The sequence below is a fragment of the Rhodococcus sp. 06-1474-1B genome, assembly GCF_002258885.1.
Classification (GTDB): Bacteria; Actinomycetota; Actinomycetes; order Mycobacteriales; family Mycobacteriaceae; genus Rhodococcoides; species Rhodococcoides fascians.
The window spans coordinates 57,672-111,422 of sequence record NZ_NOYR01000025.1 but is presented as its reverse complement, the minus strand read 5'-3'; the positions used below and the strand labels follow the sequence as shown (position 1 = coordinate 111,422).

At 65.4% G+C, this 53,751-nt stretch carries 61 protein-coding genes and 1 pseudogene (1 of these 62 cut by a window edge); 22 read left to right on the top strand and 40 right to left on the bottom strand.

Translation table 11 applies throughout. The features are described 5' to 3' along the window. Positions 1-489 (top strand): HNH endonuclease signature motif containing protein (locus tag CH266_RS15260; RefSeq protein WP_141214539.1); only part of this gene is annotated, 489 nt, incomplete at its 5' end. Between the two features lie 118 nt (positions 490-607). Next, a complete protein-coding gene (locus CH266_RS25410) occupies positions 608-784 on the top strand; it encodes a hypothetical protein (protein ID WP_176457107.1) in 177 nt (58 codons plus the stop codon). A 184-nt stretch (positions 785-968) separates the two neighbouring features. Here CH266_RS25410 and CH266_RS15255 read toward each other — a convergent pair whose 3' ends face one another. Further along, positions 969-1,166 carry a PLD nuclease N-terminal domain-containing protein gene (locus tag CH266_RS15255; RefSeq protein ID WP_032366706.1) on the bottom strand — a complete coding sequence of 66 codons (198 nt, stop codon included), beginning with the start codon at positions 1,164-1,166 and terminating at the stop codon, positions 969-971. Positions 1,167-1,228: 62 nt separating this feature from the next. On the opposite strand from CH266_RS15255, the gene CH266_RS15250 reads away from it, so the two are divergent. Beyond that, entirely contained in the window at positions 1,229-1,471 is a 243-nt protein-coding gene (locus CH266_RS15250) for a PLDc N-terminal domain-containing protein (RefSeq protein ID WP_032366707.1), read from the top strand. Here the strand turns inward: CH266_RS15250 and CH266_RS15245 are convergent. Together CH266_RS15245 and CH266_RS15240 are read right to left on the bottom strand one after the other, a co-directional pair. Further along, positions 1,453-1,905, bottom strand: a complete 453-nt coding sequence (locus tag CH266_RS15245) for a GNAT family N-acetyltransferase (protein WP_052060668.1) — start codon at positions 1,903-1,905, stop codon at positions 1,453-1,455. The genes CH266_RS15250 and CH266_RS15245 overlap by 19 nt on opposite strands. Next, positions 1,892-2,902 carry an aldo/keto reductase gene (locus CH266_RS15240; RefSeq protein ID WP_094715640.1) on the bottom strand — a complete coding sequence of 337 codons (1,011 nt, stop codon included), beginning with the start codon at positions 2,900-2,902 and terminating at the stop codon, positions 1,892-1,894. The genes CH266_RS15245 and CH266_RS15240 overlap by 14 nt, the downstream gene beginning before the upstream one ends. Positions 2,903-2,966: 64 nt before the next feature. On the opposite strand from CH266_RS15240, the gene CH266_RS15235 reads away from it, so the two are divergent. Further along, the gene (locus CH266_RS15235) at positions 2,967-3,878 is read left to right on the top strand and encodes an aminotransferase class IV (RefSeq protein WP_176457106.1); all 912 of its coding nucleotides are present in this window, start codon (positions 2,967-2,969) and stop codon (positions 3,876-3,878) included. Between the two features lie 3 nt (positions 3,879-3,881). On the opposite strand, the gene CH266_RS15230 is transcribed toward CH266_RS15235, so the two are convergent. Together CH266_RS15230 and CH266_RS15225 are read right to left on the bottom strand one after the other, a co-directional pair. Next, the gene (locus tag CH266_RS15230; RefSeq protein WP_094715627.1) at positions 3,882-5,030 is read right to left on the bottom strand and encodes a serine hydrolase domain-containing protein; all 1,149 of its coding nucleotides are present in this window, start codon (positions 5,028-5,030) and stop codon (positions 3,882-3,884) included. Positions 5,031-5,096: 66 nt separating this feature from the next. Next, on the bottom strand, positions 5,097-5,657 hold the full coding sequence (locus CH266_RS15225) for a TetR/AcrR family transcriptional regulator (protein ID WP_094715626.1): 561 nt from the start codon (positions 5,655-5,657) through the stop codon (positions 5,097-5,099). 103 nt (positions 5,658-5,760) lie between these two features. On the opposite strand from CH266_RS15225, the gene CH266_RS15220 reads away from it, so the two are divergent. After that, complete coding sequence (locus CH266_RS15220) at positions 5,761-6,600, top strand: alpha/beta fold hydrolase (RefSeq protein ID WP_032366710.1); 840 nt, start codon at positions 5,761-5,763, stop codon at positions 6,598-6,600. Positions 6,601-6,663: 63 nt separating this feature from the next. Here CH266_RS15220 and rraA read toward each other — a convergent pair whose 3' ends face one another. Next, the gene (gene rraA / locus CH266_RS15215; RefSeq protein WP_027494882.1) at positions 6,664-7,143 is read right to left on the bottom strand and encodes a ribonuclease E activity regulator RraA; all 480 of its coding nucleotides are present in this window, start codon (positions 7,141-7,143) and stop codon (positions 6,664-6,666) included. Positions 7,144-7,167: 24 nt separating this feature from the next. Further along, positions 7,168-7,551, bottom strand: coding sequence for a DUF5313 family protein (locus tag CH266_RS15210; protein WP_032381953.1), 384 nt, complete (start codon positions 7,549-7,551; stop codon positions 7,168-7,170). 115 nt (positions 7,552-7,666) lie between these two features. On the opposite strand from CH266_RS15210, the gene CH266_RS15205 reads away from it, so the two are divergent. Beyond that, positions 7,667-8,698: an amidohydrolase family protein gene (locus CH266_RS15205; RefSeq protein ID WP_230591581.1), complete on the top strand. Its 1,032-nt coding sequence runs from the start codon at positions 7,667-7,669 to the stop codon at positions 8,696-8,698. A gap of 192 nt (positions 8,699-8,890) precedes the next feature. Here the strand turns inward: CH266_RS15205 and CH266_RS15200 are convergent, their stop codons facing one another. Next, entirely contained in the window at positions 8,891-9,643 is a 753-nt protein-coding gene (locus tag CH266_RS15200) for a MerR family transcriptional regulator (protein ID WP_094715638.1), read from the bottom strand. A gap of 110 nt (positions 9,644-9,753) precedes the next feature. Then, complete coding sequence (locus CH266_RS15195; protein WP_032381954.1) at positions 9,754-10,959, bottom strand: lipase family protein; 1,206 nt, start codon at positions 10,957-10,959, stop codon at positions 9,754-9,756. A 156-nt stretch (positions 10,960-11,115) separates the two neighbouring features. On the opposite strand from CH266_RS15195, the gene CH266_RS15190 reads away from it, so the two are divergent. After that, positions 11,116-12,669, top strand: a complete 1,554-nt coding sequence (locus tag CH266_RS15190) for a succinic semialdehyde dehydrogenase (protein WP_094715625.1) — start codon at positions 11,116-11,118, stop codon at positions 12,667-12,669. An 87-nt stretch (positions 12,670-12,756) separates the two neighbouring features. Here CH266_RS15190 and CH266_RS15185 read toward each other — a convergent pair whose 3' ends face one another. The 3 genes from CH266_RS15185 to CH266_RS15175 all read right to left on the bottom strand — a co-directional run bounded on the left by CH266_RS15185 (position 12,757) and on the right by CH266_RS15175 (position 15,839). Next, on the bottom strand, positions 12,757-14,745 hold the full coding sequence (locus CH266_RS15185) for an MDR family MFS transporter (protein WP_094715637.1): 1,989 nt from the start codon (positions 14,743-14,745) through the stop codon (positions 12,757-12,759). Between the two features lie 57 nt (positions 14,746-14,802). Continuing rightward, complete coding sequence (locus CH266_RS15180) at positions 14,803-15,288, bottom strand: MarR family winged helix-turn-helix transcriptional regulator (protein WP_032366715.1); 486 nt, start codon at positions 15,286-15,288, stop codon at positions 14,803-14,805. Between the two features lie 137 nt (positions 15,289-15,425). Then, positions 15,426-15,839 carry a hypothetical protein gene (locus CH266_RS15175; protein ID WP_027494874.1) on the bottom strand — a complete coding sequence of 138 codons (414 nt, stop codon included), beginning with the start codon at positions 15,837-15,839 and terminating at the stop codon, positions 15,426-15,428. A gap of 266 nt (positions 15,840-16,105) precedes the next feature. Here CH266_RS15175 and CH266_RS15170 point away from each other — a divergent pair, with 266 nt between their 5' ends. Further along, a complete protein-coding gene (locus CH266_RS15170; RefSeq protein WP_141214538.1) occupies positions 16,106-17,002 on the top strand; it encodes a hypothetical protein in 897 nt (298 codons plus the stop codon). A gap of 30 nt (positions 17,003-17,032) precedes the next feature. On the opposite strand, the gene CH266_RS15165 is transcribed toward CH266_RS15170, so the two are convergent. Further along, positions 17,033-18,394, bottom strand: a complete 1,362-nt coding sequence (locus CH266_RS15165) for a plasmid pRiA4b ORF-3 family protein (RefSeq protein WP_176457105.1) — start codon at positions 18,392-18,394, stop codon at positions 17,033-17,035. Here CH266_RS15165 and CH266_RS15160 point away from each other — a divergent pair. After that, positions 18,393-18,743: a VOC family protein gene (locus tag CH266_RS15160; RefSeq protein WP_176457104.1), complete on the top strand. Its 351-nt coding sequence runs from the start codon at positions 18,393-18,395 to the stop codon at positions 18,741-18,743. The two genes, CH266_RS15165 and CH266_RS15160, sit on opposite strands and share 2 nt — an antisense overlap. 2 nt (positions 18,744-18,745) lie before the next feature. Here CH266_RS15160 and CH266_RS15155 read toward each other — a convergent pair whose 3' ends face one another. The 9 genes from CH266_RS15155 to CH266_RS15115 all read right to left on the bottom strand — a co-directional run bounded on the left by CH266_RS15155 (position 18,746) and on the right by CH266_RS15115 (position 26,400). Continuing rightward, positions 18,746-19,861, bottom strand: coding sequence for a TDT family transporter (locus CH266_RS15155; protein ID WP_094715621.1), 1,116 nt, complete (start codon positions 19,859-19,861; stop codon positions 18,746-18,748). Positions 19,862-19,929: 68 nt separating this feature from the next. After that, positions 19,930-20,838, bottom strand: a complete 909-nt coding sequence (locus CH266_RS15150; protein WP_032407180.1) for a LysR family transcriptional regulator — start codon at positions 20,836-20,838, stop codon at positions 19,930-19,932. A 24-nt stretch (positions 20,839-20,862) separates the two neighbouring features. Beyond that, positions 20,863-21,723, bottom strand: a complete 861-nt coding sequence (locus tag CH266_RS15145; protein WP_141214537.1) for a GIY-YIG nuclease family protein — start codon at positions 21,721-21,723, stop codon at positions 20,863-20,865. Next, entirely contained in the window at positions 21,707-22,897 is a 1,191-nt protein-coding gene (locus CH266_RS15140; protein ID WP_255175924.1) for a DNA cytosine methyltransferase, read from the bottom strand. The genes CH266_RS15145 and CH266_RS15140 overlap by 17 nt, the downstream gene beginning before the upstream one ends. A gap of 68 nt (positions 22,898-22,965) precedes the next feature. Next, on the bottom strand, positions 22,966-23,910 hold the full coding sequence (locus tag CH266_RS15135; RefSeq protein ID WP_255175923.1) for a copper resistance D family protein: 945 nt from the start codon (positions 23,908-23,910) through the stop codon (positions 22,966-22,968). A gap of 16 nt (positions 23,911-23,926) precedes the next feature. Further along, positions 23,927-24,490: a copper resistance CopC family protein gene (locus tag CH266_RS15130; protein WP_094715620.1), complete on the bottom strand. Its 564-nt coding sequence runs from the start codon at positions 24,488-24,490 to the stop codon at positions 23,927-23,929. Continuing rightward, entirely contained in the window at positions 24,487-25,149 is a 663-nt protein-coding gene (locus tag CH266_RS15125) for a YcnI family copper-binding membrane protein (RefSeq protein WP_094715619.1), read from the bottom strand. The genes CH266_RS15130 and CH266_RS15125 overlap by 4 nt, the downstream gene beginning before the upstream one ends. A gap of 50 nt (positions 25,150-25,199) precedes the next feature. Further along, on the bottom strand, positions 25,200-25,733 hold the full coding sequence (locus CH266_RS15120) for a hypothetical protein (RefSeq protein WP_094715618.1): 534 nt from the start codon (positions 25,731-25,733) through the stop codon (positions 25,200-25,202). A gap of 16 nt (positions 25,734-25,749) precedes the next feature. After that, a complete protein-coding gene (locus CH266_RS15115) occupies positions 25,750-26,400 on the bottom strand; it encodes a DUF6474 family protein (RefSeq protein WP_027494864.1) in 651 nt (216 codons plus the stop codon). 161 nt (positions 26,401-26,561) lie between these two features. Here CH266_RS15115 and CH266_RS15110 point away from each other — a divergent pair, with 161 nt between their 5' ends. Continuing rightward, complete coding sequence (locus tag CH266_RS15110; RefSeq protein ID WP_094715617.1) at positions 26,562-28,184, top strand: TM0106 family RecB-like putative nuclease; 1,623 nt, start codon at positions 26,562-26,564, stop codon at positions 28,182-28,184. Positions 28,185-28,224: 40 nt separating this feature from the next. On the opposite strand, the gene CH266_RS15105 is transcribed toward CH266_RS15110, so the two are convergent. The 5 genes from CH266_RS15105 to CH266_RS15085 form a co-directional block, all read right to left on the bottom strand. Continuing rightward, complete coding sequence (locus CH266_RS15105) at positions 28,225-28,992, bottom strand: SDR family NAD(P)-dependent oxidoreductase (protein ID WP_094715616.1); 768 nt, start codon at positions 28,990-28,992, stop codon at positions 28,225-28,227. 112 nt (positions 28,993-29,104) lie between these two features. Beyond that, positions 29,105-30,121, bottom strand: a complete 1,017-nt coding sequence (locus CH266_RS15100) for a hypothetical protein (protein ID WP_094715615.1) — start codon at positions 30,119-30,121, stop codon at positions 29,105-29,107. Further along, complete coding sequence (locus CH266_RS26125; protein WP_371828842.1) at positions 30,118-30,486, bottom strand: ATP-binding protein; 369 nt, start codon at positions 30,484-30,486, stop codon at positions 30,118-30,120. The genes CH266_RS15100 and CH266_RS26125 overlap by 4 nt, the downstream gene beginning before the upstream one ends. A gap of 846 nt (positions 30,487-31,332) precedes the next feature. Beyond that, positions 31,333-32,040, bottom strand: a complete 708-nt coding sequence (locus tag CH266_RS15090; protein ID WP_032374203.1) for a TMEM165/GDT1 family protein — start codon at positions 32,038-32,040, stop codon at positions 31,333-31,335. Positions 32,041-32,246: 206 nt separating this feature from the next. Continuing rightward, positions 32,247-32,774, bottom strand: coding sequence for a hypothetical protein (locus CH266_RS15085; protein ID WP_027494858.1), 528 nt, complete (start codon positions 32,772-32,774; stop codon positions 32,247-32,249). Between the two features lie 157 nt (positions 32,775-32,931). Between CH266_RS15085 and CH266_RS15080 the strand changes: the two genes are divergently transcribed. Further along, on the top strand, positions 32,932-33,879 hold the full coding sequence (locus CH266_RS15080) for an ABC transporter substrate-binding protein (protein WP_032371714.1): 948 nt from the start codon (positions 32,932-32,934) through the stop codon (positions 33,877-33,879). A 1-nt stretch (position 33,880) separates the two neighbouring features. After that, positions 33,881-34,801 carry a sucrase ferredoxin gene (locus CH266_RS15075; protein ID WP_094715613.1) on the top strand — a complete coding sequence of 307 codons (921 nt, stop codon included), beginning with the start codon at positions 33,881-33,883 and terminating at the stop codon, positions 34,799-34,801. A gap of 79 nt (positions 34,802-34,880) precedes the next feature. On the opposite strand, the gene CH266_RS15070 is transcribed toward CH266_RS15075, so the two are convergent. Further along, positions 34,881-35,504, bottom strand: coding sequence for a superoxide dismutase (locus tag CH266_RS15070; protein WP_019667073.1), 624 nt, complete (start codon positions 35,502-35,504; stop codon positions 34,881-34,883). Positions 35,505-35,763: 259 nt separating this feature from the next. On the opposite strand from CH266_RS15070, the gene CH266_RS15065 reads away from it, so the two are divergent. After that, the gene (locus tag CH266_RS15065) at positions 35,764-36,903 is read left to right on the top strand and encodes an acyltransferase family protein (RefSeq protein ID WP_255175922.1); all 1,140 of its coding nucleotides are present in this window, start codon (positions 35,764-35,766) and stop codon (positions 36,901-36,903) included. A gap of 318 nt (positions 36,904-37,221) precedes the next feature. Here the strand turns inward: CH266_RS15065 and CH266_RS15060 are convergent, their stop codons facing one another. Continuing rightward, on the bottom strand, positions 37,222-38,166 hold the full coding sequence (locus CH266_RS15060; protein ID WP_094715612.1) for an LLM class F420-dependent oxidoreductase: 945 nt from the start codon (positions 38,164-38,166) through the stop codon (positions 37,222-37,224). Positions 38,167-38,444: 278 nt separating this feature from the next. Between CH266_RS15060 and CH266_RS15055 the strand changes: the two genes are divergently transcribed. Genes CH266_RS15055 through CH266_RS15040 form a run of 4 tightly spaced genes read left to right on the top strand, consistent with a single transcriptional unit; the run spans position 38,445 to position 41,579 of the window. Continuing rightward, the gene (locus CH266_RS15055) at positions 38,445-38,795 is read left to right on the top strand and encodes a rhodanese-like domain-containing protein (RefSeq protein ID WP_027494854.1); all 351 of its coding nucleotides are present in this window, start codon (positions 38,445-38,447) and stop codon (positions 38,793-38,795) included. Next, positions 38,796-39,887, top strand: a complete 1,092-nt coding sequence (locus tag CH266_RS15050; protein ID WP_094715611.1) for a DUF4328 domain-containing protein — start codon at positions 38,796-38,798, stop codon at positions 39,885-39,887. Beyond that, complete coding sequence (locus tag CH266_RS15045; RefSeq protein ID WP_032381965.1) at positions 39,884-40,657, top strand: glycerophosphodiester phosphodiesterase; 774 nt, start codon at positions 39,884-39,886, stop codon at positions 40,655-40,657. Before CH266_RS15050 ends, CH266_RS15045 begins: the two co-directional genes overlap by 4 nt. Positions 40,658-40,667: 10 nt before the next feature. Then, positions 40,668-41,579 carry a DUF5926 family protein gene (locus CH266_RS15040; RefSeq protein ID WP_027494852.1) on the top strand — a complete coding sequence of 304 codons (912 nt, stop codon included), beginning with the start codon at positions 40,668-40,670 and terminating at the stop codon, positions 41,577-41,579. A 157-nt stretch (positions 41,580-41,736) separates the two neighbouring features. On the opposite strand, the gene CH266_RS15035 is transcribed toward CH266_RS15040, so the two are convergent. The 5 genes and pseudogenes from CH266_RS15035 to CH266_RS15015 form a co-directional block, all read right to left on the bottom strand. Then, the gene (locus CH266_RS15035; RefSeq protein ID WP_027494851.1) at positions 41,737-42,291 is read right to left on the bottom strand and encodes a ferritin; all 555 of its coding nucleotides are present in this window, start codon (positions 42,289-42,291) and stop codon (positions 41,737-41,739) included. A gap of 112 nt (positions 42,292-42,403) precedes the next feature. Further along, positions 42,404-42,948 (bottom strand): annotated as a pseudogene (locus CH266_RS15030) (ferritin). Between the two features lie 30 nt (positions 42,949-42,978). Continuing rightward, entirely contained in the window at positions 42,979-44,229 is a 1,251-nt protein-coding gene (locus CH266_RS15025; RefSeq protein WP_255175926.1) for an LCP family protein, read from the bottom strand. Positions 44,230-44,515: 286 nt separating this feature from the next. Beyond that, on the bottom strand, positions 44,516-45,322 hold the full coding sequence (locus CH266_RS15020) for a CPBP family intramembrane glutamic endopeptidase (RefSeq protein WP_441347060.1): 807 nt from the start codon (positions 45,320-45,322) through the stop codon (positions 44,516-44,518). A 38-nt stretch (positions 45,323-45,360) separates the two neighbouring features. After that, positions 45,361-46,131 (bottom strand): DUF2470 domain-containing protein, encoded by a 771-nt coding sequence (locus CH266_RS15015; RefSeq protein ID WP_032366728.1) that lies wholly within the window; start codon positions 46,129-46,131, stop codon positions 45,361-45,363. Between the two features lie 125 nt (positions 46,132-46,256). Between CH266_RS15015 and CH266_RS15010 the strand changes: the two genes are divergently transcribed. Genes CH266_RS15010 through CH266_RS15000 form a run of 3 tightly spaced genes read left to right on the top strand, consistent with a single transcriptional unit; the run spans position 46,257 to position 48,583 of the window. Then, the gene (locus CH266_RS15010; RefSeq protein ID WP_094715610.1) at positions 46,257-46,979 is read left to right on the top strand and encodes a hypothetical protein; all 723 of its coding nucleotides are present in this window, start codon (positions 46,257-46,259) and stop codon (positions 46,977-46,979) included. Positions 46,980-46,988: 9 nt separating this feature from the next. Next, positions 46,989-47,921, top strand: a complete 933-nt coding sequence (gene pheA, locus CH266_RS15005; RefSeq protein ID WP_032374194.1) for a prephenate dehydratase — start codon at positions 46,989-46,991, stop codon at positions 47,919-47,921. Continuing rightward, a complete protein-coding gene (locus CH266_RS15000; protein ID WP_094715609.1) occupies positions 47,918-48,583 on the top strand; it encodes a histidine phosphatase family protein in 666 nt (221 codons plus the stop codon). Before pheA ends, CH266_RS15000 begins: the two co-directional genes overlap by 4 nt. On the opposite strand, the gene CH266_RS14995 is transcribed toward CH266_RS15000, so the two are convergent. From CH266_RS14995 to CH266_RS14980, 4 genes are all read right to left on the bottom strand, one after another. Next, entirely contained in the window at positions 48,576-49,439 is an 864-nt protein-coding gene (locus tag CH266_RS14995; protein WP_094715608.1) for an ESX secretion-associated protein EspG, read from the bottom strand. The two genes, CH266_RS15000 and CH266_RS14995, sit on opposite strands and share 8 nt — an antisense overlap. Then, positions 49,436-50,608, bottom strand: coding sequence for a PPE domain-containing protein (locus tag CH266_RS14990; RefSeq protein WP_057473095.1), 1,173 nt, complete (start codon positions 50,606-50,608; stop codon positions 49,436-49,438). Before CH266_RS14990 ends, CH266_RS14995 begins: the two co-directional genes overlap by 4 nt. 66 nt (positions 50,609-50,674) lie before the next feature. After that, positions 50,675-50,986, bottom strand: coding sequence for a PE family protein (locus tag CH266_RS14985; protein ID WP_027494842.1), 312 nt, complete (start codon positions 50,984-50,986; stop codon positions 50,675-50,677). Between the two features lie 88 nt (positions 50,987-51,074). Beyond that, positions 51,075-51,641 carry a histidine phosphatase family protein gene (locus CH266_RS14980; protein ID WP_255175921.1) on the bottom strand — a complete coding sequence of 189 codons (567 nt, stop codon included), beginning with the start codon at positions 51,639-51,641 and terminating at the stop codon, positions 51,075-51,077. 248 nt (positions 51,642-51,889) lie between these two features. Here CH266_RS14980 and CH266_RS14975 point away from each other — a divergent pair, with 248 nt between their 5' ends. Together CH266_RS14975 and CH266_RS14970 are read left to right on the top strand one after the other, a co-directional pair. After that, positions 51,890-52,084 carry a CbtB domain-containing protein gene (locus CH266_RS14975; protein ID WP_027494840.1) on the top strand — a complete coding sequence of 65 codons (195 nt, stop codon included), beginning with the start codon at positions 51,890-51,892 and terminating at the stop codon, positions 52,082-52,084. Beyond that, the gene (locus CH266_RS14970) at positions 52,075-52,845 is read left to right on the top strand and encodes a CbtA family protein (protein ID WP_094715607.1); all 771 of its coding nucleotides are present in this window, start codon (positions 52,075-52,077) and stop codon (positions 52,843-52,845) included. The genes CH266_RS14975 and CH266_RS14970 overlap by 10 nt, the downstream gene beginning before the upstream one ends. Before the next feature lie 129 nt (positions 52,846-52,974). On the opposite strand, the gene CH266_RS14965 is transcribed toward CH266_RS14970, so the two are convergent. Both CH266_RS14965 and CH266_RS14960 read right to left on the bottom strand, forming a co-directional pair. Next, the gene (locus CH266_RS14965) at positions 52,975-53,307 is read right to left on the bottom strand and encodes a metallopeptidase family protein (protein ID WP_027494838.1); all 333 of its coding nucleotides are present in this window, start codon (positions 53,305-53,307) and stop codon (positions 52,975-52,977) included. A gap of 13 nt (positions 53,308-53,320) precedes the next feature. Then, positions 53,321-53,751 carry the 3' end of a septum formation family protein gene (locus tag CH266_RS14960; RefSeq protein ID WP_094715606.1) on the bottom strand. The gene runs 652 nt beyond the window's last position, so the window shows 431 of its 1,083 coding nt (coding positions 653-1,083); its start codon lies beyond the right edge, outside the window; its stop codon occupies positions 53,321-53,323.

Below are 53,751 nucleotides of genomic sequence, written 5' to 3'. Positions count from 1 at the left end.
CCGAGCCGCGACGCCATCCGCATGGCCTCGCACGCCCACCACTACCTCACCATCTTCGACGACAACGGCAGAGCCCTCTACCTCGGCCGATCCAAACGCATCGCCTCCGCCGACCAACGCATCGTGCTCATCGCCCGCGACCGCGGCTGCAGCTTCCCCTCCTGCACCCGCCCGGCGACCTGGTGCCAAGCCCACCACCTCGACGACTGGGTCGAGGGCGGACCCACCGACATCGACTCCCTCACCTTCGGATGCGACATGCACCACGCACTCGTCGGCACCGGCCCCGGAAAGTGGGCCACCACCAAAACCACAGCAGGACACCGCTATCCGGGCCGAACCCTGTGGCATCCACCAACCGGAATGGACCCCACACGCCGCGGGCTGATCAACCACGCACACCACCCAGAAGAAGTGCTCTACCCACCCGACCACCACAGCGACAACACCCGCGACACCGGCGACGAAGAACCACGACAACCCGCATGACGACCCACACAAGCGTCTGGGCACAGCTCTGTCTGTTGTCAGTACATCGCGACCGCCCGCACCGGCGTGCGCGAAAAATAGGAGGGCTCCCGAGTCGGCGCCCGCGTACGGTGACCCCATGATGGTTCTCGCCAGCAGGACTGCGGAGTTGTCGCCGCCGGTCTTCTTCGTCTGGAAGGCACTGATGCGCCCAGATGTGCATCCGAAGAATCAAGGGTTCGCCTGGCCGGTGATGTTCGAGGATGCCGCTCTGCCGCGCATCGTCGAGAGTAGTGAGTTCGACCGCGTGGTGTAGAGCTCGCCGTGGCCCAGTCTTCCCGACATCCTGGTGCAGTTCGATCTGACCGCAGCAACCCGACTTCGCTGAACGCTGTTGGCCCACACACCCGCCCCCAACCCGCAGACGGTTGAATGGCTCCGCGACCAGGTAAGCCATCTGATCAACATCGACCTACGCAATGCGACTGGACACTGAACTCTCAGCTGTTGCCGCCGTTCACCCCATACGGATAGCGCTTCCCGACTGCGAACCACAGGATCGGGCCGACGATGGGCAGGATCAGTGTCACCACTACCCATGCCAGCTTGATGAGCCAGTTGGAGCCTGTGTCACGGACGATCGACACGAGAGCAATGCCGAAGAGAGCCAATGCAATCGCGCCGCCGGCAGAAGTCATGGTCGCACCTTATGCCTGCGTCGTGGCTAGTCTTGCCCTGAGGTGAAAGGAGTCGGAAGACCATGGATGCTGACGGTAACCCGGCTCTGCCGTTATGGTTCGATCTCGCATGGATGGCTGGGATCGTGTTGTGGCTGCTACTCGTCGGTGTCGCATGGGTGTCGATTCTTCGGAGCAATCAGGCTCGTCGGGGATCCGCGTTCTGGTGGTGTCTGCTCGTGTTGCTGATGCCCATCTCAGGCGCACTGATATGGTTCGTCGCTCGCCCGCGTAAGCCCGATACAGATCAACGGTTGAGTTCGTAGCGGGCCAGCCACAGTCCCGGCAACACCTCTTGATTCTGGCTGTGCACGAAGCCGAGTGACTCGTACAGGCGACGGGCCGGGGCATTGTCTCGCCCGGTAGCCACCAGCACACGTTCTCCGGCAATGCAATTCAGTGCCGCGGTAACCAAACCGCGACCGATGCCCTGGCGATGTGCGTGCGGAGCCACCACCAGACGGTCGATCTCGGATCCGGACCACGCTGCGGCACCGAGGATTTCGTCCAGATCAAGCGCGACGAGCCAGTGGACCTGTGCTGCACACAGATCATCCACCGACTCGTGCAGTAGTGGGATGCGGTCGTCGCCGATGAGCTCGGCCTCGACAGCGTACGCACTCCTCTGTACGGCCAGGATTTTCTCGGCCGACAACCGATCCGTCGACGGATCGACCTGCGCTATCTCAATACCGGCCACCAGCGGGCTCGGGCAATGCGTCGAGCGCGGCGAGGTGCTCGGAGCTCAACGTGAGCGAGGCGGCACCGGCGTTCTCGTCCAGACGTGAAGTGCGGCGAGTGCCGGGAATCGGCACCACGTGCTCTTCCTGCGCCAGCACCCATGCCAGGGCCACCTGCGCAGGCGTCGCACCGAGCTCGTCGGCGATGGCCGCGATGGCGTCGACGATGACGAGGTTCGCATCGAGGTTGTCGTGACTGAAACGCGGCAGTCGAGAGCGGAAATCATCTGCAGCGGGTGCGGTTCCGCGGAAGTTGCCCGTCAGAAACCCTCGGCCCAGCGGTGAGAACGGCACAAAGGCGGCACCGTTGTCCTTCGTCCATGTCAACGAGGTTGCCAGGTGGTCGCGTGTCCACAACGACAACTCCGACTGCACAGCAGATATCGGATGCACCCGCTGAGCCCGATCGAGCTGCTCGACGGTGAACTCCGAAACACCCAGTGCGCGAACCTTTCCGGCCCGCACGGCCTCGGCCATCGCGCCGATGCTGTCTTCGACGTCGACCTCGGGATCGGGACGGTGCAGGTAATACAGATCGATGTGGTCGACGCCCAACCGTCGGAGCGAATCGTCGATGGCAGACCGCAGATGCTCGGGCTTGCCGTTGGGGCCGGAAATGACCGGCTCTCCGGCGTCGCCGATGTGGGAGGTCAATCCGCCCTTGGTCGCGAGCACCACCTCGTCGCGTCGACTGCCGATGGCTGCGCCGACGACTTCCTCGTTGGTGAACGGTCCGTACACATCGGCGGTGTCGATGAAGTTCACACCCAGGTCCAAGGCGTGCCCGATGACGCGATCGGGGGACTCCGTCTGGTCGTCTGCCTTGTATGCCCAGGTCATTCCCATGCAGCCCAAGCCGATGGCACCCACCTCGGGGCCGTCGTTCCAGAGTGTGCGGGCGGGAGTGGAGCCTGCGGAACGACCAAGGGGTGGCCAGGATACTGTGCGTTCGTTCATGTACTCGACCATAGAGAAGTAAAAGCGTTGTCGCTTGGTCTCACCGGGCGACTAGCATCGCCGCATGGCACTCCCGCACTCGAAGGTGTATTTCGGCGACAGACTGGTCGATGCGCAGGACGCGACACTCGGGGTCGCGACCTCGGCCGTCCTCTACGGCCTGAGTGTCTACACCGTGTTTCCGGTGCAGGTGGACGGAGATCGGCGCACCGCTTTCCGGTTGCTCGATCACTACCAGCGACTCGTCGAGTCCTGCAAGATCATCGGTATCGACACGTTCGCGTCACAGTGGACGTTCGAGCGGTTCGTACAGGCGACACGCGACGTGATCGCCGCCAACGCCCCGACCGACGAGGTCTACGTGCGGGCAACCGTCCACGTCGACGAGTCCATTCCCGGAACACGGGTCCGTGGCCTGCACACGACAGTGTCGATCTTCCTCTACGACGCCAATCCCATTGTCCCGCAGGACGGCATGCGGTTGAAGACAAGTGTCTGGCGTCGCATTCCCGACTACGCCATTCCCTCCCGCGCCAAGGTGAACGGTGCGTACGTCAATTCCGTTCTGGCGAAACAGGATGCGATCGACAGCGGTTTCGACGACTGCATCTTCCTCGACATCAACGGACACGTCTGCGAGCTCAGTGCCGCCAACATCTTCCTCGTCCGAAACGGAGTGCTCATCACGCCTGACGTCACCAGCGACATTCTCGATGGCATCAACCGTCGAACCATCCTGACCCTTGCGCGCGAAGAAGGAATGACGGTTCAGGAGCGCACCGTCGACCTCACCGAGCTGTACATCGCCGACGAGGCCTTCGTGTGTGGCACGTCGGCCGGGGTTGCCCCGGTATACGAAATCGACGGCCGCGCAATAGGAACCAAGGAGTCGGGCCCGGTGACGCTCACTCTGCGGAAGCGTCACCAGGCTGCACTCACGAGCGACGAAGTGCACGGCTGGGTGAGTGTGCTGTAGCCGCTAGGCGGGGCAGGTCGACTCGAGTCCGGCAATGAGCGCGGCGCTGGCGTACTGGAACAGGGGATCGGTTGCGGGGTCAGGTGCCGCGGAGGTCCACGACAGTGCGACTTGGCGCTCCCCGTCCGGACTCGCGAACGCGAGAGTGCTGTAGCCGAAGCCGTTGCCGCGCTGACCGAATACCAGTTCCCCGGAACCGGGATTGCAGGCATCGCCGCCGAGCAGCAGTCCGAGTCCATACGCGGACGGCGTGAGGACCTGCATCTCGTCGATCAGATTCTGCGGGATGAGCATGCCGTCGAACAGCGCTCTGAAGAAGGTGTTCAGATCGCCGACCGTGGAGACCACTGCAGCAGCGGAAGACCAGATACTCGCGTCGTACTCGGTGACGTCGGTGTAGATCCCGTTCTCCAGCACGTAGCCGTGCAGTGCGTCGCCGGCTATAACAGCGTCGGTGGGGTAAGTGGTGTCGGGCATCTGCAGAGGTTCGAAGATCCTGTCCTGCAACGACTGTCCGACGGGCTTCCCATCGAGATCGGCCACGATCCGCCCGAGTAGAACGTAGTTGGTGTTCGAGTAGCTGAACTCCTGGCCCGGTTCACTTGTCCACGGCATGGCCGATGCCTGCGAGATCAGCTCATCATCGGTGACGGAATCATCGGCGCCAGAAGCGATCTGCTGCGCCGTATCGAGTCCGGTGAGGTAGTCGGGTATTCCGCTCGTATGGTCGAGCAGTTGTCGGACGGTGACGGACTTGGGCAGCAGGCCCGGAAGGAGTTCGTCGACCCGCTGATCGAGCTGCAGCTTTCCCTCGTCCACGAGCTGGAGTACCACGGCGGCGACCATCGACTTGGTGACGCTTGCAATGCGCACCGGATCATCGGCACCCGCCGGCTCGGTGCCATCACGCTCGACGAGTCCTGCCGCTCCCGACCAGGAATCCTCGCCGTCGCGCACCTGCGCGACGGCGGCGATGGACCCTGCATCGACCAGGGCGTCCAGAGCCGCCTGGACGTCGTCGGTCCTGATGCTCCCACTCGACGTCGTCGTAGAGGTCGTCTGCACGGCTGAGGGCTCGTCGGACGACGTGCATCCACTGACCAGCAGGGACGTCGAGACGGTGAGGGCGGCGAGGACTCGTAGCTTGCTCATGGATTCGACACTAACGTCCCGAAACGGACAATTTCAGTGTCAAATGTCAGTGATCCGCGATGCCGGTCACTTCGCGCTCGAATTCAAGAGAACCTCGGCCGCAGTCTTTGCTGCAGAGGCGGATTCGGCCAGTTCGGTGATGGCGGCGGTGGTTTGCGCACCCTCGGCGAGCAGTGCGATTTGCAGACCGACGGCCGGCTCGCATCCGTCTTCGACGGCCAAGGCGGTGACGTACTCGATGAAACGTTTCTTGTGCTGATGCGCGGCGTCGGCGACCTCGGGCATGGTTGCACCCAGTTCGCCGAAGGAGTTGATGAACGCGCACCCGCGAAAGTCGTCCTCTCGGAACCATCGATCCAGGAAGTCGAAGATGGACAACAGCTTTCCGCGTGGCGTGTCGTGCCGATCCGCCTCGGCGCGGATCCCGTCGTTCCACTGGGCAGTGCGGCCACGGAGGACCTCGGCCACGATGGCCGTCTTGGACGGAAACAGTGTGTACATGCGTTTGAGGGAGATTCCCGCTGCGGTGCGCAGCTCATCCATGCCGACGGCCTGGATGCCGCGCGAATAGAACAGTTCGTCCGCGGCGTTCACCACCTGTGCCCGTCCGATTTCCGTACTGGTCATCGCTTACCCCTTGCCGAGAGAACCAACGTTCTCTACAGTAGTCCACACACGGAGAGAACGACCGTTCTCCCGCTCGATGCTCAGGACGCAGGAAGGCAGGATCATGGCGTACATCAACGTCGGAACCGAGAACTCCACCCCCGTCGAGGTCTACTACGAGGATCACGGCTCCGGCCAGCCGGTCGTGCTCATTCACGGCTACCCGCTCGACGGCAACTCCTGGGAGCGCCAGTCGCGTGCGCTGCTCGATGCCGGCTACCGCGTCATCACCTACGACCGCCGTGGATTCGGGCAGTCGAGCAAGCCCACCGTCGGCTACGACTACGACACCTTCGCTGCAGACCTGGACAAGGTACTCACCGAGCTCGACCTGAACGACGTCATCCTCGTCGGATTCTCCATGGGCACAGGTGAACTCGCGCGGTACGCGGCGAAGTACGGCACGGATCGCGTCGCGAAGTTCGCGTTCCTCGCCTCGCTCGAGCCGTTCCTGCTACAGACCGACGACAACCCCACCGGCGTTCCGCAGTCGGTGTTCGACGGCATCGAGACCGCAGCGCGTGAGGATCGTTTCACCTGGTTCGAGAACTTCTACAAGGACTTCTACAACCTCGACGAAAACCTCGGCAGCCGCATCAGCGAGGCCACCGTGCGCGCCAGCTGGAACACCGCCACCACCAGCGCGCCCGTCGCGGCCTATGCCGTCGTGCCCACCTGGCTCGAAGACTTTCGCGGAGACGTCGCGAAGGTCCGCGAATCGGGCAAGCCGACGCTGATCCTGCACGGCACGGCCGACAACATCCTGCCGATCGACTCCACCGGCCGCCCGTTCCACGAGGCGTTCCCGGAGGCAACGTACGTCGAGGTCGACGGCGCACCCCACGGGCTGCTGTGGACACACTTCCAGGAAGTGAACGACGCGCTTCTCGCGTTCGTGAAGTAGCACCGACGTCGTACAAGACGCAACAGAAAGGGACGGCACCGCGGCCGTCCCTTTCGCGTCGGATCAGACTGCGACCACTCCGTCGTGATCGCTGTAGACGATCTCGCCGGGGGTGAAGGTGACGCCGCCGAAGGTCACCGGCACGTTCTTCTCGCCCGATCCCGTCTGCGTGCTCTTGCGTGGGTTCGTCCCCAGTGCCTTCACGCCGATGTCGAGGGTGCGCAGAATCGCCGAGTCCCGCACAGCGCCGTTGACGATGACGCCTGCCCAGCCGTTGTCGACACCCCGTCCGGCGATGATGTCGCCGACGAGCGCGGTGTGGATGCTGGCGTCCCCGTCGACCACGAGAACGCCGCCGTTGCCGGGCTCGCTCAACGTCTGCTTGACCAGCAAGTTGTCCTGGAAGCAGCGGATGGTGGTGATGGGTCCGGCGAACTCGGTGTGCTTACCGAACTGGATGAACTGGGTGTCGCAGCTGCGGATGTCGGGACCGATCTCGTCGGCCAGATCAGCGGTTGCTTTGAATTCCACAGGTGAAGTCATGCGCAGAAGACTAACGTCCGATCGTCAGCCGCGGCCGTGCCGTCGCTCGTAGTCGTCCCGGGTGCGGTCGACACGTGTCTGCGCCTTGGCGTTGATCAACTGGGGATCGAGGCCGTGAATCAGCAACCGGTGCCGCCGATAGACGTTCATCAGCGCTATCGCGAAGTACACCAGCGGAATGAACAGCAACGCCATCATCGCCAGCGACATCCACAGCGGGCCGGGAATCAGCAGGAACAGCAGCAGCAACGGGATGACGGGAACCGTGAATCGAGCCAGGTAGCGCACCTGGGCACCGTTGCCGACGAGGTCGTTTCGGACCCAATCCTGCATCGACGGGGGCAGCACCCGACCGAACGAGTACCCCAAAAATTGCGCAGGACTGGGCTTCGTACGTTCGGTCGTCATCGCGCCATGCTAGTCCTCCATCAGTTGGTACAAGTCACCGTTGACTGCGGATAATCTCATATGTGACGATAGCGTCAGTTCGAACCGGGTGGTGTCGACGACAAGGACGTAGACCGTGATCGACCGCAGAACCTTGCTCGGCGCGCTCGGTGCAGCCACGCTCTCGGGCGTCGCCCTGTCCGCAGCGACCGCGTCGGCGTCACCGAAGCCTGCCGCCGGGGGAGTAGTGGACGTGCACTCGCACATGGTCCCCGACTTCTACCTGCGGGAAGCGCTCGCGTCCGGCATCGTCTTTCCCGACGGCATGCCGAAGTGGCCGTCCTGGTCGGTGACCGAGCATCTGCAGATGATGGACCGGTGTGGGATCGACAGGGCGATCCTGTCCGTGTCGAGCCCTGGGGTGCACTTCGGCAACGACGGCCAGGCTTCCGATCTGGCCCGACGGGTCAATGACTTCGGAGTCGGAGTTGTCCAGGGTCAGCCACGCCTCGGATTCTTTGCGTCGCTGCCCCTTCCGAACGTCGTCGACTCGACGGTCGAGGCCATTCGGGCTCTCGATCAGCTCGGTGCCGACGGGGTCACCGTGATGTCGAACGCCGGCGGCATGTATCTGGGCAACGCGGTGCTGACGCCACTGCTCACCGCGCTCGATGCGCGTTCGGCGGTGGTCTTCGTGCATCCCACCTCGCCGCCGAATGCAGCTGCGGTAGAGCTCGGTAGGCCCGCTCCGATGGTCGAATTCCTTTTCGACACAGCACGAACCGTCGTCGACCTGATTTTGCTGGGCGTGGTCGATCGGTTCCCTCACATCCGTTGGGTGTTCACTCATGGCGGCGGAGTGCTGCCGCTGTTGGCGGATCGGGTCGACTTCTTCCGGACGCAGGTCGGTCTCGGTACCCCGTCGACGCCGAATGTACTGCAGCGCTTGTGGTTCGACCTCGCCGGTACGCCGGTTCCGCGGCAGCTGCCGGCATTGCTGTCGGCGGCCGGGCCCGATCGTCTGGTGTACGGCAGCGACTACTGCTTCACGCCGATCGCCGCTGTGCAAGAACAACTGCGATCGCTCGACGCCGGTGCCGCGGACGGTGGACTGGAGAACTGGCGCGCCGTCACATCCGACAATGCCCGCAGTCTGTTGAGTGTCTGATCCGTACGGGAGTTCGATGAAAGCGCAAGCACTACAACCGTTCTCAGGGCACTGGGATTGGCAGATGAATGCCGCCTGCCGCTCGCGTCAGCCCTGACGAGCAGCGTTCGCCCGGATATCTACGCCCCGGGTCGGAATCCGCACCCCCTGCAGGAGGCGCGGATTCCGAAAAGGGGTGCGGATCGAGACGAGTCAGCCCTGACGAGCGGCGTTCGCGACGATGACGTCACGGAGATACTGCGCCAAACCGTCGGCGATACCGTTGTAGTGCTTGGCAAATCGCTCGTCGGCGATGTACATCTCCGCCAGGTTCACCTGCATCTCGTAGCCGCAGTCGTAGTACCGCTCGATCGACGCCCGATGACGTTCGGCCAGTACCCCGGCTTCGGCGGAATCCGGCAACACGCCCCGCTGCATCGCGGCCGCGAGATCCGCTTCCAGCAGATCCGTTTCGGCCTTGACGGCCTTCCAATCGTCCTTGGTGAACGACGCCGTCCGCTGCTGCGACTGCTTCCACTCGTCGGTCTCGCCCCATCGCTGCTCGGCCTCCTCGGCGTATTCCTCGCCGGTCCAGTTGTCGCCGAAGATCTCTCGCTGCTCCTCGGGAGTCAATTGCATACCCATCTTCTTCGCCTCCATCATCTTGTCCACGGCCGCAGCCATTGCGTGCAAGTGATCGATCCGCTCGTTCAACAACTCTCGCTGCCGCCGCAGATGCGCCATGGCATCGACCGCCGGGTCGTCGAGCAACGCTGCAATGACGTCGAGTGGGAACCCGAGCTCGCGGTAGGTCAGTACCTGATGCAGCCGTTCGACATCGGCCGACGAATACGTTCGATAGCCCTTGGGGGTTCTGCCCGACGGCACCACCAGCGCGATCTCGTCGTAGTGATGCAGCGTTCTGACGCTGACACCCACCAACTTCGAGACCGCGCCGACCTGCATACCGACCTGGACGTCAACCGAACTGTTCGCGGACGAATCACTCACGAAGGACACTGTGCTGCCTCCCGTGACGTGAGGGTCAAGACGAAAAAACGATCCGTTACCGACCTCTAGCGAATCACACGTTCGCAACCCGAGGTCGGCACACCGGCCAGGCGTTGCGCCAACCAATCGTAGGCACCGGGACGGCCGTTGGTCTGGGCCTGTGAATGGTCGCCGGGCACCTCTTCCAGATGCACCGACGCTCCCGCTGCACACCACTGATCCTGCACGGCCTCGGCACCTTCTTTGGGAATGAGGAAGTCCTGCAGGCCCTGGTAGATGTACACCGGCGCGTCCGGCTTCGTCTGGCCCATGCGGTTTTCCTCGACGACGGCCGTGGTGATCGGATGCGCGAAGACGTCCGGGACGTTGGAGAGATTTCGCTGGTCCAACAGCAGGAGTCCGCTGTAGGACAACACATCCACGCATTGATCCTTCTGTGCCAGCGCCAGTCGCTTGCCGTTGTCGTTGGCGAGCTGCCGCATCTCCGGGTACTCCCGGGACAGTCCGATCGTCGCCGCAGTAAACAAGCCCGATCCGATCTGACCGTTGAGCGACGTCTGCAGAATCTTGTAATCGGTCGGCGGACCGCCGAACGCAACTCCGGCGATGTTCAGCTCGGGTGCGTACTCGGGTGCCAACTGCGCCGCCCAGCCCGACGCGATCGCACCGCCGGAATATCCGGTGATGCCGATGGGCGCATCCGCGCTCACGCCTGCAGTCCGGGAGGCACGCAGACCGTCGAGCACGGTGTGCCCCGACACGAGACCGGCCGAATAAGCCTGACGCGGCCCCTGATAATCCGTCATCACCACGGTGTAACCGCGGCCGAGCAGGATCCGGACCTGATCGATCTCTTTGTTGTTGCCCCGCGGGAGGGTGTACGACGGCGCGCACGTGTTGCCGAGTGAATCCGTCGCCTCGTTGTATGCGATGACAGGGCGATCTCCACCACCGGTCCACGGCGCAGTGGGAGTCAGCACCGTCGTCGCCGCTGCGATGGGACGATTCTTCGAATCGGTGGAGCGGAAAAGCAATTGGACGGACGAGGCCTCGGGCGTCACCGCGACATCGCGTCGAGCGAGGACAGTGCCGGGCACGAGATTCTCGTATCCCGCCGGCGGATCGAACCACGGATCGCCGAGTGACGTGGGGAGATACGCAGCCGGCTCGCTCGGCGGAGCAATGAAATCTTGGAGCGGATCTGCCTGCGCAGACCCCGCGAATGCCACCATCAGTGCTGCTGCTCCGGCCAGAACTAGTGCCTTGCGCATGGATTCCCCACCCTGTTGCTTCCGAACGCCCCGACGTCGGAGTAGACCACCGCCCATCGTGCCACAGGGCCAGGGAACATCGGCCCTGTGAACTGAGCCGAAGACCAGGTAGGTTGTCTGTTACTCCGAACACTACTCATCAGTAGGGATGCAAAAATGCCTGCTCCGTCCACTGCGACCTTTTCCCGGCTCGCTGATCTCATCGCCATTCCCGACGCGGACTCGCGTCCCACCAAGACGATCACCGAGGTGTTCACCGGTAAGGAGCTGGCGACCATTCCGGTCGGTACGGCTGCAGATGCCCTGGCTGCGATCGCGCGCGTCCGTACCGCTCAGGCGGCCTGGGCCAAGCGTCCGGTCTCCGAGCGCGCAGAGATCTTCCACCGCTACCGCGACCTGGTGCTCGCGCACCGCGACGAGCTCATGGACATGGCGCAGGCCGAGACTGGCAAGTCCCGCGCCGCCGCCCTCGAGGAAGTCCTCGACATCTCGATGACCTCGCGGCACTACGCACGCACGGCCGCCAAACTGCTGGCCCCGAAGAAGGTCACCGGCATGCTTCCCGTGCTGACCAAGACTCGCGTTCGGTACCAGCCCAAGGGCGTCGTCGGAATCATCTCGCCGTGGAACTACCCGATGACCCTCGCGGTGTCCGACGCCATTCCGGCGCTGCTGGCCGGTAACGGCGTCGTGCTCAAGCCCGACAGCCAGACGCCGTACTGCGCGTTGGCCTGCGTCGAGCTGCTCTACAAGGCCGGTCTGCCCCGCGACCTGTTCGCCGTGGTCCCCGGCCCCGGCTCGGTGGTGGGCACCGCAATCGTCGAGAACACCGAATACGTCATGTTCACCGGCTCCACGGCCACCGGTCAGCTCCTGGCCGAGCAGGCGGGGCGTCGACTCATCGGTTTCTCCGCCGAGCTCGGCGGCAAGAACGCCATGATCGTCGCGAAGGGCGCGAACCTGCGGGAAGTATCCGACGCGGCAGTGCGCGCCTGCTTCTCCAACTCCGGTCAGCTCTGCATCTCCATCGAGCGCATCTACGTCGAGAAGTCGATCGCCGCCGAGTTCACCGAGAAGTTCGGCCAGCGGGTACGCAACATGACCGTGGGTGCCGATTACGAGTTCGGCATCGAAATGGGCAGCCTCATCTCCGAGGACCAGATCAAGACGGTCTCGGCGCACGTCGACGACGCCAAAGTCAAGGGTGCGACCGTCGTCGCGGGCGGCAAGGCGCGTCCCGACATCGGCCCGCTGTTCTACGAGCCGACGTTGCTGACGAACGTCACCGAGGACATGGAGTGCGCGGCGACCGAGACCTTCGGGCCGCTGGTGTCGATCTACCCCGTCGTCGACGTCGACGAGGCCATCGCGAAGGCCAACGACACCGACTACGGATTGAACGCGAGCGTCTGGGCCAAGACGAAGGCGCAGGGCGAGGCCATTGCGGCACGTCTGCACGCGGGCACGGTCAACGTCGACGAGGGCTACGCGCCGACGTGGGGCACCACCGGTGCGCCGATGGGCGGAATGGGCGTCTCCGGAATGGGCCGCAGGCACGGAAACGAGGGACTGCTCAAGTACACCGAGCCGCAGACCATCGCGACGACCCGCCTGCTCAATCTCGGTGGCCCGCGCGGACTTCCGCCGAAGCTGTGGGCAAAGATCATGCCTCCCTTCGTCAAAGCGCTCAAGTACATACCCGGCCGGTAGTAGTCGGTAGTAGTAGCCGGTAGGCGAACGAGAAAGGCCCCGCACTCCCTTTCGGGTGTGCGGGGCCTTTCGCTGTTCCGAGTCGGATCAGTTGACGCTGTGGCCGTTCAGTCCGGCGTTGGCGTAGTGATTGTGGCTGTCGGGAATGTGGTTGTCTCCCAACACCCGAGCCACCTGCTGCTCGCTGAGTCCGAGTCGACGAAGTCGCTCGCACACTGCATCGAAGTCGAGCATCTTGGCGTCGAGTTCCTGCTGCAGCTCGATCACCTCGGCGCGAATGGCCTCGGCCTCGTCGAGAGCGGTCAACGTGTCCTCGGGCTGGGGCAGCAGCAGCGTGAGCAGTCGATCACGGGCATCGGTGCTCAGTCCATCGAAGGGACGCTGACCCGGCTGAGCCTCGTGGCGACCTTCGTTGCGACGCTCGAAGCGACGTTCGTTGCCGTACTGCGCTCCGACGTAATCCTGAGTCGCCCCGAAGGACGGGATCTCGGCGAGCTGCTCCCCACGCTCGGGCTGCTGGGCACTGCTCTCCAGATCGGTCTTGTCCAGATCGGCGACGGGTCCCTGCGCCGGTGCCGACGCGATGTCGATCGTCTTGCGCAGCGGGCGATTCGGGATGAAGACCACTGCGATGAGCGTGACGATCGCAACGAAGCCGGCGATCATGAAGATGCGTCCGGTCGCGTCGCCGTATGCGGTGCGGATGACGCTGACGATCGGAGCAGGCAGTGCCGTGAGGTCGAGCGATCCGCCGCCTCCGGCCGAACCGTCCACACCGAGCTGCGCCAGACCGGCTGCCGACTTCTCGGCGACCCGGGTTGCCAGCAGCGAACCGAGAACCGAGACGCCGATCGCTCCGCCGAAGGTACGGAAGAAGGCGACCGTCGACGATGCTGCACCGACGTTCTGCACACTGACCGTGTTCTGCACTGCGAGAACGAGATTCTGCATCAGCATGCCGGTACCGAGACCGACGATGGTGATGAAGATGCCGACCGTCACCGGGCTGGTGGCGTGGTCGATGGTGCCCAGCAGCAGGAATCCGATGACCAGCAGGATGGAGCCGGTGACGATGAACGGCTTCCACTGACCGAACTTGGTGATCAGCTGACCGGAGCCCACGGAGGCGACGAGCATGCCGAACACCAGTGGGATGGACAGCAATCCAGCCTCGGTGGGGGTGTAGCCGCGAGCAGTCTGGAAGTACTGGCCGAGGAACGTGGTGGCTCCGAAGAGGCCGACGCCGACGGCGATGGATGCGATGATGGCCAGGCCGGTGGTGCGCTCGGTGACGATCTTGAGCGGGATGATCGGCGACTTGTGTCGAGCCTCGACGATGATCGTCAGGACGAGCAGCGCAACTCCGCCGCCGACGAGGTACGCGGTCTCACGAGAGATCCAGGCGTAGTAGTCGGCCTTGCCTGCGAACGAAACCCACACGAGGAGAACGGACACGCCTGCGGTCAGCAGAAGTGCGCCGAGCCAGTCGATGGAGACGTTGTCCTTGCGGACGGTCTTGATGTGCAGCGTCTTCTGCAGCAGGCCGAGGGCGATGACAGCCAACGGGACGCAGACGAAGAAGCACCAGCGCCACCCGAGGGGGCTGTCGACGATGACGCCGCCGAGGATGGGGCCACCGGACATCGATACGGCCATGACGGCACCGGTGTAACCGGAATAGCGGCCACGATCACGCGGGGAGACGATGGTTCCGATGATGGCGATGACGAGTGCCGTCAGGCCACCCATGCCGATGCCCTGCACCACACGTGCGGCGAGCAGCACCGGAACGTTGTGCGCGAAGCCGGCGATGAGCGAGCCCGCGACGAAGATCAGAATCGAGCTCTGGACCAGGACCTTCTTGTTGAACAGGTCGGCGAGCTTGCCCCAGATGGGCGTCGACGCGGCGTTGGCCAACAGGGCGGTGGTGATGACCCAGGCGTACGCGGTCTGCGAACCCTTCAGGTCACCGATGATGGTCGGCAATGCGGTCGAGACGATGGTGGTGCTCAGCAGCGCGGTGAACAGCGCGGCCAGCAGACCGGTGAGGGCTTCGAGGATCTGGCGATGCGTCATCGCATCGGGATCGGCGACTGCCTGATTCGGCGGATTCTCCGCGGATGTTGTCATTGGTTATCTCGCAATCAATTCAATGCGGGCCACGTCCTGGTGCTGGGCGTGGGCGTCTTCGGTGAACGTGTCGTTGAGCTTGCGGATGGAATCGAGGGCATCGAGAGCCTCGGTTTCGCTCCACTCGCTCAACATCTCTGCCAGGCGACGAGCTCGCCTGTCCCAAATCTGTTTCAGTCGAGCTTGGCCTTCGTCCGACACGCAGACCCGGGACGCTCTTCTGTCGTCCGGATCGGGGTGCCGATCGATGTAGCCGAGTTCGACGAGGTCCGCGATCTGCCGGCTGAGGGCGGACTGGCTGACGCAGAGCCTGCTGGCGAGGTCGGTCTGTCTGCATTCACCCTCTGTCGCGAGGATGGCCAGAACTCCGGTCAGCGCCTGCGGCAACGGTGAATCCTCGACTCCGGTGGTCACGGCCCGCTTCAGCGTGCGCCCGAAGAGGAAAACCTCTTCGACGAGCGATTCCGCTGTCGTGGATTGAACTGCCATGAGTACTCCAACGCTGAGTTCGATTTACTTGCTGTCTGCAACCATATATATACATACATGCGCTAAGCAAACAATATTCCTGTCTGGTGGGTCACAGCGTCGATGTGGGGATGGCCAGATCCTTCGGGCCGGTGACGCTAGTGCGGATAGAAGAAGGAGCGCCGCACGGACAGGCCGACCGTCTCGCCCACCTCGGGCCGCGGCCCGCGCGTCGAGCAGCGGAAGTCGACGTCGTCGCAGTGCACCAGGACGTCGCTCGCATCGCGGCCGAACAATGACGACGTGACGGTGCCACTGACCTCACCAGTGTCGTCCGCAGATCCGGGCACGATGTCGATGTCGGTCGGCAGGATTGCGAGCGTCCCGGGTCCGGAGCCCTCCGCCTCGAGTGTGAGGGAGCCCGAAGTGAAGGTGCCGTCTGCGACAACGCCGTCGACGAGGGTGGCGTCGGACAGGAAACGCGCGACGAACGCCGATGTCGGAGCGCGCACCACGTCCTCGGGTGAGCCGATCTGCTCGATGCCTCGAAGATCCTCGGCATTGCGGGTCATCAGCCGCCTTCGCTCGCTTGTCGTACCCCTCGTCTACTCTCTCGACCACACACATCCGGGGGGACATCATGAGCAACCGCAGATCGCGTAGCAGAAAGACCAGTCGCGAGGCCCACAGTCAGGTTCAGCGTGAAAGGGAACCTCTATTTTGGCCGAGCGCGCTTCTTCACTTCTCCGATTGGCTGATCGAGAATGCTTGGGTCGCAGATCAGTTGACGGCTTTTGCGACAGCAATGACAGTCGATCGGTCGGTCCGCGAGCGGAACGTGAGCGTGTACGGCGCAGATTTTCCGATCGACATGTTCTGTCTCGATGATCACGAGTACTTGGACCTCGATGACTATGAGCGGTCGCCATGGGAGCGCGACGAGATACGTCGCGCCATCGATCTGTTCGGCACGTTCGTCGTCGCCGAACGGTTGTCGCCATCTCAGAACGAAGAGATCTCGAGAGAGATCGGGTTCCCGTCTGCATTCGCGTCGGTGCCCAGTTCTCCGATATCGCCGGGGCGCTCGAGCCCACTGAGTACACCGATAATGGTCTCACTCCTGCAACGGTTGGCATCGTGGGCTGCGACCGAGCGCCGCGCGCCATCGGCCCGAATCGACTACTGGGACGACTCGGCCGAGATCGTTGCCGCGCTCGGGATTCCGGGTTTCGACAGCATCCCTGAACAACCTGACTTCATGGCAATGGTGAACTATCGATCGGTGTTGGATACCGCCCGTAGGGTCGGGGTTCTCGAGCACGCGGGCCAGACTTACACCCGCGGACCCGAAGCCGGAGCTTGGGTGGTGTCTCCAAGTGCGGACCGAACTCGCGCCGCCGTGGTCGAGGCGTACGCATCCTGCTTGACGCCTGTGTACGACTCCGGCGATGATTCCGTGCAGTCCGAGCTCGTGGCAGGCTCGACGTTGGCGACCACCGTGCTCGTGCGCAGCCTCGTCGGTGATCCGGTAGGGGAATCCGACGGTGTCGTCCTGGGAACGATGTCCGACAGCAAGGTGATTCAGACCGTCGCGACACTCCGGTTCATGTCGATGTTCGACCTCGGATTGCTCGTCAAGGTGAACGACAAGTTCTGCGTACCTGACCTTCTGGCACCCCTGCTGCTCGAGGCGCTCGATCGAGATCGTCTGCGGCGCACAGGGCGCGCAGCATGACCTGACGAGCGGCCGGTAGCCCATTCTGGTTCACGAGCCGAGTGCATGTACGGCAAAAGTGCGTCCCCAATCCGGTACGGCCCCGTCGCGACCCAGAGTCGACGGCACAGCGCCGATCAGAGTGAGGAAGTCCAAGGTCGGTCGAGCGAGGTACTGGGCGTAGAGTCTTTCGCTTTCTGGGATTCGCCATCCGATGGTCTCGAGGCTTCGAAAGATCAGCGAATTGCGTTCGGTCGCAGAGCAACTCCCTGCAACCGACACCAGCAGCAGCAGACCTGCATCCTTCTCGTACTGCTCGCGGCCGAACGGCATCCGAGCCGCGGCGTGCGACCACAGGCGGACTGGGTCGGTGGCCAGGGTGTTGCCCAAACGGGTCCGAAGTAGCCGTCCCTTCAGCACGCGAACCAGCCCGAGTTGCGTCACAGCAGCCCGAAGCCAGTGCACCTGCTGATGGTCCACTTCGCGGTTGGAGCTTCCGAACCATTCGGCACCCCACTCGAGCTCTGCACGCATCGCAGCGACGTCTTTGGGCGGGAGATAGCCCGCAGCAGTCAGCGTGATTCCGTCTGCGCCCACCCGCGCCAGCATCCATGTCAGCTTTTCCATTGCCGATGACGCCGCTACGGGGTCCAGCTGTGCCACATCGAAATCGACGCGTGCGAGGACATCGGGCAGATCGGGGTGATACTCGAGGGGCCCGCGTTCGAGAAGCGAGCCGAGTTTGGGTAGCCGCTCCCGCACGCGGCCGGCCAACTCCGTCACCGCGCGCCGCAACGCGATTCTGTTGTTCGCGTCGGCCACCGCAAAGCGTTCCTCCAAGCTGCCCGCCCACTGCTTCATATGGTTGTGCTCAGGATGATCGGTATCAGCCAGAACCTTCAGCAGTTCGTCGTAGCCCGACGTGCCACCGCAGTCCTCAGGTGGGCAGGCGCGGTTGCCGTCGAGGCAGGTTGCAGTACCGGCAACGGTCGATACTTCTTCGACGACCAGGTGGTGTGTCCATCCGTCACCGAAGTCGTACTCGTACCCGAGACGATCCCCGACGGCACCGAGGACTTCGTCCACTCGAACGCCGTCCTCGAGCGTCCCGGCGCCGTCGTCCCACTCTTCGAGCGCGGACTTCATCTCGTAGCGTCGACTGGTTCGATAGGGATCGTCGCCGACGAAGAACATGTGCAGGTGTCGGTCTTCCCAGCCCATGACATCTTGGATGACGTCGTGTAGCTCGGGCAGTGTGGCGTCGGAATTGATGGTGAACCGCCGCCACACCGCTGGTTCGATGTCGGCCAGAGTTACCTTGATCGTCAGCATCGAAACATCGTCCCCCATGTGCGAGATGCCCGTCGAGAACGTCCCCGCGGGGACGCTTTCGGCGCGATACAGTCCGAACATGGACGTTGTGTGCGCGATGCCCCTGCTCACGGTCACCGATCTCGATGCGGCGCTGGACGCGTATGTACAGGTCACCGGCATGGAGGTGGTGATGAACCACGGTTGGATCGCCACACTTGCGTCACCGGGGGACAGCACCGCGCAATTGAGTCTGATCACCGTCGACCCCACCGGCCCGGTGAATCCGTCCGCGTCCCTCGAAGTGGACGACGTCGACGCGGCCTACCGCGCCGCGGTGGATGCGAATCTCGAAATCGTGTACGAGATCACCAACGAGGAGTGGGGCGTGCGCCGATTCTTCTTCCGCGACGCAGGCGGCAACGTGGTGAACGTGCTCGCGCACATGTGAGATCAGCTGGGCTGCAGCAGGTTTCCTCGCCACACGCCTCGGAGGGTTCGAGCAGCGACAGTGATCCAGGCCGTCACGAGTACGACGTACAGCAGTACGGCAAGGGCACGGACCGCGCCGAAATCGAGGGCATTGCCCAGTGCGGTCGCTCCGGTGACGCAGGTTCCGACCGGGAACGTGAACGACCACCATGTCAGTGAGAACCTCATCTTCCTCCGCGCCGCGTGCACGGTCAGTGCAGTGGCCAGTGCGAACATCAGCGCGCCGAATCCGCCCATGATCAAGCCGTAGCCGATCCCGACGACGTGCAGCCCGACGGCGATCGACGACTGCGCACCGGTGAACACCATCGCTGCATCGTTGCCCAGCAGATTGGCCGCCGTGACCGACTGGCCGATCAACCCCAGCGTGATCCAGACCGTCGGAGCCGCGTCGACGGACGACAGACCGCCGTGCAGCAGGCGTCCGTAGATCAACGTCATGGTGAGCATTCCGACGATCAGCGACAGCCCGAACATCGCGTAGCACGCGCACAGCAGCGCCAACCGCCACTGGCCGTCGGGCAGGTGAGGGAGCAGCAACGCTCCGGTCGACGCGGACACCATCGGCGGGACGACGGGCATCAGCCACGCGGGTAGTGCCGTGACCTGCTCCCGGTGAGCGGATGTGATCATTCGGAAGGGGACGGCGACGCTGGTGAGCAGGCCGGTGATCGTGCCGGCGACCCACAGGACTGCGAACAGTGACGTGGCCGCGGTGGATCCGAGGAAGTCTCCGCCGAGCAGGCCGGACCCGGCGCCGACGGTGAGCAGGGCCATGGGCGGTGCGCCGTAGAACTGCATCATCACCGGGTGCTGCGCGTAGTCGACTGCGCGTGCGCGGTAACCGATCCAGTGCCGCACGAACGCCGCGCCGATCACTACGAGTGCACCCGCAGCGAGCACCCAGACGACGGCGGCGAAGACGCGCAACGCAGGAAGGTCGACGGGCAGTGTGGCGGCCGCGGTGGCGACGATGCCGGTTCCCATAACGGCGGCGAACCAGTTGGGGGTGATGTGCTCGACGGTCCGCCTGCGCGACAGCCGGGGTGCATACGAGACGGACTCGAGGACGGTCATGACTTCACTGTGCGCGACGCGGCCCGCGTCCGGTAGGCAGTAATTCGCGATCCAGTCATAACTGGAGGTTATGGCTGGATGGACGTCGCTACCGTCAGAAGTTCTGCGGCCGGGCCGCTGGGCTCACGGCCCGATCGCCAGATGGCGCGCAAGTCTCTGTGCAGGGACAGATCGGGGAGCGGCACTCCGATCAGACTGCCCGCCGCCAGCTCCGTCGCGACGGCCAGTGAACTGAGGACGGCACCGCCGATCCCCGCCGCCACAGCGGACTTGATGGCCGTCGTCGACGACACTTCCAGTAGAGGAGTCGTGGGCGGGCCGAAACCTGCTGCAGCAACCGCACTCTCGTACACCGACCTGGTTCCCGACCCGGCCTCGCGGGTGACCAGCGCCGTCTCGACTACCTGCGCGGTCGACGGTGCAGTGTGTGCCCACGGATGTCCGGGTGCCACGACGAGAACCAGTTCGTCGGTTGCGACGGTGCGGTACGTGAGTTCGGCCTGGACACTGGGGTTTTCGATGAACCCCAGGTCTGCGTCTCCGGCGAGCACCGTCGCGGCGACCACCGCCGAATTGCCCGAGCTCAGCGTGGGCACGATCTGGGGCAGCGTCGTGTGCAGTGTGACCAGCCATCTCGGCAGAAGATATTCGGCGACAGTCTGACTGGCCGCGATCTGCAGGTGGCCGATGCGCTCGGCGTGCAGCGTGGCGATCGCCGTCGCCAAGTCCTCGGCCGACCGGACGACCGGCGCTGCCCAACTCGCGACCAGCTCGCCGAACTCGGTCAGCACCGTTCCGCGTGCGCCCCGCTTCAACAACGGCGCTCCGACGCGACGCTCCAGCGCGCGAATGCGAGAACTTGCCGCGGGCTGCGACATGCCGTGGGCGTGTCCGGCACGGCCGATGCTGCCGAGCTCTGCCACCGACAGCAACAGATCGATGCTGGTGAGATCGGCAACGTGAGGGGGAAGCGGCACAGGTCGAGCCTACGGCGACGGGAGTCAGTAGTCGCTGAACAGGTCCAGCTCGGCGTCGGGCTCGGGTAGGTCCTCTGGGTCTCCGGGGTCGTCTGGATCCTCGGGATCGCTACGTTCGTGCAGCACCGAACCCACCAGGGCGGTGACGTCGATGGCCGCGGGATCGGGAATGGGGTGACCCTCGACGAAGGCGAGTCGCTCCGCAGACAAATACGCCAGACGCACCGCCTGCACCACCAGGACGCGTCGCAGACCCTCGGACACCTCACCGCGCTCGCGAGTGACCGCAGCCAATCGGGAGATGGTCTCCGCGCGTCGCGCGATCCGAATGTCGGGGTGCCCGCGCTCTATTCGGGTCTGCTCGGAGATCAGCGACCGCCGCAGTGACGCAGGCAGAGTGACGGGCTCGGAGACTGGCGGGATCTTCTCGTTCAGAATTGCCTTGTGACGCGACCTGTCGATGGCCTCGAGGTACGCCGTGTACTCGTGGGCGTTCAAATCGCGTTCGGCTGCGCGGAATTGTTCTGCGCCGTCGGACTTCTTGAGCTCCTCGTACTGCCAGAGCGGCCAGATCTCGATCTCTGCGACCTCGAACACGTCCAGCACTCGCATCGCGACGGCGTCGGTCCGCTGATTGGTCAGATGCCGCTGCACCCGAACGCTGAGCTTCTCCTTGGTCTGCCCCACGTAGATCGGCTCGCCGTCGTAGTCGTAGAACGCATACACGCCCCACTTGGCCGCCGACCAGACGCGCCCTCGATCGTCCTTCTCGCTCAGCACTTCTCGCAGTGCAGCTCGAAATGACTGCACATCGTCCGCAGGCAGACTGCTCTTGCGCGGCGCGACCGCCGACGCCCGCAGCGAGGACTTACCGTGACTGGACATGCGCAGCAGTCGCATTCGGCGCGATGGAACCGAGTGTCCCGTTCACCAGGGGCATCAGGTAGTGCTCCGCCAGCCACGCGACCACCGGAACGCACACCGCATCACCGAAACCGAAGAGCGCCTGGTTGTTTCGCAGACCGCTGAGCGTGTAGTCGCCGGCGCCCATCAAGCGGGCGTACTCGAGAGGCGTCATCCAGCGCACCTGCAACCGGCCGTGGCCGATCTTGACCACCGCCTGCTTCGACGACCCACCGCGCGCAGTACGCAGGCAGCCGGAGATGTCGTCGGGGCGGGCCTCCCACACCGCGACGCCGTTGCGGGTACGACGGTAGGCGGTACGGTAACTGACCTTGCGCGCCTTCTTCAAAATCTCGATGCGCTGCAACTGAATCGGCGACAACGAGCGTACGAATGCCTCGGTGCGGTCTGCATCCCACCAGCGCTCGTCGCGGTAATCCATCCGCTCGACCTGATCGCCGAGACCACTGGTCAACGGGATCGGCGGGCTGGGCAGCGGAGCCCGATGCGTCGACAGCGTCGAATCGCCGTAGACCGCCTGCAACCAATCCGGACGCAGTTCACTGTTGGGATCGCGGGCATCCTCCGGCGGATGTTGCGCACCGATCAGGAACAGACGAGGACGGGACTGCGGGACGAACCGTCGAGCATCGATGGTGAGGACGTCCACCGAATAACCGAGTTCGTTGAGCTCACGGACCGCAGCCGCCAGATCGTCGCCCCCATGACTGGTGGCCAGGCCGACGACGTTCTCCAGCGCTACTACCTCGGGACGGCCGTCACCCATTTCGTCCAGCACCCGAGTGAAGTGCCGAAATGTCGAGGAGTTCTTACCGGCGAGACCGGCCCGGCCCCCGGCCAGAGACAAATCCGTGCACGGAAACGACGCCCATGCCAACGACAGACCGTCCGGCAGATCGTCGCCGCGCGTGCCGGCAACATCCCCGAGCTGAAAATGGGCCGCGTCGTCACCGAAGTGTTGGCGATACATGTGGTGCTTGTCGCGCTCGATGTCGTTGGCCCAGCACACCTCGAAACCGGCCTGCTCCAAGCCCATTCGCACCAAACCGATACCGGCGAAGAACTCGGCGACCGTGGGAATCCGATCGCGCGCGGACATCGAGGAACCACCCGGCACCACAGTCAACTTCGGCATGCACTCAGGCTAGTACAGAGCCCCGACAGACTGGCTTTCCTGGTCATTCCGCAGGCTGCACTCCGGCCTTACGCCGTGGTTGCCAACGCTGCCGCCAGTCCGAACGCCACCGTCAGCAGACAGACATGAGCGGCAGCTCGTCCCACTGAGTAGTCCGCCGTGGAGCGGTGCGCAGTGGCGGTCGGCAACCACGTGCGGCGGATCCGAGTTGCCACGGCCACCAGGATCACGGTCATCACGACTTTGGCGAGAACGATTCGGCCGTAACCGGTCTCGATCGCAGCGGCCGGGCTATCCAACTTCAGGACCGCGTCGAATACGCCGGTCACGGCCACCCCGACGACGCACCACAGCGCGATCCGGGAATAGGCCGGCAAAAGCGTCGCCCACGCTGTCTTGGTCCGCAGACTCAGCGCCATCGCGCCGAGCACACCGAGCCACACCGAGGCGCACACCACATGCACGGCAACGGCAATGGACCCGAATGCGAATTGCGACATGTGTCCGGTGATCGGTCGCGCGACCAGGGCCAGCGCCGCCAGCGTGACCACGGGAACCGGGGACCAGGATGCGTCTCGTCGATATCCGAGTACGCCCATGGCGCACAGAACGAGCGCGAGGAGCACCGTCGTCGCGCCGAGTCGACCGACGGAGATCGACGCGACGAAGGCCGCAAATGCACTCGGCGACAGCGCCGTCACTGCTCGGCCCTCGGCCTCGGCTGCGGCCGCTGCCAACAGGACGAACTCGGCCACCGCCCACAGACCCGACAGGAACCCGATCGACCGCCACATCACCAGCGAGTCGAGGGCGGGGCGTCGAGATGCGGAATTACCGTCCAGGACAGCGAGAATTCCGAACCCCAACACCACCGAACCCGACGCGACAGCGATGACGCGGAGCCACGACGACCCGCTGGGAAAGGTGGGGTACGCCAGCGCGAACGCTGCCGCGACCCCCACCACCGCCGAGGCTGCGGCGGCGAGCACGAGCCGAACGCTCCTCTCGCTCACCGCAGCCACGTCGGATCTACTTCTCGCTCTTCGGCTTACGCTGGTCTTTCGGCTTACGCAGTGCGAATGCCAATGCTCCGCCGAAGGCGAGGACCGCAACCACGACCAGCACGATGGGACCGTAGCCGCCGAGGAACCCGTCCTCGGACTCTTCCGAGGTGCCCGACGCATCGGCCGGTGCCCCGGGTGTTCCGGACCCTTCCTGCGTCAGCGTGAACGCGGCCGTGCCGCTCACCGGATGACCGTCTGCCGAGGTGATGCGGTAGGCGAGGGTGTACTCGCCGGCAGGGCCCAGATCACCGACATCGACGACCACGCTCTGGCCCTCGATGCGAGCATCGCCCTTCGACCAGATGTTGCCGTCGGGGCCGACGACGTTGAGCGTTGCGAACTGCGACTGCGGCACCTCGTTGAAGGTCACCGATGCCGTCGCCGGAGATGCGTCGAGCGAGGAGCCGTCGGCCGGGCTGTACCCGGTGACCTGCGAATGAGCCGAGGCAATCGGAGCCGCGATCAGCAGTGCCAGCAAGGCCACCGCCGATACGACCACCGCTTTGGCGGACACGGTCAGCGCCCTCACGAGCGTCGGCTCCGTACGGTTGCACCGATTCCGAGGCCGGCGCCGACGGCACCGAGAACGAGCCCGGCACCGGCAATCCAGCGGGCGGTGTCGTCCGAGGAGGACGTGGACGTCTGCTCGGCTGCGTCCGTCGTCTCGGCGTGGGCTCCGCCGTGCGCGTCACCGCTCGATGCTGCGAGGGTCAGTGTGGGAGCGGGCAATTCGGGCTCGCTGCCGTCCTCGGTCATCGGCTCGTTCCACTGCACGACCTCACCGTCGGTGTAGGTCTGGGTGGCCGGGAACGACACGGTTTCCTGCTCGGGCAGCGGCCCCGCGGAGAGCAGGAACTGCTGGAACTGGCCCGGACCGACCTCGGTACCGGGATTCGCCGTCCACGTCACCGACACGGCGAGATCGGCGGAGTCCTTCTCGACGGTGGACGTCCATCCCGGAATGGGCTGGGTGCGAGCGGAATTGAGGCCGGGCAAGGTGACCTTGACCGAGTTGGTCGATGCGGTGTCGGACTCGGTGGGGACGCGGAACGTCAGGACCGAGTAGCCGCCCTGCGCGGCGTCGGGCGCGGAGACGACCACATGGGCGGAGGCGGCGCCTGCGCCGATCAGCAGTGCGCCGACGGTGGCACCGGATACGAACAAGGCACGCGGAATGGAACTCTTCATGAGTGTTGGGTCATTTCTGTACGGAGGTGAAAGGGGATGTCGGATCGGAGCTACGAGCTGCTCGACATCGGAGGCCCACGACGAGAAATGGCCCAGTCCAGGGCAATACCGTGCACCGACGGCATCGCGACGGAGAACCGGACGCGACCGACAGCAGAACCGTCGGGCAGGGGAGTGAGGAGCGCGAGAACGGCACGAACGATCGATGTGATCGGGCCGTAGAGACGTTCGGCTGCGGCGATCAACAGCGCGGCGACCAGCGACGCGGCCGCGTGAAAGCCGATCATCGCGGCGCTGGGCAGCAGCGAATGGCTGTGTGACGAGCCCGACATGCCGGCCATGTCGCTCAGGCTCAGTGCGGTATGAGCGAGGAGTTGGCCACCCATCAGGGCGGGCAACAGAACAGTCGAGCGACGCGGAACGGCAGTCATGGCACCCACGCCGAGGCTGACCACGATCAGCAGAGCCAGGCCCGATCCGCTGAGATAGCCGCCGCCCGCCATTCCGTGCGCAGCCACCGCCAGCGCGGCGGTGACCGTACCGACAGCTCCGCCGCGAAGCGGTGCAGCAGAGCCGTCGGTCATCGGATGGTCGGTGAGATCAGCGCACGCCGAGGCGAGCGAGCACGTCCGCTTCGATGCCGTCGAGCTCAGCGGAAATGGCGGCGTGGGCAGTCTTGCGGCGCGCAGGCGGCATCTGCTCGGCGGCGCGCACAGCGGTGGTCAGATCGTCGAGACGCTCACTGATCGCGGCACCGAAACTCTTGGTCTCCGGATCCGAATGACGCGATCCAATGGTGCTCAGCGACTTCTCGGCACCGGCGATCCGGGCACTGAGCTTGCCGCCGTGGCCCGAGTACTCGCTCAGCTGATCGGGTGCGACACCCAGCTGCTGCGCCTTGCGGTTGTCGAGCTGCCCGCGAACGACGGTGGCAGCGCGGTAGGCAATCGGAGCCAGGACCGGCAGCAGAAGCCGAGCAATACCGAGATACTTACGAATCTGAGCCACGTTCAGCGTGCCGGCCGCAGCCGCCTTCTGCTGCGCCCGCAACGCCGAGACCTGCGCCTTCTCGACATTCTTCTGCGACTTCGCCTCCACCGCGCTGAGCTTGCGCTGCGCCTTGGCGATCGACTTCAGCTGCTTGCGCTCGTTCTTCGCGCCGAGCTTCGCCTCGAGAGTGGCCTTGTGCTTGAGGGCCTTCGCCTCCGCCTTGCGAGTGGCACGACCTTTGCGCTTACGGAACAGACCCATCGACAAGGCTCCTGACATGTGCTGCTAGGCGGTAACGGTGCGTTCCACACAGCCTAATGGGTCATTCCGCAGGCTCCACTCCCGCCTAATGGGTCGGTCCCCAGGCTCCACTCCCGCCTGATAGGCAGCTGTTCTTCTTCGGCTGTCGGAGGGCTCACCTAATGTCTAGCGGTGTGAACGGTCAACGAGATGCGGCAGCGTCGCACGCACCTGTGCTGCTCGACGCCGGATCGTTGACGCGATGTCGGCACCGGCTCTATCTCGACACCGCCTACGGGGCGCTCCTGCGCGGTGAACCCGAGAATCCCGGGGTGCGGCAACGCCGAGAGGCGGCCCAGGCGCATCGCGAGAACATTCGCGCGCAGTTGGCAGCGGCCGACCCCATGCAGTGGACCGAGATCGACGAGCCCACGGCCCGTGCTGCGGCTGATGCGACCGTCGCGGCCTGCCGCGCAGGCGTCGAACGTGTCTGGAATGCAGTTCTGCCACTCGAACGCGATACCGGCCGCCGCGGACGGAGCGAGCTTCTCGTGCGTGACGCGTCGGGCGGCTACATTCCGGTGATCGTCGTCAATCACAAGGTGACCGACCCCGGGCGCGGTGCGCGCACCACACCGCTCACGCACTGGGCTCCGGCCGTCGACGAGACCCGCAAGGTGCGCAGCCAGCTGCGCGATCAGCTCCGCCTCGCGCACCTGTACCGCATGCTCGCCCACGAGGGCTTGGCCACGGCTACCCCGGTCGGGGGCGCAGTGGGTTATCGCGGAGAGTGCGTGTTGGTACACGACCTGACTGCCGCGCTCGACGAATACGACATTCGCTTCGCGGACCGGCTTGCTGTCGCGAGCGGTGACGCGGTGACCGTTCCCTCGCAGATCAGCGAATGCCGTTCGTGTGCTTGGTGGTTCGACTGCAAGCCGCAGTTGGTGGCGGCCCGCGACGTCTCACTCGTCGCATCGGGATCTCGAGCGGACGTGCTGCGCAGCGCTGGAGTGCGGACGATCGACGAACTGGCGCAATGGACCGGTCCGGCTCCCGAGGAGTGGCCCTTCGGCAACTTCGACGACGCGGTGTCCGCGGCGCTGGCTTGGCGTGCCGACGTGCCGCTGCTGCGTCGATCGGAGACCGTGACGGTCCACCGCGCCGACGTGGAGGTGGACGTCGACATGGAGAGCTATCAGGAGCACGGCGCGTACCTGTGGGGCACGCTCCTCACCGAGGCAGGCGGACCGCCGCCGGAGTATCGCGGCTTCGTCACGTGGGATCCGCTGCCCACCGTCGACGAGGGTCGCTCGTTCGCGGTGTTCTGGAACTGGTTGATGGACACGCGAGCCGATGCCGCGGCGCGCGGCAAAACATTTGCAGCGTATTGCTATTCGAGACAAGCCGAGGACAAATGGTTACTCGACTCGGCCAGACGCTTCGCCGACGTCCCCGGAGTGCCCACCGAGGCGCAGATACGCGAATTCATCGACAGCGAGCAGTGGGTGGACATCTATCAGGCCGTCAGTGACCAGTTCATCTGCCCGAACGGCAAGGGGCTGAAGAAGATTGCCCCGGTGGCCGGATTCTCCTGGCGCGACGAGGAAGCCGGCGGCGAGGCTTCGATGGGCTGGTACCGCGAGGCCGTCGGATACGACGCCCATCCCGATCACACCCAGCGAGAACGGCTACTCGTCTACAACGAGGACGATGTGCTCGCCACCAAAGTGTTGCGCGAGTGGATGTCCGACCGCGCCGAGCACGAGATCCCGACCGTGGCGGACCTGCGCGCTCGCGTGTGACCCCGCGCCCGAAAAGTCGGGGCCACACGCGAAAGGACTTCTAGCGCGGTGCCATCCGGATCGCGCCGTCCATGCGGATCGTCTCGCCGTTCAGGTAGTCGTGCTCGGCGATCATCTGCACCAGCTGGGCGTACTCGCTGGGCTGCGCGAGACGCGACGGGAAGGGCACGGACGCCTCGAGGCCCTGACGGTATTCCTCGGTGACACCGGCGAGCATCGGGGTGTCGACGATGCCGGGGGCGATGGTGTTCACGCGAATGCCGACCTGGGCCAGGTCGCGGGCCGCAGTGATGGTCATCGCGTGCACGCCGCCCTTTGAGGCGGTGTAGGCGATCTGGCCGATCTGACCCTCGAATGCGGCGACCGATGCGGTGTTGATGACAACGCCGCGCTGGCCGGCGTCGTCGACGGTGGACTGCGACTGAATGCGGTTGGCGGTCAGCCGCATCACGTTGAACGTGCCGAGCAGGTTGATGGTGATGACCGTCCGGAACAACTCGAGATCGTGCGGTCCCTTCTTGGACAGGATGCGACCCGCCCAGCCCACGCCTGCACAGTTGACGACGATGCGCAGTGGCACACCGGACTCGACGATGGTGTCCAGTGCGGCCTCGACCTCGGCCTCACTGGTGACGTCGGCGGGAATGAGGGTCACGCCGTCCGGGACACTGTCTCCGGCGCGCTCGATGGACTGCGGCAGATCGAGACCGAACACCGTGACGCCCGCGCCTGCCAGACGTGCTGCGGTTGCTGCTCCGAGGCCCGACGCGCCACCGGTGACGAGTGCTGCTGTTCCTGAAATCTCCACGTCGTACGATCCCCTTCGTTAGCGGTGTCGGGTCGCGGCACAGGCAGCGACCACGCTGTGTTCTGCACCATAACCGGCGGGGGACCTCACCCCACTCCCAGGCACCCGCCGGTCAGGGCAGAATGCGGCCGGAGTCGTCGTACTCGACTCGCTGGGCACCGTCACCGAAGTCGTCGAGCAGAATCGTCGCCGCGGCCGGTCGGCCCGGAGGCAGCAGGCGAACCGTCACCGATCCCGTCACGGCACCGTCCAGACTGCTCGACGCCCCCGCCGCGATGTCGTTGCGGACCTTCTCGCTCAGTGCCGTGGGGCTTCGGTCGTCGAGCATCGTGACCTCGACGCCACGGGCGCGAGCCGAGCGTGCCGCTCTGGCCAACTCGGGCAGTACGAGCCCGCGGGCCCGCAGGGTGTCGCGGAGCTCGGCTTCGAGGAGTCGGCACGCCAGGACTTCCTCGTCGGTGAGATCGGGGCCGTCCGCGATGCGCTGCAGCAGTGGGCGGGCGAGCGTATCGAGACTGGCCAGGCGGGCGTCACGTTCTTCGAGTACCGCCGCAGCGGCGGCCTGGGCGGCGATGCGGATGGTGGATTGTTCACGGAGCTCGAAGATCGCTGCACCGAGGGGTCGGATGGTGAAGGCGAAGAACGTCGCCATCAACAACGGAGCAATATTGATGGCGCTGAACGACAACCCGAACAGTGCGCCTTGACCCGTCCAGGCTGCCCAACCGACGACGACAGACATCGTGAGCGCGAGTCCGAACCACGCGGCCGGCGTGCGGCCACGGACACACATGAACGTGTAGATCACAATGGACATACCCAGAGGCCAGGACTGCAGACTGCCGGTCAGCGGCACCGGCGCCACGGCGAAGACGAACGACGCGGCCACCGGCCCGGATACGGTGAGCAGCGCCGTCGACCGTGGGCTCAGCGGATCCCCCGGAGCGCTGAGCAGCAGGATGACCGCGGCCGAGAACACCAACACCGAGACGAACGGCGGCCACACCGCGGACATACCCTTCAGCGTCGCCGACGCACACACGGCGCACGCGAGGATGTAGAAGCCAGCGACGGCGTACGCGGCCCCCGACTTCATCGACAGCAGGTCGCGAACATCCTCGCCGTTCATCGCGCCCAGCTCAGTCGCACAGTGGTTCCGCGGCGGGAGGTGTCGATCTCGGCCGAACCACCGTCGAGCTGACGCATCCGCCCCTCGATGCTGACGGCGACGCCGAGTCGGTGCGGAGGCACCGAGCGTCGATCGAAGCCGATACCGTTGTCTCGCACGATGACTCGCAGTGCCGACGGGGCCAGCTCGACCGTCACCGATCTGGTCGACGCCTGAGCGTGAACGACGCTGTTGCGCAGTGCTTCTGCTAGTGCGCCCGCGATCGACCGGACCGCATCGGCAGGGTAGTTCGCCGAGGAATCGGCGGGGTCCTCGCGGACCCTGAAATCGATCGACTCGTCGACCGTCGATGCGGAGGCCCGCATCAGAGCGATCGTGTCGTCGACGGTGAAATCGTGTGTCGCAGTGTCGGTGTGCAGTCCGTCCAGATGGGCCAATGCCGAACGTGCTTGACGGGCCAGGCTGGCAGTGCGGCCCTGGCGAGCGACCGCCAGCAGTGACGACATGACCTCGTCGTGGATGAGGGCGTCGAACCGTTCCCGTTCGACTTCGCGTGCATTCGCCGCAGCCGCCCGTGCGGCATCGCCGTGGGTGGCGCTGATGGTGGCATCGAGAATGCGACCGGTACGCAGTGCGGCCAGAGTCGCCGCGACGAACACCGTGCAGAACATCAGCCCGAAGAATATTTCGGCGATGATGTTGCTGCGAGGAAACGGCTCTCGCACAGCTTGATTGATCAGCTGCACGATCACCACCGAGACGGCCGTGTGCACGAATGCCGGGATGGGTCGCCACACGGTCGCGGCCGCGAGTGAGGCCAGGCCGGGGAATGCGGACAGGAACATTCCGCTCCGATCGAAGGTGGTCCCGTCCCAGGCCACCCACCACAGCAGGGCCATGACCGGGAATGCCAACGCTGCGATCGAACCCGCAACCTGGCTGACCCTGATGCTCGGGTGAAAGGTGAAGGCTCCGAACGCGAGACCGGTACCGAACACGACGATCACGGCGGCCGGGGTCCACCACCCGGGGACCGTGACGCTGCTGCGCGCGATGTCGGGAACGAGCAGCAGTAGATATGCCGCGTAGCCGGTACCGACGAACCGGCCGAAGATCCTGATGAGCCGATCGGTCGAACGGTGTGCCGCGTCGCTACCCGTCGCCTGCAGGTTGTCGTTCATTCACCCCTCCGCGAGGAGTGTAAACCAAGGTCAGACGTCTTCGGTGGTGCTGCGCTTCTCCACTTCCTGCGGAGCGTCGCTGCGGGAGCGTCGGACGAACGCAGCGGCGACGACGAGGGCCGAGATCGCCACCACGACTGCGGCCGCCACGTACGGAGCCGACGTACCCGGCATCAGTCCCTCGAAGAACAGGACCGCGCCGAAGACGAAGAACAGAATGGCCGCACCGTACTGAATCAGCCGTTCCGGCAAGTGCTTTCCGAGAACGGCACCCAGCACGATAGCGAGGGCGTCGGCGGCGACCATGCCTACCGTCGAGCCGATCCACACTCCGACCCAATCGTTGTCGGCGGCCAGAGTGACGGTGGCCAGCATCGTCTTGTCGCCCAGTTCGGCGAGGAAGAACGCGGACGCGATGGCCAGGAAGGCCGACTTGGTGACTCGCGACGCCTTGGCACCCTCGTCGTCGGACAGCGAATCTCCGCGCAGGGTCCACAGACCGAACACGACGAACGCGAGCCCGCCGACGATCGAGATGGCTTCGGTGGGGATGGACACACCGAGGAAATGGCCGACGGCGACCGAGACCAGATGCACGACGGTCGTGGCCACCGTGATGCCGCCGATGACGACGTACCACTTGTAGCGCAAGGCGAACGTCATGGCCATCAGCTGGGATTTGTCACCCAGCTCGGCCACGAAAATGACAGCGAAACTCAACAGTAGAGCGGACAGCACAGCAGACTCCTCGGTCGTCGAACGGACCGAAGGTCTCGCCCACCGGAAGTACCGGTTCAGGTGCCGGGTCGTGGAAAACGACCAGTATGTCGACACGTTGATTGGGGGCTACTCCCCTTCGCTGCAGACGACTTTAAGTGCCGTTTCTCCAATTGTCCAATGCGCCAATAAGTTTGGGGACCCGAAAAATCGTGTACGGGGAGCGGTCAGGATGCGAGGAGCATCGCCAAAACTGCGGTGTCGGGATCGCTGATCGGATCGAGGCCGACCCGACTGATCATCGACGTCACGGTGCCGTCGGATTCTGCCTCCACCCACGCGGCCCGGTGATCGAGGCCCAGATGCGGAAGACCGGGCAGCAGAACACAACCCGAGGCCGCGCCCGCACATTCCGGCAGAGAAGGCGTCGTCTCCGACGGTGGATGCAGCATCAGCAACGCGGCCGGCTGATGGTCCGAGAACCGCCCGGGAGCCAACGCGAAATCGCCGATCACCGGTCCCTCGGCCAACACCAGGCCGACCGTCCCCGGCTCCGGATCCTCGGGCAGCTCCTCCCGCACCCCGAACACCGTCGACGTCGCCAACAGACCCGGCATCGACGCGACCCGGACGGCCAGCGCCAGGAATTGAGCCCACTCCTTGGTGGTGTCCGGCCAACGACCGGAGATCACGAACCCGCGCAGTAGACCGGCGGCGTGAAAAGGCGAGACACCGATGAGATCTCGATCGTCCATTGCGCATCCCTCCCAGACAGGTACGAGGCAGAAGCCGGGTACACGACGTTGGGTAAGGAGAAGAATGACCCGAAAACGGCTGGCACACAAGATGGGGAGAGTGCCAGCCGAAAACGTAGCCGGCCCACTGCGGCTCGGCAGCCGATACGCTGCTGCGGTGAAAAACAGAGGATCCGCCCGGCGAACCGTCGTCTCGTTGCTGTCCGTTGCGCTACTGCTGAGTGTCGCCGCATGCAGTCGGGAAGAATCGACCCCGGGCGAGACCGGCGGCGAGGTTCGCACCGTGCAGCATGCATTCGGTGAGACGAGCGTTCCCGTCGATCCACAGCGCGTGGCCGTGCTCGACGGCGACCGCACGTTGGAAGCCGTCGTCGCGTTGGGCATCCAGCCCGTCGCAGCGGTGAAGCCGCCGCTCACCGGTGACTACGCACCCGTCGTCCGGGATCGGCTCACCACCGAACCGATCGACATCGGATCCGTCGACGCCGACGTCGACATCGAGGCTCTGACGGCCGCCGCACCGGACCTGATCGTCATGCGAACGACGGGTGAGGACAACCGAGCGCTGTACGACCGGGTCGCCCCGATCGCGCCGACCGTCGTCGTGGAATACACCCCGGCCTCGTGGCAGAACACCTTGCAGCAGCTGGCGGGAATCTTCGATCGGCAGGAGATCGCCGACGGTTTGCTGGCGGACTATCGACAGGCGGTCGACGAATCCGAGTCACGCTCACCTCGGGAAAACAGCACGTTGACCGTCGCGCGAGTGCGCACCGACTCGTTGCGGTACATGACGCAGGACGGATCATTTCCTTACGCAGTTCTGGCAGATCTGGGCTACCGCGCGCCCGCACAGCAGGATCGCGGATCCGACGCGGTGCAGACGGTCGACGTCAGCCCGGAACTGATCGACGTGCTGGCGGCCGACGACATCCTTCTGCTCACCGATGCCGGGACGGAGGACGCCGTGGCGCAACTGCGACAGAACCCGCTCTTCACCGGTCTCGGAGCTCGGGTGACCGAGCTGCCCTCCAAGGATTTTCTCTTCGGCAACGTGCTGACCGCCCAGGCCCTGGTCGAGACCGCGACCGAAATCGGGGGCTGACGTGCCGGCATCCGAACGCTGGGTCGGCTGCGCTGCAGTGGCGCGTGAGAACGACGAATCGCTGCGCGGGACAGCTGCACGGGCACACGGCTGGGTGTTGATCGAGCATCGAGGCCCGTGGGGGCGCGAACCGTGGGGGCCGGGCGGTCCGCTCGGTCGAATCGGCACCGAACTCTCGCGTCGCTGCAAGGCCGTCGGGGTACGCCCGCAACTGGTGCGAGAAACGCACGGCAGGCGTGAACCCACCGAGACGCGACAGGTGTTTCTCGCGCACTCGGGTCGCCGCGGCCCGTGGCTGGAGAAATGCTCGGTCGATACCGTCGAGCAGATACTCGAACTACCGCTCGAAGCCGCCGCGGCGGGCACCCCACCTGGTATCGGGACTCGCGTCGACCAGCGGCTCTACCTCGTCTGCACGCACGGAAAGAAGGATCCGTGCTGCGCGGTGCTCGGTCGGCCGGTAGCGGCGGCCCTCGCCGGATCCAGCGGGCGGGTATGGGAATCGACGCACCTGGGCGGGGATCGATACGCAGCGGGCATGGTGGCCCTGCCCGACGGCAGCTACTACGGCAACCTCGAACCGACCAACGCGCAGGCCGTCGTGGACGACCACGACCGCGGGCATCTCACGCTGCGCCACTACCGAGGCCGCTGCACCGACGACACCGTCGCCCAGATCGCCGAACACGCAGTACGAACCGAATACGGGCTCACCGGAATCGACGACGTCCACCCGTCCGATGTCACGTCGTCCGGCGCCGCGTCGGATGTTGTGGTGGTGACGACGTCGGGAAGCGTGCAGGTACACGTGACACCCGATCCCGAGCCCCCGCGCCGAACGACCTGCCGTTCCGAGGACGTCGCGAGACCGGACCACGGCGTCACGACCATCGGGTCGGTGCCCGCCGCCGGGAGGGCGTGACCTTCGAAATGCGACAGGGCCACCGCGTCGAACGCGGTGGCCCTGTCTGCGATTGCGCGTCGTGCGGCAATCTCGAAACCTACGGGAAGATCAGGCCCGGGGTCTTCGACGTGGCGGCCTCGAAACGAGCCTGGACGTCGGCCCAGTTGACGACGTTCCAGAACGCCTTCACGTAATCGGCCTTGACGTTCTTGTACTGCAGGTAGAAGGCGTGCTCCCACATGTCGACCTGCAGCAGCGGAATGATGCCCAGCGGCACGTTGGCCTGCTGATCGTAGAGCTGGAAGGTGAGGAGCTTCTTGCCCAGCGAGTCGTAGCCGAGCACTGCCCAGCCGGAGCCCTGCAGGCCGTTGGCAGCAGCGGTGAACTGTGCGCGGAACTTGTCGAACGAACCGAACTGGTCGTCGATCGCGGCACCGAGTTCGCCTTCGGGCTTGTCGCCACCGTTGGGCGAGAGGTTCTTCCACCAGATGGAGTGGTTGACGTGGCCACCGAGGTGGAACGCGAGGTTCTTCTCCAGCAGGAAGATGCTGCCGTGATCCTCGGCCTCGCGGGCTGCAGCCAGCTTCTCGAGCGCGGTGTTGGCACCGGCGACGTAGGTGGCGTGATGCTTGGAGTGGTGGAGCTCGTTGATCTCGCCCGAGATGTGCGGCTCGAGGGCGGAGTAATCGAAATCAAGGTCGGGCAAGGTGTACTCGGACACGTGGTTCCCTTCTCTAACGACGCCGTGCCCATCGCGTGATGCGGGCACGTTCGTCCTACTGCGGATCTTTCGTAGGGTTCAACCCAATCTCATTCCTACCCCTTGTGCAACCGTTGTAACCGAGATGCTTTTCTCGGAATAAATCCACGTGAACAAGACAGTCGAATTCCTGGGCTGCGAAAACCTGCGATTGTCACGAAATAGTTGCGTAACAGCGCCGAATTGGTCCACACCATGAACGGAACCTAAACTCGAGGGTGTGAAAGGGGACCGTCCGAACCGAAATTCGGTCGACGAGTCCGCCGCCGCACCGGCCGTGACCGCGCCCCGCGTCCAGATGAACGGTGCCGATCTCCTGCGCGTCATCGCCGTCTGCGCCGTCCTCTACTCGCACATCTCGTTCTACCTACTCGACGACGTCGGCGGCGACTGGTGGATGCTCGACATCGTCAACCTCGTCCTCATCGACGACGTAGGCCTCAACCTCCACCTCTCCTTCGTGGGCGTGAGCATGTTCATGCTGCTCACCGGGCTGCTCATCACCCGATCCGCCATGCGGCAATCGCGTCGGGACTTCATGGTCGCGCGCCTCGCCCGACTCGTGCCCGCCCTCTGGTTCGCCATCGCCCTGGCCGTCGTACTCGTCAAACTCGGCGTCAACGGCATGTTCAGCGGACAACCCGGAATCAGCAACGGAGAGGCCGTACTCAGCTTCTTCCTCGGCGGCTTCTTCCTCCGACCCGAGGTCGCCGTACTGGGCGTCACCTGGACACTCGTCGTGCAAATCGTGTTCTACCTCTACTGCGTCGCAATGCGCTCGGCGCTACGAGCAAGCCCGATCACCGTGCCCCTCATCGGAGCCGCACTCTGCACACTGGTGATCCTCTGGAACCTTTACCTGCCCCAGCCGTACACCATCCCGTTCCTCACCAAAGTCGCCGGAGTACTGCCCACCCTGTTCCTCGGCCAGATCTTCTACCTCGGCTGGGCGAAACTTGTCACCTGGCGCTGGATCGTCATCGGCGTCGTCGCACAAATCGAAGTGATCCGCCTCGCCATCGACGTCCACACCTTCTGGATGGGCGAGACCTACCTGTGGTCACTGCTCGTCGTCACCGGCACCGTGCTGATCCTCGCCCGATACGACGGACCCATCACCCGCTGGCCCATCATCGGCTGGATCGGCACCCGCAGCTACGCCATCTACCTGATCCACACACTCGTGCTCTACCGCATCTACGCAGCCGTGGAACCGCACTTCGGACCCACCGCAGCCGTCCTGGCCTTCCTGACCGGCACCGCCGCACTCGCCGAAATCATCTACCGCGGGATCGAACTGCCCGCAGCACGACACATCAGTACGCGATACCGACAACTACGTACCCGATCTGCCCCCTGACCCAGCCCGCCGGGTAGTCACCCCCGCTGGTTAGTTCACCCCCGCTGGGTAGTCACCCCCGCTGGGTAGTCACCCCCGCTGGGTAGTCAATGTGACATTTGGTGGCCTTTTCGGGGGTGAATGTCACGTTGAGTGGACTGGGGTGGCACGACTGCGCTCGATCTCCCGCCGACCCGACTTCTGCGGTCGACCGACATCACCCGGGTGTCGGCATCGCCGGCTACTCGCCCCTGCTGGGTAGTCAATGTGACGTTCGGTGGCCTTTTCGGGGGTCAATGTCACGTTGAGTGGACAGGGGCGGATGGGAGGCGGGGGAGATCAGAGCTGCGGGATGACCTCGGAGGCGACCAGTTCGAGGTGATCGAGATCGGTGAGGTCGAGGGTCTGCAGGTACACGCGAGTCGCGCCGATGGCCCCGAAGCGGCCGATTTTGTCGACCAGTTCGGCGGGACTTCCCGCGGCCCCGTTCTCGCGGAGTTCGGAGACGTCGCGGCCGATGGCGGCGGCGCGTCGGGCGATGTCCTCCTCGGTGCGGCCGCAGCACAGGACGAGTGCGTTGGAGTAGACGAGGGAATCGGGGTCACGGTCGGCGGCAGTGCAGGCGGCGCGGACGCGTCCGAACTGCGTTTCGGTGTCGGCCAGCGAGGCGAAGGGGATGTTGAATTCATCCGCGTATTTCGCGGCCAGGGCCGGGGTGCGCTTCTTGCCTCCGCCGCCGATGAGGATGGGGGGACGCGGCGATTGGACGGGCTTGGGGAGGGCGGGGGAATTGGTGACGGGGTAGTGGGTTCCCGCGTGCGAGAACGTCTCGCCGGTCGGTGTTTCCCACAGCCCGGTGATGACGGCGAGGGACTCTTCCAGTCGGTCGAAGCGTTCACCGAGCGCCGGGAACGGCAGGCCGTATGCCTTGTGCTCGTCCTCGAACCAGCCGGCACCCAACCCCAGGTCGACGCGGCCACCGCTCATGGCGTCGACCTGCGCGACGCTGATGGCGAGAGGGCCGGGGTAGCGGAATGTGGCGGAGGTGACGAGCGTGCCGAGCCGGATGGTCGACGTCTCACGAGCCAGGCCGGCCAGGGTGATCCACGCGTCGGTGGGGCCGGGCAACCCGTCGCCGCTCATAGCGAGGTAATGGTCGGATCGGAAGAAGGCACCGTAGCCGAATTCCTCCGCGGCTGTGGCGACCCGGAGGAGGTCGTCGTAGGTGGCACCCTGTTGCGGTTCGGTGAAGACGCGTAGCTCGACCGAGGAGTGAGAAGTCATGTTTGCCAGGGTAATCAGCTTGGATAAACGACCGCAGACAACAGCTGTGTCAAATCACGATCGATCCACAGCCTTCGTTGGTACTCGATACACCGGCAATCAGTTGTGAGGCCGTGACCTGTGGATAGAAACCGGCATGGGCCCCGATTCTGTGCATCAACCTGTGGATATTGTGGATAACTTTGTTGAGCCAAAGTGACGTAGGTCATAGCTGGGGCCATCCATCGTCAGGCGGGCACGAGTGGCAGTCGCGATCGCACCCGTGACAAGATCGAGAGGTGTCTCACCCCGAGCAGTCACCCGCCGTCACCGTAGACCGCCTTCCGGTGCCGTTCCCGGAAGCGGCAGTGCTGCTCGACGTCCGAGAAGACGACGAGTGGCAGGCCGGACATGCACCCGGTGCCGTGCACATCCCGATGGGCGACATTCCGTCCAGAGCAGGCGAAATCGACAACCAGTCCGAGATCTACGTCGTCTGCAAAGCCGGCGGGCGCTCGGCTCGGGTCGTCGAATACCTCAATCGCGTGGGCTACGAGGCCATCAACGTCGAGGGCGGGATGCTCGACTGGCATGCCGCCGGTAGGCCGATCCAGCGCGACGACGATTCGGACGAAGCGAGAATCATCTAGATGTCGGCACCGCAGGGGCGCGCACAGGCGTTCCAGGTCTGCGCCCGCTGCAGCACTCGCTGGGCGGTCGGCGCACGGCCGGGTACGTGGTGCCCCCGCTGCCACGGCGTGCTGCTCTCGCCGGTGTCCGCTCGGGCACCGGCACAGGGCCGCCGCAATTTTCGTTGGGTTGCGCGGCCTGCGTCGTCGAAGGGCAAGGCCGTCGGTCCCGCCCGGGTCGCGGCACCGACCCCCACTCCGCGTTACGACTCGACGCCCACGTGGGGGCTGCGCGACACCCCACGCGACCCCGCAGCACACACGCCCGCCGGCCGCGTCGAGCAGTACGCAGCCAACGCGCAGACGTTCGTCTGGATCACGGCGCTGCTGCTCGGGCTGGCGGCGTTCGCCGAGCTGTTTCGCTACGGAATCCTGCTGTACAACCGCACCCGATTGCTGTCACCGATCACGCTGGCAATTTCCGATGCGCTGGTCTATTTCGCACAGGTCGGCGCTCTCATCGTCGGTCTGCTCGCGCTGATCACGACGTCCTGCTGGCTGATTCGGCAACGCCGGCTGGCCTACGCATCGGTCGGGGCGACCGAGCCGCGGTCGGTGCGATGGATGCTGCTGCTCTCGATGCTGCCTGTGGTTCGGATCGTCATGCCCGGGGTGTACCTGACGGAGATCGTGCGCCTCCGAGCCGAATCCGACGGCGACGTGTACCGCGAGCTCACCTTGATCCGGATCTGGTGGGCCGTCTGGGCGACGAGCAACGCGCTGGTCGTCGTGCAGGTGCTGTGGAGTCTGCGCAACACACTGCAAGCCCGCGCCGACGGCGTTCTGCTCGCCGCAGTCGTGGCGCTCGTGGCCGCAGTTTCCGCGGTGCTGACCCTGGCCGTCATGCGCCGACTCGAGGGCCGCACCCTGCGCGGTTCGGCGCTGTCTCGTCCCACCCGCTGGGTCATCGCACCCAGCGTCGAGCGAAAGACCACGCAGTCCGAGGCCACGCAGTCCGAGACCGAGCAGGCCGAGACCGAGATTGAGCCGGCCGACGCAGCTCGTGCGGACTCCGGGGCCGAGAAGGACGACCGGGCGGTGACGGTCTCGTGAGCCCGGACCGACGCGGCCCTTTGGTCGTCGCGCACCGAGGAGCATCTGCGGCGAAGAAGGAACACACGCTCGCCGCCTACGATCTCGCGTTGCGGGAGGGAGCGGACGGCGTCGAATGCGATGTCCGGCTCACGAAGGACGGCCGCATCGTGTGCGTGCACGACCGCCGCGTCGACCGAACCTCGAACGGCACCGGAATCGTCAGCGAGATGACCTTCGACGAGCTCGCCCGGTTGAACTACGGCGATGCTGACGAACCCGCCGAACTTCTGACGCTGCACGACCTGATCGCGCTGATTCTGGATTGGACCAGCAAGCCGGTCAAGCTCTTCATCGAAACCAAGCATCCGGTGCGCTACGGCTCGCGGATCGAGGCCTCGGTGCTGGCCGAGCTGCACCACTTCGGCATCGGCGCGCCTGCCTCGGCGGATCATTCACGGGCGGTCATCATGTCTTTCGCGCCCTCGGCCGTGTGGCGAGTGCGCCGCTCGGCACCGATGCTTCCGACGGTCCTCCTCGGTGACAGCTCGCACTATCTGGGCGGCGGAGCAGCGACGACCGTCGGTGCCACCGCGGTCGGTCCGTCGATCCGGGCGTTGCGTGAGCACCCGACGCTCGTCGATCGAGCAGCCGCGTCGGGCCGTGCCAGTTACGTGTGGACGGTCGACGAGAAGGAGGACGTGGACCTGTGCCGCGAACTCGGTGTCGGGTGGATCGCGACCAACCATCCCGGACGAACGCGCGCCTGGCTGGAATCGAAGAACGTGTAGGTTTTCTGGCGTGGGTAAGAGCAAAAGAAACAGCGGACCGAAGCAGGACAGCAACCGGGCGGCCAAGCTCGCACAGCGTGAGGCCGAGCGCGCCAGCCTCGAGTCGGGGACGACGCGGCCGTTCGAGGGCCTGGCCGCAGAATGCGACTTGGTAGCGCTGCGCGAATTCGTGCCGTCGGCCACCGCCACCGCGCCGATCACCTCCGGCGGCCGCACCGTCACTCTGGCAACGGTATTGCCGGGAGCCGTCGCCGCTCTGGTACGTGAAGAGGCGGGCACTGTAGAAGGATTCGTCGGCCTGCAGGTTCAGACGCAGTCGAAAGACGTTGCAGCAGATATCAGTAGCGCGTTGGGCTGGGTCGCCGCCGCCCCCGCAGGTGAGTCGCTCGAAGCCTCGAAGGTGGACGAGAACACCCCCGCATTGACCGATGTCCTCGACCCGTCCGCACTCCTCGAGATCACCGTGCATCAGGATTTCAATTGGTGGATCCCGGAAAGTGCCACTCCCGCAGCCGATGTGGCCGCAACCGTGGAGCGCGCGAATCAGGCGATCATGCCCTCGGCGCGGATCGAGGCGGACGGCGTCGTTGCAGCATGGTGGGTCGATGCCGGCGACAAGGCGCACATCCGGTGGGTTCGCCCGGAGAGCGAGGACGACGTCATGCTCGCCCTCGCACGGTTGCACGCTGCCGGAGACTTGAATCTCGGTGAGGGCTCGCGGTATGCAGGCTCGTTCCGTACGCACGGGTTGCTGGTGCCGGTGTTCGATCTCGATCCGGAGATGCATCCCACCGAATGGGCTGCTCCGACAAAGGAATTCGGGGAGAAGCTGAACGAGGCTCTTGCCGTCGACGCCCCGCTGACGGGAGCGCAGCTGCGCTCGCGGGACGGCCTTCGTGGCCGTCAGGTCACCCTGCGCTGAGCAGTCGAGCTCAACCGAGAGGTGCGGCGGCCCGAAAGTCGGTGCACCGAAACGCACGTCGGGTGGCCGTCGGACAAGGGGCTGCTTGTCTGACGACCACCCGTATGAGCGCGAGATCTCTCGCGTTACTCGTCGATGCGTGTCGCGTGAAGCGAAATTACAGCGATCCGCCGGCGACGGTGGGTGCGCCTGCATCGGCGACGACGCTGGTGTTCATCTCGCGGGCAACGAACTGCTCGAGGTCGAACAGGTTGTGGCCGGCGCGGTCTGCGATGTTGAGCAAGGTCTTCATGCTGGCAACTTCCTCGACCTGCTCCTTGAGGAACCACTGCATGAACTGCTCGCCGAGGTAGTCGCCCTCTTCGCGGGCGGTGCTCGCCAGAGCGATGATCTGCTCGGTGACCGTCTCTTCCTGTGCCAGTGCGAGGGCGATGGCCTCACGCGGGTCCGTGAACACGGACTTCGACGCGTCGACACCGGTCAGTTCGACGGTGATGTCGCGATCGAGGAAGTACTGGACGATCATCATCGCGTGGTTACGCTCTTCGACCGACTGCGCGTAGAAGTGCTTGGCCAGCTGCGGCAGGTCGACATTGGCGAAGTAGACGGCGGTGGCGATGTACTGCTGCGAGGCGTTGAACTCGTTGCGGATCTGGTCGCGAAGAAGTGCGTGGAACTTGGTGTGGTTCGTTTCTTTGATGTCTGCGCTCATGGTGAGGACAATATGCCTGGTCAGAGGGCATTGTCATCCAAGTCGAGCCTTATTGAGGCGAACGTAGCCTAATACAGTCAATCCTAAATGTCGGCTCTGAGCAGGGCGTAAGTTACGCGCTTCCGGCCTCTTTGGGTGCATTGGTGGCGCGGGTCACCGAGCCGAGCTCGCGTGCCACGTACTGCTCGATGTCGAACAGATCCGAACCTGCTCGCCGCACGATGTTGAGCAGGCTCTGCATCGCAGCTACTTCCTCGACCTGTTCGGTGAGGAACCAGTGCATGAATTGCCCCCGATGTAATCGCCCTCGGCTCTGGCCGCCTGTGCGAGCGCGGTGATCCGATCGGTGACCGCCACCTCCTGCGCCAACGCCAACTCCACCGGTTCGGCGACCGAATCGAACGCGGTCACCACGTCGTCGATACCCGACGCGTCCACCTCGAGTCGGTTGTCGATGAGGAATCGGATCATCATCATGGCGTGCCGACGCTCTTCGGCCGACTGGGCGTAGAAGCGGTGCGCCAACTGCGGAAGATCGTTGCGGTCGAACCAGATCGCGATGGCGAGGTACTGCTGCGAGGCGGTGAACTCGTACCGAACCTGGGCGCGCAGTAGATCGTGAAACGAAGTGGCGGGCTCATGCGACGGCAATGTCATGATCCACAACGTACCGGCCGCACGCCCCCGTCAGGGGCCGCCGGTCAGCAGATCTGCCGGAATTTCCCGATCCTGAGCGATGGCGTCGAAGAATGCCGGTGCCCTGGTGTCGTCCCACACGAGGACGTTGCCGACATCGGAGTCCTGGAAGCCGCCGACCGGCACGGTCGTCGTCACCGGCCCACCGCGCATTGCCCAGGCCAACCCGGCCAGGTTCCAGATGTGGTCTCCGTCGTCGACACTCAACGACGACGCGGTATCGGACACCAACGGCCACAGTTTCAAAGGATTGAGGAAAGTGGAAGCGCTGGTTGCCTTGTCGAGCAGAGCGGACATGAAGGCCCGCTGGTTGTTCATCCGGTCGAGGTCGGCCAATGCGGTCGCGCGGGATCGCACGAAGCCGAGTGCCTCGGAACCGTCGAGATCCTGACAGCCCGCGGGAATGTTGATGCCCGCCAACGGATCGTCGATCGCGTTCTGCACACACACGTTGACTCCGCCGACAGCGTCGACGATTCCGGCGAACCCACCGAAGCCGATCTCGGCGTAGTGATCGATGTGCACTCCCGTCGCGCCTTCGACCGTTTGCACCAGCAGGGACGGCCCGCCGAATGCGAACGCCGCGTTGAGCTTGTCCTCGCCGTTACCCGGAATCGGCACGTACGAATCGCGGGGCAGGCTGACCATCGTCGTCGCCCCGCCGCCCTCGGGGATGTGGATCATGATGATGGTGTCGGTCCGGCTGGGGCCCACCTCGCCGCCGGTCGCGAGAGTTGCTTCCTGCTCCGGCGTCAGGCCGGCTCGTGAATCCGATCCGACGAGAAGCCAATTGGTGCCCGGGGTGTCGCCGATCCTGCCGGGGTACGAGGTCAGGGCGTCGACTCGCGTGAGCGAACTGTCGACGTAGTAGACGATGCCGCCGATGCCCAGAACGAGGACGAGCAGGACGATCAGGACGCGACGGCCCCAGCGCCGACGCTTGCGCGGCTTCGCAACCTTGGGGGGACGTGAATCACGTTGTGGCCGAGCTGGTTCCGGTCGGCGTAAGGCGCGCTGCGGAGAAGCCGGTGGCTGCCTGCGCTCGTCGACGTACGGTTCCGGCTGTTGGCGCGGTGCGTACCCGGTGCGCCCGGCCTCGTCCTCGGCAGCGCGGGAGTACTGGCGCGTCGAGTTCGGTGGAACGGAACCGGCAGGGCCGGGTTCGGGTGCCTGCGACCACGCCTGTTGCGGTGGGGCAGGGGCACCGTGGCGGGGAGCGGCCGGGCGGCCGTCGCGTCTGATGAATTCGGTGCCCTCGGGTGCAGGCCCCGGACGGCGAGGGGTCCCTCGCTCCGCGGGAGGTTCCGGGTTGTACCGACGGGGGTTCGGAACCGGCGGCGGACCGGGTCGGTACTGGCGTGGCGGCGGTGGCTGTCCAGGGGCTCCACCGGCGCGCCGAGGCGGGGGAGGGGGCTGCTGGCCGGGTGGTCGACGCGGTGGCGGCGGCTGGCTCGGCGGCGGGGTACGCCGATTCGGCGCGCCGTGCCGTCCGTAGCGATCGTCGTCGTTCACGAATCGACTGTACCCATCACGGCAACCACGCCAGGTGTTCGCGCAGCAGGGCGTAACCGACGAACGCGACGATGTCGATGAGTGCGTGCGCGATCAGCAGTGGCCACAGCCTCCCGGTGCGCTGCCAGTATCGGCCGAACACCAGGCCCATCAGAAAGTTGCCGAATCCTCCGCCCACCCCCTGATAGAAGTGATAGCTCCCGCGCAGCAGCGAGGAGCACAGCAAGGACTTGTTCTCGCTCAGGCCGAGTCGGCGGAGTCGAGAGATCAGGTAGGCGACGACGATGATCTCTTCGGCACCGGAGTTGGCCAGTGCATACAGAATCAGGGCTGGCACTCGCCACCAGTGGTCGTCGAGCCCGCTGGGGACGACGTTCAGATTGAATCCCAGGGCGTTGCCGACCAGGTAGAGCGCGAGACCCGGCAGCCCGATGAGTGCCGCCAGCCCGACGCCGTGGCCGAGATCGATCTTCAGGCGCGGTTTCGCCAGTCCGATCGCACGCGGTGCCAGATCTGCTCGCCACAGCAGGTACAGCCCCAATGCTCCCCATGCGCACAGGCGCAGGATGCTCAGCAGCTGGAACAGCAGGTCGATGACGCTGAAGCTCGATCGCGAGGAGTTCAGGGCGACCGTCTGATCGGACAGCGCTGCGGTCTGCAGGGCATCCTCGACCAGCGAGAGAATGCTGCTCATGCCACTGAGGCCGAACGTCACCAGCAGCACGATCGCGATCTCGACCTTGATGGTCGTGCGTTCGCGAGCATCGGGCGGTGGAGCGGCGCTCTCCCGCGGCGGTGGCGTCAACCAGTTCCTGAAGTCGATCACGGCACGAGTGTGCCCTGTTGAGCCCCGCGGCGGCGTCAGCCCCGGGCGCGCAGGCCGTTGAGGAACGGGCAACCGGCGAGGACCCGGAGGGCCCGGCTCAGGGAGATCGTGTCGTCGACGGGCGCGGCGAAGCCCAACCGGACGTCGTTGTCGCCGCACTCGCCCTCGATACGCAGACGAATGCCGTAGCGGTCGATGCCCAGCGGACGCACGCGTCCCTGCCGCAGCGACGGTGGGAGGCGTCGGGACAGTTGCGCGAGGAGGTCGGGATGATCGGAGTCGAGGTGCTCGAGCCAGCTCGTTTCCATCTCCCAGAACGGATCGGGCTCGGCTGCCAGCAGCGAGTCGACGTCGACCGGCTCGGCTCCGGTGCTGTCCGCCACCACTGCGGAGCCGACGATCAGACGTACCAGGGAGGTGGTGTGGCCGACGTCGAGCAGGGCCGCGTGGGGATGCTCGGCGGCCACCGCGCCGGCCATCGGGCGCATCAGCGATTCCGGCACCGGACGCAGTTCTCCGCGCAGCCACACCAGTGACCGCACCGGTTCGCGCAGTGCCAGAGGTGCGTGATCGGTGAGCTCGACGACGGCGGGAACGCCGGCGCGGGAGGACTGCCAGGTGATCGCGTCGTCGATGGAATCGGTGGGGACGGCAAGAATCATCTCGCCGTTGGGTCGCAGGTGGTGCAGGGACGTCACGACGGGGTCGCTGCCGTCGATCACGAGAGCTGCGCCCTCGGCACGCATGCAGGCGCTGCGCACGCGTTCGGCGGTGGTCGGTCCGGTGGTGGTGGTTGCGCCGAGCATGGGCTCCTCCGATGCGATCGGTACAGTTGAATGGCCAGTAGGTGAGGCATACCTAAGTAACGTGGCCCCTAAGTTAGCCGGATGTGGCGGGTATCGCAAGGGCAAGCTGGGACTACCGTGAAGACGTGCCGATTCCGTTAACCCTCGGTGTGCCGCACCGACCAGATCCGAACGCGCTCGTCGCCGGACTGCTGCAGCCGTTCTGCGCCGATGCCCCGGCCGTGCAGGCCGCTCCACGCGCCGCCGAGTACGGCCCGCCCGTCGTGCTGGCCTCGACCCTGCTGACGCTGCCGCCCACCGCGAACCTCGGGCGCATCGTCGTGCGACTCGACATCGACCCGGACGAGCTCCGCGCCTCGAGCGCAGGCAACTACGAGACCGTCAGATTCGAGGTCGACGCAGTCTCCGAGCATCTTGCCGACGCGCTCGGGTTGCGACTGCCCTCGCCCCTCGTTGTCTTCCCGGTGTTCGACGCGATCGACGTGGCCGAGACCGCGGAGACCATCGTTGCCGCTCATCGGACCCCCGGCATCGGTGTCGGCGACACGGCGAGGCGTATCGCCGACGTGCTCGCCGTCGTCTCGCATGCCGATGTCGGTCTGGTCGCCCGCGCCGACACCGGAGACGACGTGATCGCGATCCTCGCGGCGACGGTGGCGTCGCTGCGCGGAGACGACATCGCGTCGGCTCTGGCCGCGCCGAATGTCGACGCTCTGCGCAAGCTCATACCCGAGGCCGCCGAGGCCGTGCGGGAGGTACTGCTGGGGGTCGAGATCGCCGACGCCGTCGCCGCCCGCGCCCGGCTGGTCGACGTCGGTTTGATCGCTTCGGGGACGTCGACAACGTAACCTCGAGACGTGCCTCGCATCGCTTACTTCGGCCCATCGGGAACGTTCACGGAGATGGCGCTGGCGCAGTTCGAAACGCTCGGCGCATTCGATGGGGTCGGCCTGGTCGGGGACGTCCAGAGAGTGTCGGCCGCGAGCCCGCCCGCGGCGCTCGAGGCCGTCCGATCCGGTGCCGCCGACGCCGCAGTGGTTCCCATCGAGAGCTCCATCGAGGGGGCCGTGCCGCCGACGCTCGACGCATTGTCCGAAGGACGGCGATTGCAGATCGTCGCCGAGACGGAGATCGAGGTCGCGTTCACCATCGTCGGCGGGCCCGGTGTCACTCTCGACTCGGCCCGCACGATCAGCGCGTACCCCATCGCCCTCAGCCAGGTCCGGCAGTGGTTGCAGGCCACGATGCCCGACGCCGTCGTGCAGTCTGCGACCTCGAATGCCGGTGCAGCAGAAGATGTTGCCGCCGGCGTGGTCGACGCCGCTGTCTCGACACGGTTGGCCGGGGAGCGATTGTCTCTGCCGACGCTGGCCGACGGCATCATCGACGTCGAGGGTGCGCGCACCCGCTTCGTGCTGGTGACTCCGCCGCAGCCGGTGCCCGCCCGCACCGGTGCCGACCGCACCTCGGTGGTGCTGAAGCCGCCGAACGACCCGGGTACGCTGCCGGCAGCGTTGGCGGAGTTCGGAATTCGCAACATCGATCTGACGTTCATCGAATCACGCCCTACCCGTTCGCAATTGGGCACCTACATGTTCTTCGTCGATTGCGCCGGGCATGTGGACGATCCCCTCGTCGCCGAGGCGCTGACCGCGTTCCACCGGAAGATGCCGCTACGTTTCCTCGGATCATGGCCCACGGCAACGACATCGGGAGGTTCGGTGCCGCAACCGATCGACGAGCACGTGCAGTGGTTGTCCGAAATTCGTTCCGGTCGGGGTGATCTGTGATGGGCAAGCTCATTCTCGTTCGGCACGGGCAGACCGTCTCCAACGTCGCGAAGAAGCTGGACACAGCGCCGCCGGGAGCCGAACTCACCGAGCTCGGGCACCGGCAAGCCGAGGCGTACGCGCAGACACGGCTGGGTAATCCTCCCGCCGTGTTGGTCTCGTCGATTGCTCTGCGCGCCAAGCAGACTGCGGGCTACGTCGAGCGCGGCACCGGAGTGCCCCTCGTCGTGACCGACGGTATCCAGGAGACGTCCGCCGGAGAACTGGAAGATCGAGACGATCCCGAGGCGCACCGACTGTTCACCGAAATCTTCTACCGGTGGCATACCGGAGATCTGGATGCAGCCGCGCCGGGCGGCGAGAGCGGGCGCGCAGTGTTGGCGCGCTACGTCCCGGTGCTCGACGAGCTGCGTGGACAGTACCTGGGTGACGACACCGCCGGAGACGTCATCGTCGTGAGCCACGGGGCCGCAATTCGACTGGTCGCGGCGGCCCTCACCGGTGTCGACGGCACCTTCGCCGCCGACAACCATCTCGACAACACCCAGACAATCGAGCTGTTGCCGCTACCCGACGGTGGCTGGGCATGCGCCAAGTGGGGCACGTTCCTGCCGCCGTTCGAGGGCAAGGGCAGCGACAAGGCAGACAACCCGATCAGCTGATCGCGGGATTGCCGATCGCTGGGTTCGTGGTCGCTGGGTTCGTGGTCGCTGGGTCCTTGGCCGACGAGATCAGCTCTGTCAGAGCCGCTGTCACCCGGTGATCCGACGCGCCGGTCAACGAGCTCCACGAACGACCGTCCGCGGCGACAGCGGAGGTGGCGACGATCCGTCCGACGCGGGTGTCGAACAGGGCCACCGGACGCCCGGCCCCGCGCCGAGTCCCATGCCTGCGGGTCACGGCCGTGATCTCGGTCCTGCCCGCGCACGTGGCCATCGCCGAGGCCAGAGTGAGGGCCCGGTCATCGGCGATTCCGATGCTGCGCAGACGGGAAGCGGTGCCGCCCACGTCGGACGGTGCCGCGTCCAGTGCCTCGGCCAGCAGGTCGGTGGGCGCGTTGACGCTGCCGGGATCGAACGGCGGTGCCGATCCCAGCGACGAGACGAGATCGCGAGCCGGATCCCCGGCGACGACGCGCAGGGTGACGATGTTCTCTCGCCGTACCGCCGACACCGCGATGGTGTCGTCGGATGCGATGCAGATCCGAGTCACAGGAACGGTGTCGCCCTCGAATTGTCGCGCCGAGACGTACCAGCGGGGTTGTTCCATGACCCGCAGCCAGTGGCGAACGTCCTCGTGGACCGCGGAGCCATCCCACAGCCCTGCCGCCGCGAGGGCGTGACGGCCGCGGTCGACAGCACGGTCGCGGGCTGTCGCGTCGTCGAAGCGTGGAAAGACGTCGAGCACGACGGGTAGTTCGGCAATCGAGAGTTCGTCGACCAGGAAATCCATCTCGTCGACACCGAGTGCGGCACTCGGCAGTGTGTGGCCCACCGGCACGGTTCCCAAGTCGATCACCGGCCGTTCTCACTGATGTTGTCGAGGGCTGGGTCTGCTCCGATGACCGACGGTGCCACCGTGCGGCCGTCGGCGAAATGCTCGAACTGTTTGAGGTATTCCGGGGTGTCGTGTTCGTCGTCGTCCTGCGCCCGTGTGCCCGATGCGGGCGCAGCACCGGCACCGGTTCCGCGCTGAGCGAGACCACCCTCGGCTGCGGTCGGTGCGCCGACCGTAGTGGCAGGACTGCTCTGGACTGCACCCGTGAGTGCCGATCCCCCGAGGGGACTCGACGCCGAACCGGGCATTCCCAGCCCGCCGCCGATGCTGCCGCTGCTTCCGCCCAGTCCGCCGTATGCCACCGGACGGGTGGACGCCGGCCCGACGGCGAGAGATGCCGAACCACCGGGTGCGAAGGAGTGGCCGATGCCGGATCCGGGTCCACTCGGCGGCGGCGTCGAGACCAGGTTCGATGCCGCGGTGGCCACCGTGGACACGCCTGTTCCGGCGATCGAGGTGGCGGCACTGCCGAGCTGCCCGGCTGCGGCTGCGACGCCTGGGTTCTGCGTCGCGGCCATCAGACCGCCGACCGCAGCCTGAACGGGGGACGTCATCAGCGCACCGTTGGCGAATTTGCCGAGACCACTGCCGGACTCGGACACGATGGCGGGCGCATGATCGAACGTCGTCTTCGCGATCAGGTGCGAGGAGACCAGCTCGAATCCCTCCATGACCATGGCTGCGCGGATGTCGAGCAATCGATCTGCGACCTCGGCTGCCTCGTAACTTCCGTTCAGTGCACCGCCGGTCGACGCAGCCGTCACCTTGGCAGCTTGCACGGCACCGATCTCGACGAGCGACGGCATGGTGGCCAGTGCGACGCCGTACGAGGTTCCCGCGGCGGGGGCTTCGATCGACAGTGCCGCCGCCTTCAGTGCGGTGGCACCGGTCCACGTGGCGAACCGGGCGAGGGCGGCCTGCGCGAGGAGAGCCGACTCACCCTCCCAGCCTGCAGTCAGAGCTGTCGTGATGGCGGCGATGCTCACCGAGGCCTCGGTGAAGGCCGCGGCCACCGAACCCCAGGCCCCGCCTGCGACATGTAGAGGCACCGGCCCGGGCCCCAACAGTCGTGTCGAATTTCCTGTCGCAGTTCGTGGTAGCCACACCACACCTGTCACACCGAGCGTCATTGTCCAGCCCCCGTCATGTTCGAGCCCCCGTGTCGTTTTCGAAACCGCTGCCGGTCGATGAGTGCGTCAGATGCCGGCGAGCCCCGGCAGGCCCCCGGCGGTGTCGTCGTCGGTCGCCAAGTAGTCCGCGGCTTGCTTGCGCAGTTCCTCGGCGGCCCGGTGTAGCTCCGAGATACCCTGTGCTGCAGCAGGTCCGAAGGTATCGGCCGCGGTGGCGAAGAAGCGATCGGTCAAGAGCGAAACCTCGTCGGTGCCCGGCGGTAGCGGCCGAACAGGAAGCGCCGTCGCAGTGACGGCGGCCTGCAATCGGGCAGCGACCGCATCGAGTTCCGAGGCAGCCAGCTGCAGAGCCACCGGATCGACTTTGATGACGGTCATGAGCACGCTCCCTGCGATCGACGAACTGGGCTGTCGGTAGGTAGGACGCCGCCGTGCCCGGATCGGTTCCATCGATGCCGGAAAGAATTCAGAGAGACTTCTGTGCCACCGAATCCATCGTCCACAGCGAGCCTCGGCGATGGATCGAGGTGCGCGTCAACGGTGCGACGTCGACCCGCCAGAACGAATTGACCGGTGCCGCCAGCACCAGCACGACCGCGGCCCTGATAACCGCGGGTGCGGTCACGGCCAGCGTGCGGCACGGCGTCGAACCGACCTCGTCGAGCCACGCCTCGACGCGAGCGAACAACGCCTCCAGAGATTCACCGCCCGGCGGTGTGAATGCCGGGTCGCCGAGCCAGGCCATCGCGTCGGCGTCGGGCAGATCGGTCATCTCGAGACCGGACCACCGGCCGTACGCGACGTCGGCCAACGCGAGTTCGACAGCGACGTCGCTGCCGAAGATCTCGGCAGTGGATCGGGACCGCAGCTCCGGGCCGGACATCACTCGGTCGGCACGCGGAAAATCGGTCACCTCGGCCAGTGCACGCACACCAGCCTCGTCGAGTGGCTCGTCGGCAGGAAAGCGGCCTGAGCGCATCGCATCGGTCCTGGCGTGGCTCACCAACGTCAGGCGGGTCGCAGGCGCAGTCACCGCGTCATTGTGGCATCGGACGGTGTTCTTCGAGGACAGTGATTGACACAGAGTCGAACGCGGTGCCACAGTGCGCAGGTAAGACGCGATGTACGCAGGTAATCCGGTGAAAATCCGGAACGGTTGCGCCACTGTGATCGACGTCGGGCAGATGTCCGAATTCGAGAGCCAGAAAACTCGTACATCGCATGGCCGTCCCTTCATCTCCGAAGGGACTACGGGACGCACAATCCCAGGAGGACACCCCCATGGCAATACTTCATGCACCCAGCAACACGACGGAATCGGCGGCCCTCGCCGTCATCGTCGCTGCGACGATACTGCTCGCATTCGTTGTGCTCTACCTCGTCGGATTCGACCAGGGCGCGATCTCGCGCAGTGGCATGTACATGCACGAACTCATGCACGACGGCCGCCACCTGCTGGGCCTGCCATGCCACTGACCGGGACATTCGTTCAGTTGCTGGTGCGAGGTCTGCTCGCCGGTCTCGTCGCGGGACTGCTCGCCGGCGGAGTTGCCTTCGTCATCGGTGAGCCGCACGTCGATTCGGCCATCTCCATCGAAGAAGCAGCAGGCGAGGCACACCACGCCGACTCCGATGCGACTGCTGCGCACTCGCACGGAGACGAGGACGCCCTCGTCAGTCGCGACGGGCAACGCGTCGGACTGTTCCTCGCCACCGGACTCGCCGGACTCGCACTCGGCGCGATCTTCGCATCGGTACTGCACTATGCCCGACGGTTCAGCTCGCTTCCGGGCTCGATCCTCGCGCTCCTCGGAGCCGGGGCCGGATGGCTGGCAATCGAAGCGGTGCCGTTCTTCAAGTATCCGGCAAACCCACCGGCCGTCGGGGACCCGGAGACGATCACCCAGCGCACCTGGCTGTGGTTGGCCTCGGTGATTCTCGGTCTGCTGGCCGTGGGCGTCGCGATCTACGTGGCGAAGGCGGTGGCGTCGCAGTCGTCGGTGGCGGTTCGCGTCGGTGCTCCGACGGTGGCGTTCCTCGTGATCGTCGCTGTGGGCTACGCATTGCTGCCGGGTGTGAACGAAGTGGGTTCGGACTTTCCGGCAACCCTGCTGTGGGAATTCCGACTCTCGTCACTGGCCACGCAGGCAACCCTGTGGCTGGCCCTGGGACTGGGGTTCGCATTCCTCACCGACCGCGCAGTGCGGCCGGTTGGTCGAGAGGCTGTCTCGGCTTAACCCTGTTTTGCCCGCCCCCCAGGTTGGGATCAATGCGCCTTTGTTGCAGTCTGACCGACTGAAACCCACATTGATCCCAACCGGGGGTGGCATTACGGGGGTGGGGGTGGCGATCGGGGGCGAGCGCGATCAGCCGAATCCCAGTTGATGCAGGCGTTCGTCGTCGATGCCGAAGTGATGGCCGATTTCGTGCGCGACGGTGATGGCGATTTCGCGTCGAGCCTCGTGTTCGTCGTCGACCATGTCGAGGATCGGTTTGCGGTAGATCGTGATGACGTCGGGCAAGTGGCCGCTGTATTCGTAGCGTTCGGTCAACGCGATTCCCTCGTACAACCCGAGGATGTCCTCGGTGGGGTGTTCTTCCTCGACGAGGACGACCACGTTGTTCATGAAGTCGGTGAGCTCTCGCGGCAGGGTGTCGAGAGCGTCGGACACCGCTTCCTCGAAGTCGACGCGGGTCATGTGCGTGGGGATGTCAGCCTCCGGTGGTGATCGGAGCAGCACCGGGCAGTGGGGTCGGGAGGGCGCGGCCGTCGGGGGCTGCGGGCGGCGGCACGGGCGCGGCACCGTTGATGAGGATGTCGCCCTTCGCGCTGCCGACGATGGTCGCGAATCCACCGGAGTCGAGTTCCTTGCCCACCGAGCAGGTCACCTGACGGCTACCGGCGAGCCAGCTCGAGACGTCGATCGTGTCCCAGAACAGCGTCAGCGTCTTGTCCCGCAGCGCGTTCTCCGAGCCGAGGTATCCGTTGACGGCGTCGGTGCAGGTCTTCTCCAGATATGCGTCCTGGTCGCCTTCCGACGGGTGCCCGCCGGGGAACTGCTGCGTGAGGTTGATCACCGACGCCACCTCGAACGCGTGGGGAGTCGAGCATTCCACCGGGTCGGCAGGCACGTTCTGGTTGA

Excerpts from the sequence above, each read along its gene's own strand:
- CH266_RS25410 (WP_176457107.1), top strand. The coding sequence starts at position 608 with ATGATGGTTCTCGCCAGCAGGACTGCGGAGTTGTCGCCGCCGGTCTTC.
- CH266_RS15255 (WP_032366706.1), bottom strand. The coding sequence starts at position 1,166 with ATGACTTCTGCCGGCGGCGCGATTGCATTGGCTCTCTTCGGCATTGCT.
- CH266_RS15250 (WP_032366707.1), top strand. The coding sequence starts at position 1,229 with ATGGATGCTGACGGTAACCCGGCTCTGCCGTTATGGTTCGATCTCGCA.
- CH266_RS15240 (WP_094715640.1), bottom strand. The coding sequence starts at position 2,902 with ATGAACGAACGCACAGTATCCTGGCCACCCCTTGGTCGTTCCGCAGGC.
- CH266_RS15235 (WP_176457106.1), top strand. The coding sequence starts at position 2,967 with ATGGCACTCCCGCACTCGAAGGTGTATTTCGGCGACAGACTGGTCGAT.
- CH266_RS15230 (WP_094715627.1), bottom strand. The coding sequence starts at position 5,030 with ATGAGCAAGCTACGAGTCCTCGCCGCCCTCACCGTCTCGACGTCCCTG.
- CH266_RS15225 (WP_094715626.1), bottom strand. The coding sequence starts at position 5,657 with ATGACCAGTACGGAAATCGGACGGGCACAGGTGGTGAACGCCGCGGAC.
- CH266_RS15220 (WP_032366710.1), top strand. The coding sequence starts at position 5,761 with ATGGCGTACATCAACGTCGGAACCGAGAACTCCACCCCCGTCGAGGTC.
- rraA (WP_027494882.1), bottom strand. The coding sequence starts at position 7,143 with ATGACTTCACCTGTGGAATTCAAAGCAACCGCTGATCTGGCCGACGAG.
- CH266_RS15210 (WP_032381953.1), bottom strand. The coding sequence starts at position 7,551 with ATGACGACCGAACGTACGAAGCCCAGTCCTGCGCAATTTTTGGGGTAC.
- CH266_RS15200 (WP_094715638.1), bottom strand. The coding sequence starts at position 9,643 with ATGCAGGTCGGCGCGGTCTCGAAGTTGGTGGGTGTCAGCGTCAGAACG.
- CH266_RS15195 (WP_032381954.1), bottom strand. The coding sequence starts at position 10,959 with ATGCGCAAGGCACTAGTTCTGGCCGGAGCAGCAGCACTGATGGTGGCA.
- CH266_RS15190 (WP_094715625.1), top strand. The coding sequence starts at position 11,116 with ATGCCTGCTCCGTCCACTGCGACCTTTTCCCGGCTCGCTGATCTCATC.
- CH266_RS15185 (WP_094715637.1), bottom strand. The coding sequence starts at position 14,745 with ATGACGCATCGCCAGATCCTCGAAGCCCTCACCGGTCTGCTGGCCGCG.
- CH266_RS15180 (WP_032366715.1), bottom strand. The coding sequence starts at position 15,288 with ATGGCAGTTCAATCCACGACAGCGGAATCGCTCGTCGAAGAGGTTTTC.
- CH266_RS15175 (WP_027494874.1), bottom strand. The coding sequence starts at position 15,839 with ATGACCCGCAATGCCGAGGATCTTCGAGGCATCGAGCAGATCGGCTCA.
- CH266_RS15160 (WP_176457104.1), top strand. The coding sequence starts at position 18,393 with ATGGACGTTGTGTGCGCGATGCCCCTGCTCACGGTCACCGATCTCGAT.
- CH266_RS15165 (WP_176457105.1), bottom strand. The coding sequence starts at position 18,394 with ATGTTCGGACTGTATCGCGCCGAAAGCGTCCCCGCGGGGACGTTCTCG.
- CH266_RS15155 (WP_094715621.1), bottom strand. The coding sequence starts at position 19,861 with ATGACCGTCCTCGAGTCCGTCTCGTATGCACCCCGGCTGTCGCGCAGG.
- CH266_RS15145 (WP_141214537.1), bottom strand. The coding sequence starts at position 21,723 with ATGTCCAGTCACGGTAAGTCCTCGCTGCGGGCGTCGGCGGTCGCGCCG.
- CH266_RS15140 (WP_255175924.1), bottom strand. The coding sequence starts at position 22,897 with ATGCCGAAGTTGACTGTGGTGCCGGGTGGTTCCTCGATGTCCGCGCGC.
- CH266_RS15125 (WP_094715619.1), bottom strand. The coding sequence starts at position 25,149 with ATGAAGAGTTCCATTCCGCGTGCCTTGTTCGTATCCGGTGCCACCGTC.
- CH266_RS15120 (WP_094715618.1), bottom strand. The coding sequence starts at position 25,733 with ATGACCGACGGCTCTGCTGCACCGCTTCGCGGCGGAGCTGTCGGTACG.
- CH266_RS15115 (WP_027494864.1), bottom strand. The coding sequence starts at position 26,400 with ATGGGTCTGTTCCGTAAGCGCAAAGGTCGTGCCACTCGCAAGGCGGAG.
- CH266_RS15110 (WP_094715617.1), top strand. The coding sequence starts at position 26,562 with ATGTCTAGCGGTGTGAACGGTCAACGAGATGCGGCAGCGTCGCACGCA.
- CH266_RS15100 (WP_094715615.1), bottom strand. The coding sequence starts at position 30,121 with ATGAACGGCGAGGATGTTCGCGACCTGCTGTCGATGAAGTCGGGGGCC.
- CH266_RS26125 (WP_371828842.1), bottom strand. The coding sequence starts at position 30,486 with ATGCGGGCCTCCGCATCGACGGTCGACGAGTCGATCGATTTCAGGGTC.
- CH266_RS15085 (WP_027494858.1), bottom strand. The coding sequence starts at position 32,774 with ATGGACGATCGAGATCTCATCGGTGTCTCGCCTTTTCACGCCGCCGGT.
- CH266_RS15060 (WP_094715612.1), bottom strand. The coding sequence starts at position 38,166 with ATGACTTCTCACTCCTCGGTCGAGCTACGCGTCTTCACCGAACCGCAA.
- CH266_RS15050 (WP_094715611.1), top strand. The coding sequence starts at position 38,796 with ATGTCGGCACCGCAGGGGCGCGCACAGGCGTTCCAGGTCTGCGCCCGC.
- CH266_RS15035 (WP_027494851.1), bottom strand. The coding sequence starts at position 42,291 with ATGAGCGCAGACATCAAAGAAACGAACCACACCAAGTTCCACGCACTT.
- CH266_RS15015 (WP_032366728.1), bottom strand. The coding sequence starts at position 46,131 with ATGCTCGGCGCAACCACCACCACCGGACCGACCACCGCCGAACGCGTG.
- CH266_RS14990 (WP_057473095.1), bottom strand. The coding sequence starts at position 50,608 with ATGACGCTCGGTGTGACAGGTGTGGTGTGGCTACCACGAACTGCGACA.
- CH266_RS14985 (WP_027494842.1), bottom strand. The coding sequence starts at position 50,986 with ATGACCGTCATCAAAGTCGATCCGGTGGCTCTGCAGCTGGCTGCCTCG.
- CH266_RS14975 (WP_027494840.1), top strand. The coding sequence starts at position 51,890 with ATGGCAATACTTCATGCACCCAGCAACACGACGGAATCGGCGGCCCTC.
- CH266_RS14970 (WP_094715607.1), top strand. The coding sequence starts at position 52,075 with ATGCCACTGACCGGGACATTCGTTCAGTTGCTGGTGCGAGGTCTGCTC.
- CH266_RS14965 (WP_027494838.1), bottom strand. The coding sequence starts at position 53,307 with ATGACCCGCGTCGACTTCGAGGAAGCGGTGTCCGACGCTCTCGACACC.